Below are 57,117 nucleotides of genomic sequence, written 5' to 3'. Positions count from 1 at the left end.
ACCTTGCACCTGCGCGCCGGCAACGGCGGAAACGGGTGCGTTTCGGTGCGCCGGGAGAAGTACAAGCCTCTCGGAGGGCCCGACGGCGCCAACGGCGGCCACGGGGGCTCCATCATCTTTGAGGTCGATTCCCAAGAATCCACCCTTATGGACTACCACCACACCCCGCACCGCAGCGCGGAAAACGGCCAGCCCGGCGCCGGTGATAACCAACGCGGCAAGAACGGCGCGGACCTGATCCTCAAAGTTCCCGCCGGAACCGTGGTGAAAAACAGCGAAGGTGATGTGCTCGCGGACCTGGTGAACCCCGGGGATTCCTTCGAAGTGGCACGCGGCGGAGTGGGCGGCCTGGGGAATGCCGCCCTGGCCTCCCCGCGGCGCAAAGCGCCCGGCTTCGCCCTGCTCGGGGAAGCCGGTGAGGAACTCGATGTTGTTCTCGAATTGAAATCGGTGGCCGATGTGGCGCTGGTGGGTTTCCCTTCCGCCGGAAAATCCTCCCTTATCGCGGCCATGTCCGCAGCCCGCCCGAAAATCGCCGACTATCCTTTCACCACCCTTGTGCCCAACCTTGGCGTGGTGACCGCCGGGGAGGAACGCTACACCATTGCCGATGTACCCGGCCTCATTCCCGGCGCCTCGGAAGGGCGCGGGCTCGGCCTGGAGTTTTTGCGCCATATCGAGCGTTGCGCGGTGATTGCTCACGTTATTGATTGCGCCACCCTGGAACCGGGGCGTGATCCGCTCACCGATCTGGATACCCTGGAACACGAACTGGCCCGGTACGCGGCGAATATTCCGCCCACGGAAGGCCAGCTTCCCCTCACCGAGCGCCCGCGGGTGGTTATTCTCAATAAAATCGATGTTCCGGACGCGCGGGAACTCGCCGAATTTGTGACCCCGGAGCTGCGCGAACGCGGCCTGGATGTTTTCGCTATCTCCACCGCTAGCCACGAAGGTCTGCGCGAGCTTTCCTTCTACCTGGCGCGGGTGGTGCGCGAAGAAAAGGCCAATCGTGAGGTTACCGAAACGGTGCGCCCGGTGCTCCATCTCACTCGCGAACGCGATGACCGTTTCACCATCGTCAAGCGGCGCGACGGCATGCAAGAGTTTTGGAATGTGCGCGGGCGCCAGCCCGAACGCTGGGTGGGGCAAACGGACTTCGCCAATGATGAAGCGGTCGGGTACCTCGGCGAGCGCCTGCACCGCCTGGGCATTGAAGATGAACTGGCGCGCCTGGGTGCGGTGCCGGGCGATATGGTGGTGATTGGTCCGCCGCAGACCGGCTTCGTTTTCGATTGGGAACCGACCGTTGCCGCCGTCGCCGAAATTTACGGGCCGCGCGGGCGGGATATCCGGGTGGAAGCCGAACGCTCGCGCCCCACCCGCCGCGAAAAGCGCGCCGATTTTTACGAGCGTATGGACGCCAAAGAGGAGGCCCGGCAGGAATTGCGTTCCGAGCGGGAGGCCGGCATATGGACGGACCCGCAGGCAGGCACCCCGGAAGGGGACTAAACTATCCTGCGGTGTCCCGAAGCATCAGATAAGAAAGAGTGACTCGTGTCCGGTACCTCATCCGCCCCGCTGACCCGGCGTGACTGCCTTGAGAACTCCCGTCGAATAGTCATCAAAGTTGGTTCCTCCTCCTTGACCGGGCCGGACGGTGCCCTGCACCAGGAAACCCTCGATCTTCTTGTTAATACCATCGCGGAGGTGCACGCCCGCGGAGTGGATGTGGTGCTGGTGTCCTCCGGCGCGGTGGCGGCCGGCATCGGCCCGCTCAAGCTCGGCCGCCCGCGTTCCCTGCGGGAAAAGCAGGCTGCGGCGATGGTGGGCCAGTCCCGCCTCATGGCCGCCTACGAAGAACGTTTCGAAGCGCATGACATCAGCGTGGGGCAGGTGCTCCTCACCGCCTCCGATGTCACCAACCGGCGCCACTACGCCAATGCGCTCACGGCCATGCGCACGCTCTTGCGTTTACGGGTAGTTCCGATTGTTAATGAGAACGACGCCGTGGCCACCGACGAATTGCGCTTCGGTGACAATGACCGGCTAGCCGCGCTCACCGCCCACCTGGTAGGAGCTGGCACCCTGATATTGCTCACGGATGTGGATGGCCTCTACACCAAACCACCCAGCGAACCGGGAGCCACCCGCATTACCGAGGTGACCAGCGAAGATGACTTAGCAGGACTGCGGATTACCGGACGCGGCTCCGCGGTGGGAACCGGGGGAATGCGCACCAAAGTAGCGGCTGCCGAGTTAGCCACCTCGGGCGGGGTCGGCGTGATTCTCACCCATGTCGATAATGTGCAGCGCGCCGTGGCCGGCGACAACGTGGGAACCTGGTTCGTGCCGAGCACCAGACACGTTTCCGCGCGCGGGCGCTGGATGGAATTTGCGGCGCGAGCCCGCGGCCGGGTCACTTTGGACGACGGCGCCGTTGCCGCTATCACCGGCAACCACGCATCCCTCCTCCCGGTGGGAGTCATCGGGATCTCGGGCCGCTTCGCCGCCGGGGACATCGTGGAATTATGCGATGGGCACGGCGAGGTTATCGCCCGAGGCCTGAGCGCCTACAGCGTCGAGGAACTCATTGAGCTGGTCGGTAGCACCCGGGCACGCGGTAAGAAGCCGGTGGTGCACGCAAACGATATCGTGCTGCTCGGTTCGTAGCGTGCTTCAATACTGAGCCGGTGGCGCGCGCAACGCGCGGGCAATTCTGTGTTTCGCCTTACTTTACGGACCTGTAACTATGTGGAAGCTGCATAAAGTTTCACGGCGGGCGCGGCTCAGGATTATTATTTGCGCTGGTCATCGGGTTATTTGCGCACAAGCTAGCGAAATATTACATCACAGTGACTGAATAGTAATCTGAATAATTGAATAGTGACTTGCGCAAAGAACCGTCGTGTTCGTCTTGCCTATTGGACAATAAAGATCTAGCGTTATCGCAAGTGCTTATATAGCACCCTCGCAATCGCTCGGAACTACCCGAGCCGACGAAGAACGGAGAATTCGATGTCGCAGTTTGTCACGCTCCAGGATGTCACCTCTAGCATGCTTGCCGACTATCGAATTACCAAGGCGCATTGGCGCCGCTGGCATCACCACTTTATGAGCGCGCGCCTTCTTGCGCCGGCCAGTGCCCCCTCTGCCCGTCTTCGTCCTGATAGTGAGTACTAATGACCATCCAATTGACCACCCTGTGCACCACCACGAATGAGGAAGTTTTAAGAGAAACATTTTTAGGAGTCGATCTCTCGGCGCTCGGCGGCGGGGAGAATCTGTGCGGCGACGGCGCAGCCGTGCGCCCAGCCCACGGGGCGTCCATCGCCCACCTGGCCTCCTGCGCCGATGCGGCCTGGAAAGGCGGACTCGATTTCGTCCAGTTCTCCGGGGAATTTGTGCTTCCCGGCTCCCGGGTTGCCTCCGCAATGGAAACGGCAAGCCGCTTAGGGCCGCGTGCCCGCGGTGATATCGCGGTGGAAGTGCCTGCTACCTCCCAGGCCCTGCGCGAAGCGGTCGCCCGAACCCAGCAAGATACTTCTGATACTCCGGCCCTGGTGAGCCTGCCCATCACCCCGGCAACGGACCTTGCGGCCCTGCGCAGCGACGTGGAAAATGCGATTGCGGCCGGGGTGCGCCTCATGCCGCACGTGCGCGCCGAAGATGTTCCGAATCTGAATCTGCGCGCGATCTGCGGTATTTCGCCGATGATGCGCCTCTCCGCTCCGGATGCGCACCGTGCCCGCGAGGCCCGTTTCGCTTTGCGTACGGCGGCGGAAGAATACGATACCGACTTGCAGGTCCTCCTCGATATGACCGTTATTATTTCGGCTACCCGCACCGCGGCCCGCGAGCGCCTCTTCCTGGTCCAAGCCCTGGGCGGCCCGGACTTCTCCCGCAGTGCTCACGTGGTTGGAACCGTATACGATGTCGCGGATACCACCGAGTCCTGGCTGGGCATGGGCGCGGCAGATGGCATTATTTACCGACCCACCTCCATCCGTACCGATTTAGCCTCGCTGGTGCGCGGAGTGCTCCCGGTCCTCTTTGGCCGGGCAGAGATTTCCTAAGCTGTACTGAGAGTAGCGGGGCCTTCCGAGAGTCGCGGAGTTTCCCGAACACCACGAGGGGCGAACTGGAATTGACCAGTTCGCCCCTCACGCGCATGGCGCCTCCTGGATGGCGCAGCAGGCTAGCGCTTACTCAGCCTTCTTCGCGGAATCCTCGGCTTCGTGAGCGGCAAGACGAGCGCGAATCTCATCCATATCCAGCTCCTTGACCTGCCCGATGAGATCCTCCAGCGGGCCGGCCGGCAGTGCCCCGGCCTGCTCAAAGACGCGGATGCCATCCCGGAAAGCCATAATGGTGGGAATCGCCTGAATCTGGAAGTGTGCGGCGAGCTCCGGGCTATCTTCGGTGCTCACCTTGCCGAAAGTAATATCGGGGTGCTTTTCAGAAGCCTTTTCGTAAATAGGGCTGAAAGCACGGCACGGACCGCACCAGCTCGCCCAGAAATCCAGCAGGACAATGCCTTCATGCACGGTATCGTTGAAGTTTTCCGCGGTGACAGTAACGGTTGCCATGGTTCTCCTCGAGTTAGTGGAAATCTCGCTACCTGCAACGCGCCAAGCGTGAGCGCTATTCCCATGAGATGGACCGAATATATACGAGTGGCCGCGTGCTGTATAAGCGAAGCGGCAGCCTGCCCGTTGAGCCCATCGGCTTTTCCTATTCGGTAACGGGCGCCTTCCTGGCCTAAAGTAGAGACTATGACCGCAACGTTAACCGAGGGCGTGGCTGATGTGGCCCGCCGCGCGCGCCAGGCGGCGCGTTCTTTGCGGGGGGCGCAAACCACGTCAAAAAATGACGCCCTTCGCCGTATCGCCGCGATTTTGCGCAGCGAAACCGCCCGTATTGTGGAGGCGAATGCCCAGGATGTGGCCCGGGAAAAAAGCCGGCTTTCCCCGGGCATGATTGATCGCCTCCTCCTGAATGCGGAGCGCATCGAAGGAATTGCCCGGGCGGTAGAACATGTGGTGGGTTTGGCCGACCCGGTGGGTGAAGTGGTACGCGGTTCGCGCTTAGCTAACGGGATGCGTTTGCGGCAAGTGCGGGTGCCCATGGGCGTGATCGGAATGATTTATGAGGCCCGGCCCAATGTCACGGTCGATGCGGCTACCTTGGCGCTCAAAGCCGGATCCGCGGTGATTTTGCGCGGGGGGAGTGCCGCCATCCGCACCAATGAAGTGCTGGTGGAACTCATGCGCCAGGCGGTAACGGAGGCCGGTTTCCCGGCCGACTGTGTGCAGACCATTGATGCTTTCGGGCGCGCGGGCGCCGTCGAACTGATGAAATTGCGCGGCCTGGTGGACCTTGTTATTCCGCGCGGAGGCGCCGGCCTCATCCAGACAGTCGTGCGCGAATCCCTGGTCCCCGTGATCGAAACCGGGGTGGGCAATAATCACGTGTACGTAGATGCCAGCGCGGATGTGGAGCGGGCTAGCGCCGTCGTCGTTAATTCGAAAACGCATCGGCCCAGCGTCTGCAATGCGGCCGAAACACTTCTGGTCCACGCGGATATCGCACCGCAATTTATGCCGCGGATTTTGCGTGAACTTTATGAGCGCGGCGTGACCTTGCATTGCGATGCGGCCGCGCAAAGTTTCGCGGGGGATATTCCCACGCAGGCCGCAACGGAAGAAGATTGGGCCAAGGAATATTTGGCGCTGGAGATGGCCGTCGCGGTGGTGCCTGATATTGAGACGGCGCTCGCGCATATTTCCCGCTATTCGAGCGGCCATACCGAGGCTATTGTGGCCGAGGATCAGCGTGCTATTAATCGGTTTACCTCCGAGGTGGATTGCGCGGCGGTCATGGTTAATGCTTCGACGCGGTTCACGGACGGTGGCGAATTTGGGCTGGGCGCGGAAATTGGTATTTCTACCCAAAAATTGCATGCGCGCGGGCCTATGGGTCTGGAAGAAATGACCACGACGACGTGGATTGCAGAGGGCGAGGGGCATGTCCGATAAAGACGAACCGGTGCAGATTCCTTTCGACGAACGCAAGCACCGGCGTCGGCGGATCGGGGTGATGGGCGGAACTTTCGACCCGATTCACCACGGTCACCTGGTGGCAGCCTCGGAAGTACAGCATCGTTTCGGGCTGGACGAGGTGGTTTTTGTGCCCACCGGCCGCCCGGCTTTCAAGCAGGGGCAGCACGTGAGCCCGGCCGAACACCGCTATCTCATGGCGGTTATCGCCACCGCCTCGAATACCCGCTTTACGGTATCGCGGGTGGATATTGAGCGGCGCGGACTGACCTACACCGTGGATACCCTGCGGGATTTGCGTGAGGTCTACCCGGATGCTGATCTGTACTTCATTACCGGAGCGGATGTTATTCCGGAAATTTTGCGCTGGAAGAACGCCGAGGAACTGTGGGGGATGGCGCGTTTCATCGGGGTGACGCGCCCCGGGCACAATATTGACGTGTCCGCGCTGCCCAAACATGCCGTGGAAATTGTGGAGGTTCCCGCTATGGCGATTTCCTCCACGGATGTGCGCGAGCGGGTGAAAGCCCACGAGCCCATCTGGTATTTGGTGCCCGAAGGCGTGGTGCAGCACATCAGGAAATACAAACTTTATGCCCAGCGCGAGGCACCGGGTAAACTTGACAAAGGACAGTCGTGCCGAGAGGAGAAGAAATGAGCGAGGGCGGGCGGCGCCTCACACGCAGCGAGATGCGCGAGCGCGGACTCCTAAAACCTCTCGAAGAAGGCGAGGCTTCGCCGGTAGAAGAATTGCGGCGCACCCGTGATATTCCGGTGGTGCGGGCAACGCGGCGGCGCGCCATTCTGGCCGAGCGTGCCGAAGCCGTTGAGGCAGCTGGGGCGGCTGAGGAAGCTGAAGTAGCGGCGCCCGTGCTCTCAGGGGAGCGCATCTCCGTTTTCGACCGTTTCGAAGCCGATACCGAGGCAAGTATTGGCGAAGAAGAACACTCGCTCATCCCGCCATTTGCTGACTCGGCACCAGCTGCCGCGGCGGCTCCTGCCTCGCAAGTGGCCCCGGAATCGGTATCGGCTTCCGAGCCGGCTCCGGAACCGGACGTGGCAGCGGAGTTTTCCGAAGGCGGCAGCCTGCGCGAACGTTTACTCGCTCGCACCCAAAGCGATGCTTTGCGCGCCTCGGTTACGGAGCAGGAACCGGCGCCTGCGGTAGGAGAAAATACCGGGAACGACGCCGCAGCGGCGTTCTCGCCCGCTTCCGTTCCCGCGGCGCAGCCGGATCCGCTCGCGCACGAATATGTGGACGAAGATGAACTCGACGACGAATCCTCCCCGCGCCGCTGGACGATGACCATGCTGCTGCTCATTGTTATTAGCGTGGTGCTCGGCCTGGTTATCGGATTCTTCTTCCTCCAGCACGGCGCGCAGGCCGCGCCTGGTGATCTTGTGGCATCCAGCATTACCCCCAATATCAAGGAGATCTTGTGACAGCTTCGGACCGCGCGATTGAGCTCGCCCGTATTGGAGCCGCGGCAGCGGCAGAGGTGAAAGCAACATCGATTGAAGCTCTCGACGTTGGTGAGCGTTTCGCCATTTCCGATGTGTTCCTTATTATTTCCGGTGATTCGGAGCCGAAAGTGCGCGCCATCGTGGATCGCGTGGAGGAGAAACTCGACGACGCCGGCGGGCAACGCTTGCGCCGCGAAGGACTCACTTTCGACCCGCGCTGGGTGCTCCTGGATTACGGCGAACTGATCGTGCATATTCAGCGCGATGAGGACCGTGATGATTACGCCCTCGCGCGCCTGTGGGCCGATTGCCCGCATGTGGATCTCCAGCTAGATGATGAGGCTGTTATTACCGGAGCGCAAGCACCCGCGGCGCCGGAGGGCGCTGCGGAATCCGAGGAACCAGGGGAACCAGGGGAACCCGGGGACTCTAGGGACTCTGAGGCGGCCGGTGCCGCTGAGGTAGATGCATGAGTGCAGATCGCATCCTGCTCTGGCGCCACGGCCAAACTGATTACAACCTGGCCTGGCGAATCCAGGGCTCTACAGATATACCCCTCAATGCGGTAGGCCTGGGCCAGGCACGTTACGTGGCTCCCTATATCGCCGCTGCTGGCCCGGCGCGTTTCGTGGCATCACCGTTGCAGCGCGCCTATGCCACCGCTCTCGAGGCTGCCAAGCTGGTGGGCCTCGAGGTGGCAACCGATGCGCGTCTAGAAGAGCGCTGTTTTGGGCTTTTTGAGGGCTTGACCCGCACCGAGATTGCCGAACGTTACCCGCGTGAATTCGCGCAGTGGCGGGCGGGGGAGGAACCCGTAGGTGTCGGCGTGGAAACAAAGGAACACGTCGGCGCACGCGTGGCCGCGGCGATTAGCGAAGCCAGTGAAGATATGGATGGCGGCCTGCTGGTTGTGACCGCGCACGGCGCGGCGATCACCTGCGGACTCGGGGTGCTCCTCGGGTGCGGGGCGCAATGGCAAGGCCTGGGCGGCTTGGATAACTGCCACTGGGCCATGCTGCAGCGGCGCAAGAACGCGGACCCGCAATGGCGCCTCACCGGCTTCAACCGTTTCCTCGCCGATGAGCACGATCCGGTGAAAAACTTTGAGGTGGAAGGACCGGAAGGCTAAGCACCCACCTGCAAGAATGCGATGCTCGACACAAAATCCGGTTCCGATTTGCCAAGCGTTTCTTCTCCGACTAAAGTTCTATAAGTCGCTTGGGGCTATGGCGCAGTTGGTAGCGCGCTTCCATGGCATGGAAGAGGTCAGGGGTTCGAATCCCCTTAGCTCCACCACTGGGAATTTACTATTCCAATGCACAGTAATCTGATAGTTTTTACGGCTGTCCAGTTCGTTCTCCATCACGTCTGCTCTCGCCGAATGAGCCGGCTATTTACTCTATCTATGTGCCGCTAGCCAGGCTTAATGCTCGGCAGACCTCGTATCAAGAACAGCGCCGGGTATAAACGCGAGAACTGTCGCGCATACCGGTGGCGACTAAACATTCTCCCAACCGTTGCTTTCCCTATTTTGCGGCGGTAATGTCTTGTACATGAGAAATTCAACAGGTGTTGAATCCGTGTTGAGGGTACGGAATCTACATATTCGCCGTGGTACAACCTCAGTTTTACGGGGCCTGAATTGTAACTTGTCGCGCGGATCCATTACCGGCCTTTTAGGGCCCTCCGGGTGCGGCAAAACCACGCTGATGCGCGCAATCCTGGGCGTGCAGCAGATCACCAGTGGCTCCATAGATATTCTTGGGCTTCCCGCGGGAGCAAAGGCTCTGCGGCATAAAGTTGCATACACGAGCCAATCACTGTCGATATATCCAGATATTAGCGTTCATGATAATGTCGCCTACTTTGGCCGACTGGTTGGGGCCAGCGGCACCGATGTTGCGCAGGCCATCAGCCGTGTGCAGTTGAACGACTATGCCTCCCGGCCAATCACGAAATTGTCCGGAGGTCAAGCAAACCGTGCCTCGCTTGCCTGTGCTCTGGTCGGCCACCCGGAGGTACTGGTGCTTGACGAACCGACCGTCGGCCTCGACCCGATTACCCGCCAGGAGCTGTGGCAAGTATTCCGAGGTTTTGCTGCCGAAGGGGTTACTTTGCTTATATCTAGTCACGTCATGGACGAAGCCTCACATTGCGACGAAGTGCTGTTCATGCGCGAAGGCGAGTTCTTGGCACAAGAATCTATCGAGTCAGTTCAAGCTCGGACCGGCACCGATAATCCGGAGGAAGCTTTTCTCGCTCTCATTAAGGAGTCAGAATGAGTGTCACCCCAGCCGTTCGCAAGCCTTCGCCATTCGCAACCGTTGCTCGTATTATTTGCCAGTTGAAGGCCGATCCCCGCACTGTCGGCCTGATCTTGGTGGTACCTGCTCTGCTGTTGACGCTGCTCTATTTCGTATTTGTCGATGTTCCCGTCGCCCCCGGCCATACGCCTCTCTTCAATACGATTGGCCCCATCATGCTCGCGGTCTTGCCGATGCTGCTGATGTTCATCGTCACCTCGGTGGTCATGCTCCGTGAGCGGACATCCGGCACGCTCGAGCGCGTCCTCACCACCCCGCTGAGCCGATGGAATCTGATTGCGTCGTACGGGGCCGTGTTTGGGTTCTTATCCGTTACCCAGTCGTTAATCCTCGCGGTTCTAGTTTTGGGGCCGATGGGTGTGGAGCTCGCGGGACCGTGGTGGGGGCTCATCATAGTGGCACTACTTGACGGCCTGTTCGGTGTCGCCTCTGGTTTGTTGGCAAGCGCCTTCGCTCGCACGGAGTTCCAAGCCGTGCAGTTCATGCCTGTTTTCGTTGCCCCTCAGATCTTTCTTTGCGGTCTCTTCGTGCAAAATGAACACATGCCTGCCGTACTGGCCAAGGTCGCCGATGTGCTCCCGATGACGTGGGCTGTTGATGTAGTTCGCCAGACCCTGGAAACCAGCTCGCTATCCTCCGATTCATGGCTTCGTATCGGACTTTTAGCCGGAGTCATCCTTCTTGCCTTATTGCTCGCCTCGGCAACCATGCGAAGGAGCACGAAGTGACTGAAACGTCCAAGAGCGCCCAAACACGCAAACGCCTACTGGACGTAGCAGAGGAGCTTTTCTCGCAGTTTTCATTCGACTCTGTTTCGGTACGGAAAATAGCGGGCAAAGCTGGCGTAGACGCATCGTTGATCAATCACTACTTTGGCTCGAAGGAAGGACTCTTCAACAAGGTTCTGGATCGTATTGTCCAGCCGCGAGAAGCCGTCACGCATATCAGCAGTCTGCCCAAGGAGCGATGGGGATACGAAATCGTGCGTTACGCAGACACAATGTGGTGCTCCCCGTCAGGAAAAGCCATTCTTGCGTTGTTTCGACGGGCAATGGCAAGCAGTCCACATGTGCTACACAAGGCGGCGGAGACGCTATTAATAGATCGCATCCTCAAGCACCTCGATAGCCCCGACCGTGAACTACGCATCTCGCTGGTGCTCAGTCAGATGGCGGGAATCATAGTCGCGCGGTACATCCTCACAATCGAACCTCTCGCCAGCTTGACTACCGACGAACTCGTATCTCTCGTTGGCCCCACGATTCAGCGCTATCTCACAGGTGAACTGTAGGCTAATAGGCTTTCGTATTTTCACCCGATTCATGCACTCGGTTACTATCGTTGCTATGAGCACAGCGGAATTCACCATCCCCAGGAATGAGCGCTAATGCCGCGCCATCAGCTGGGAGTAGTGGACGCCTCCGGGCACATCACCTATCGCGAACGCGACTTCGCCCGGCCCACGAATATGCTTTTCGACGTGGACGGCACCCTCACGGACGCTAGCTCGCGGGTACTCCCGGAGAATATCCGCGCCCTCCAACAGCTCCACGCCGCTGGCATCCCGATTACCCTGGCCACCGGGCGCATCATCGCCGGGGCGGCCGCTATTCTCTCGGACGCCGGGGTACCCGGATGGGTGGTGGCCGAAGGCGGCTCCATCGTCTGGGACGGGCACGCGGTAGTGCGCCGTCACCCGCTCGGCAGCGCTGCCTATGCGCGCGCCGTTCGCTTCGCGGAGGAACACCGCCTCGGCATAGTCGTCAATGGCAGCGAGAGCGTCGTCGTACAAAGTTTTGGGGCGCCCCTGTATGAGGACGTTATGTGCAACGCTTCCGCGGGGCGGGAACCGCTCCGCGGCGACGTCGCCGGCCTTGCGGCCGATACCATCACGAAACTCTCCTTCTCCGGAACTGAAACTGAACTGGACCGGCTCCGTGGACTCTGGCAGGAGGCGTTTCCCGGGGCGGTGCGCGGGCACGCGAATTTTGTTGATGTGGTGGCTCCCGGGGTGACCAAGTGGGAAGGAATTGAGCTGGCGCTGCGGGCGCGCGGGCTGGACGCAGCACACACCTTAGGGGTGGGGGACTCCGCTAATGACATTCCCTGGATGCGCGAAATAGCGCAGAGCTGTGCAATGCCGCAGGCCAGCGCCGAAACTAAGGCCGCCGCCCGCTGGATTCTCCCCGAGGGTCCCGCGCCGGTTGCCGATCTGGTTGCCGCGGTGCTGCGGTGATATTTGCCGAGGGTCACTATTTTGCGTTTGAGTGAAGTATTGGAAACTAGCTCACATATCCACTATGTTATGGGGTATGAGTCACAATATTAAAGGAAGTGCGTTACCGCATGTGGTCATCGTCGGCGGTGGCTTTGCCGGTATCCAAGCGGCACGTGGCCTTCGCGAGGCACCCGTGCGGGTAACGCTCATTGATAAGAATCCGTATACCACGTTCAAGCCGCTGCTTTTCCAAGTGGCTTCGGGCGCTCTCAACGCGGGGGATATTACCTACAACCTGCGCGCATTGCGGAGCAAGCAGAAGAATCTGCGTTTCGTGCTCGGGGAGCTCCAGCACGTGGATACGGATAATAAGATCATCGAGCTCGATGACGAGCGCACGATGGCTTATGACTACCTCGTCCTCGCCACCGGTGTGAGCGCTGCTTACTTCGGTATTAAGGGCGCCGCGGAGCACACCTTGCCGATGTACACGCGCGATGAAGCGCTTCAGGTACGCGACCGGCTCTACGGGCTGCTGGACGGCATGGATGCCGCCGAAAATCCCGGGCCGTTCCGGGTGGTTGTGTGCGGTGCGGGCCCCACCGGCGTGGAAACCGCCGGCGCCATTGCCGAACTGCGTAATTTCGATTTCGAGACGCTCTATCCCAGCATCGATACCGAGCAATTCGAGATCATCCTCGTGGATATGGCACCCACCGTCCTCGGGCCTTTCGATGAGAAGAGCCGTAACGCCGCCCACCGCGCTCTCGAAGATCGCGGCGTGAAAGTGCTCCTCAACCAGGCCGTTTCCGCGGTGGAGGACAACCGCATCCTGGTGAAGAACACCGAGACGGAAGAAGAAGAGTGGATTGACGCCTCGCTGATCGTCTGGTCCTCCGGAGTGGGGGTTCCGCCCGAGGTCAAGGAATGGAGCGTGCCGCAAGGGGCGCGCGGGCGCATCCAGGTGAACGAACACTTCCAGGTGGAAGGGGTCGACGGCGTTTTCGCTGCCGGGGACGTTGCTGTGAGCGGAGAACGCGGGCTTCCGCAGCTGGCCCAACCTGCTATCCAGGGCGGGCGGCATATCGCCAAGGTCATCTCCAATAACCTGGCGGGCAGGGAAACCGAGCCTTTCGAGTACTTCAACAAGGGCACCATGGCCACCGTGGGTGTTGGTTTCGCGGTCACCGAAATTCCGCATCTGCCGGCCATTACCGGGAAGTTCTCCTGGCTCATGTGGAATGCCCTGCATATCCAGCAGCTCCAGTCCGGGCGGGAAATGTTCGCGACCTTCGCCAACCTCGCCTCGAAGTACTTCCTCTTCCCCAAGCGCCACGATGTGATCGTGGGGGATATCCATCCCTTCTCGCGGCGAGCACGCCAGGGGACCTTAAGTGCCTCTCCGAAGCTGGATAGCGAAGAACTGGAGAAGGTCGGAGCGTAGGGCACTGCGGTGATATCCGTAGCGCGGTGCTGCAACTAGCGGCGTTGCCACTAACGGTAGTGCCACTAACAGCACTGCAACTAGCGGTAGTGCCGCGCCGATCCGGAACGTAGCGGGCCGGGGGAGGGCGACCTCAAGATTTTTCTGTCGTAACCTCATGCCATCATTCAGGTATGAATGAGATACTGCCAGAAGATGTCCAGGTAGCCCTATCCCTCGGCCCGCCCTCAGGTCCTGTATTAGATCTGTCCTATTCGCGGTGGCCGCTACGGATAGCTACGCTTAGTTGGTACCTACCCGCCTCCGGTGGGTAGTGAGATGAATACGCGCGTTTCCACTTTCTTGGTATTTTAAGTGTGAAGTGCCTCGGGTCATGATCGCGTCGTGGCCATCGCTCGTTACGGAAGGAATACTCATGAGCGAACAGAATAACCAGTTCCCTGATAATAACCCCGGTTATGGTCAGCAGAGCGCCCAGCCGGAGCAGCAGTCCTACCAGCAGGGCTTTGACCAGCAAAATCAGCAGAGCCAGCAGAATCAGGCGCAGGGCCAGCCCTATATCCCCGCCCCGCAGCAGGGTCAGTGGGCGCCTTCGGCCTACTCGGCGCCAGGCTACGGCTACCTGCCTCAGCCCCAGCAGCCGCACAACCCTTCCGGCTTCGCGGCCCTGTTCTCCGTGAACTTCTCCACCCGGGTGGCCCGCTCCATCGCGCCGATCATCATGATCCTCGCCTTTATCGTGGCCGGCTGCCACGTGCTCGTCTCGCTTTTCGCGATGATTAGCGTTTTCGGTGAATACACTCCCACCACGGTTGCGCTCGCCGGAGTCCTCAGCTTCCTCCTCAGCCTCGTGGTTGCTGTCCTTATTATTGGCGGGGCCCGGTTGCTCTGCGAAGCAGCCATCAAAGACGAACAATAAGCAGGTCTAGCACGCCTGGCCGGGCCGCGGGCTTCTCACCAGCCAACTACCCTGCCGCGCGAAACCCACCAGCGGGCTGATACATCGCGATGTATCAGCCCGCTGCGTCGTCGTAAGAATACGTGGGTATCGGACCGGATCTGTGCATCAAGCCGGCCACTATTTCGCATCTGCGCGGCCCATGCACCATACTGTGGCTATGACGTCTTACCGCCTTATTGCTTTTGACCTGGACGATACCCTGGCACCCTCCAAATCTGCGCTGCCCGAACGCATGGCGCGGGCCCTGCGGGCGCTGCTGGATACATACGAAGTATGCGTGATTTCCGGCGGGCAATTCGGACAGTTCGAAAGCCAGCTCCTGGAAGGGCTGGACGGCACTCCCGCGGAGCTCGCTCGCCTCCACCTCATGCCCACCTGCGGAACCCGCTACCTCGTTCACGATGCGGGGCAGTGGCGCGATGTGTACGTCCGCAACCTCACCGAGGAAGAACGCCGGGATGCGGCACTGGCCTTGGAAGAAGAAGCACGCCGGCTCGGTCTGTGGGAAAGCACCACCTGGGGGGAAATCCTGGAAGACCGCGGCTCCCAAGTCACGTTCTCCGCGCTCGGGCAAAGTGCACCGTTGGAAGCGAAACGCGCCTGGGATCCGAGTGGGGAAAAGAAAAACGCGCTGCGAGAAGCTGTCGCAGCGCGTCTACCGCACCTGGAAGTGCGTTCGGGCGGTTCAACCTCCGTGGATATTACCCGCAAGGGCGTGGACAAAGCCTACGGAATTGCGGAACTGTCCAAACAAACCGGTATCCCCATCGCGCAGATGCTTTTTGTGGGGGACCGGCTCGATCCGGCCGGCAACGACTACCCGGTGACTCGGCTCGGCATCGACACCCACGCGGTACGGGACTGGACCGACACCGCCGAATTCATTGAGAACCTGGTGGGGCTGGCCTAAACCGCTCCGCGCGCGGGCCTCAAGCCTTGCCCGCAACGCGAGTCGAAACGAGCGATCCTAGGCGAGGGAACCGAGCTGTTCGGGAACGAACTCCTCCCAGCCCTGTTCGCGTAGGGCCGCGCGCAGTTCCTCCATCGCCGCATCCAATTCGGCGCCGGGCACATCCTTGCGTGCAGACGCAAAACTGGTGACGTTTTCCGAATCCGCGGGAATAACGTGCAGGTGGGTGTGGGGCACGCCCAGGCCGGCGATGACCAGCATTGCCCGATCCACCCCGAAAGCCGCGATCTGGGCTTTACCGATGCGCTTGGCAACGATGAAAAGATGCGCCGCCGTGTCATCATCAAGATCGGTGAAGCGATCAATTTCCGCGCGTGGCACAACCAGAACATGCCCGCGGGCGTGCGGTTCAAGAGTTGCGAAAGCAACACACACGTCGTCGGCCCAAACAAAACGACCCGGAATCTCACCGGCAATAATTTTTGAAAAGACGCTCATGGTTCCAGTCTAGCCGCCGGCTTTGGTGGCGCGCGGATGCCGGCTGCATAGGCCGCGGTTGCCAGCGCCGCCGTCCCGCTGTGGACGACCTGAGATTTGTCGTAGGAGAGAGCTACAATTGACCGAAGTCGACCGTCGAAAAGGAGTACCCTTGACCGCTGAGGATATGACCCAGTTCCGCTACACCGCGGAACTGGCTAATGAGATCGAAGCCCACTGGCAGGAACGCTGGGAAGAGGAAGGTGCCTTCTACGCCGCGAACCCGGTTGGGGATCTCGCGGGTGATACCTCGGCGCCGAAGTTCTTTATCCAGGACATGTTCCCCTATCCCTCCGGGCGCGGCCTGCACGTGGGCCATCCGCTCGGCTACATCGCCACGGATACCGTGGCCCGGTACCACCGCATGAAAGGTGAGAACGTCCTCTACACCATGGGCTACGACGCCTTCGGACTTCCCGCCGAACAATTCGCGGTACAAAACGGCAAGCACCCGGCCATCACCACCGCGGAAAATATTGCCAATATGGCCGCCCAGCTGCACCGCCTCGGGCTCTCCCACGATTCACGCCGCGTTTTCTCCACCACCGATATTGAGTACGTGAAGTGGACCCAGTGGATTTTCACCAAGGTATTCAATTCCTGGTTTGACCCGGATTACCCGCGCCGGGACGGGCGCGGCAACGGAGCTGCCCGGCCCATCGAGGAACTCGAAGCGAAATTCGCCAGCGGGGAAAAGGCCACTCCGGACGGCCGGCCCTGGGAACAGCTCTCCAAGAAAGAAAAGGCGGAAGCACTCAGCGAATACCGCCTGGTTTACATCAAGGAAGCACCCGTTAACTGGTGCCCGGGCCTAGGAACGGTGCTCGCCAATGAGGAAGTGACCGCGGAAGGGCGCTCCGAACGCGGCAACTTCCCGGTGTTCCGCCGCAATCTCGCCCAGTGGATGATGCGGATTACCGCCTACGCGGATCGCCTCGTCAGCGACCTGGATACCATCGACTGGCCGGATAAAGTGCGGGCCATGCAGCAGAACTGGATCGGGCGCTCCCACGGCGCCACGGTTCGCTTCGAACTTTCTGACGGCTCCGGGCGGGTCCTCGATGTTTATACCACCCGCCCCGATACCCTCTTCGGGGCCAGCTTCATGGCCGTTGCTCCCGAACACGCCGCCCTGGGCGGAACCGAGCCCGGCGCGGAAGCCGATGCGCAGGCCCTCCAGGTTCCCGATAGCTGGCCGGAAGGCACCCGCGAAGAATGGACCGGCGGATACGCCACCCCGCGCGAAGCGGTAGCGGCCTACCGGGCGCGCGCCGCCGCGAAATCCGATATGGAACGCACCTCGGATACCCACGAAAAGACCGGCGTTTTCTCCGGGCTCTTCGGGATCAACCCGGTCAACGGCGCCAAGGTTCCGGTGTTCGTGGCAGATTATGTGCTGGTCGGTTACGGAACCGGTGCCATCATGGCTGTTCCCGCCCACGATGACCGCGATTGGGCTTTCGCGCGCGAATACAATCTGGACGTTATCCGCACCATCGGCCCGGCGGAGGACCCGTACGGCCCGAACCTGGAACAAGGTGCTTACACCGGAGACGGCATCCTCGTCGATTCCGCCAATGAGGACATCTCTCTCAACGGCATGAGCAAAACGGAATCCATGGCCGCTATTATCGCCTGGCTGGAAGAACGCGGCGCCGGAACCGCCACCGTCACCTACCGCCTGCACGATTGGCTCTTCTCGCGCCAGCGCTACTGGGGTGAACCCTTCCCGATCGTCTGGGATGAGGAGGGGATTGCACACGCGCTACCCGAATCGATGCTCCCGCTGGAGCTGCCCGAAATGGAAGACTTCTCGCCCGCGTCTTATGATGCCGACGACGCAGATTCGCTGCCCCAACCCCCGCTGGAACGCAATCCGGAATGGGTGAATGTCGAGCTTGACCTGGGCGATGGCCTCAAAAAGTACCGCCGCGAAACCAATACCATGCCGCAGTGGGCTGGCTCGTGCTGGTACGAATTGCGCTATGTGGATCCCACCAATGCCGATAGCTTCTGCGCCCCGGAAAACGAAGCCTACTGGATGGGCCCGCGGCCCGAGTCCGGTAACACCTCCGGAGGGGTGGATTTGTACGTGGGCGGCGTCGAACATGCTGTGCTCCACCTACTGTACGCACGTTTCTGGCACAAGGTTCTCTTTGACCTGGGCTATGTTTCTTCCTCCGAGCCGTTCCACAAGCTCTTCAACCAGGGCTACGTGCAGGCCTATGCCTATACCGATGCCCGCGGGGCCTATGTGCCGGCCGATGAGGTAGAAGAACGTGAAGAAAACGGGGAAGCGGTCTTCTACTACCAGGGGGAGAAAGTCAACCGGGAATACGGGAAGATGGGCAAATCCCTCAAGAACATCATCACGCCCGATGATATGGCCGACCAGTACGGTGCGGATACCTTCCGCGTCTACGAAATGTCGATGGGTCCCCTCGATGTTTCCCGCCCCTGGGATACCCGCGCGGTGGTGGGTTCGCAGCGCTTCCTGCAGCGGCTGTGGCGCAATATCGTTGATGAGCGCACCGGTGAGGTGACGGTCAGCGATACGGCTCCCGATACCGAAACCGCGAAACTGCTGGCCCGCACCGTCGCCGGAGTCGCCGATGATTACGACCATATGCGTATCAACACCGCGATCTCCAAGCTCATCGTGCTCAATAACCACCTCACCGGGTTGGAGGCGGTGCCGCGGGAAGTCGCCTGCGCTATCGTGGCGATGGTGGCCCCGGTGGCTCCCCATATTGCCGAAGAACTCTGGTCGCGTTTGGGCCAGCCCGGCCTGGTGGCACGCGCTGCTTTCCCGCAGGTCAGCGATGCCTCGCTGCTGGTGGATGACACCGTGACCTGCGTGGTGCAGGTGAAGGGCAAAGTCCGGGCCCGCCTGGAAGTACCCCAGGATATTTCCGATGCGGATCTGACCGCTCGGGCCCTGGCTGAAGAACGGGTGCAGTCCTTCCTGGACGGCGAACCGCGCAAGATTATCGTGCGGGCCCCCGGACTCATTAATATCGTTCCGTAAAGCGGATAGTGCTGTGGGCGCGGGGCCGGGTTCAGACCCAGAATCCGGCCCCGCACCCGGAACCCAGCTCAAGCTCAGAACTCGGGCACTCATCCAAGGGAAGGAACCCGCGGGAGTAAGGAGGACATCGTGGCACGTATGCGCATCACGACGCACGACTTTGACGGTAAACCGGCATGGCTTCTCAGCGCGCCCGGCGGAGCCAGCGCCCTCGTGGCGGCGCGCGGTGCCGCCCTCCTCTCCTGGAGTCCGGACGGCGAGGTGTTTTCCGGCTACCGCAGCGCCGCCGAATTGGAGGAGGCCGCCGGTGGGCGTGGGCTCATTGAGGCACCTTGGGTGGGGCCGCTTGCCGGTGGGCGCTACACCTGGGATGGGCAAAGCTACCAGCTGGAGGCGGATACCAGCGGGCGCTGCCTGCGCGTCCACGATTGCGAATTCCAGCGCGAACGCTCCGCGGATGCGCTTATTTTGCGGGCGGAGCTTCCCGCGGTCACCGGCTACCCCTGGCCGGTGGGCCTGCAAGTGGTGTACGCGCTGGGGGATTCCAGTGCGGGTACCCATAATCTTTCCGTTAGCGTGGAAGTGACAAACCGCGGTGAAAGCTGCGCCCCGGTGGCGCTCGCGTGGAACGGGTACATGCGTTTCCCGCAGCTCGCCTCCATTTCAAAAATGTCGGCAACAGTCAGCGCGCGCACCAAAATTGCCGCTGACGCCCAGGGTATCCCAGCCCCCGGGGACGCGGCGCTCACCGGCGTGAGCACCCCGGTCGAGTGGCCGGTGCTCGGAGCTAGCCGGATCGACTCCACCTTTACCTCGCTGGTACCCACCAGCGACGGCATCGTGGCAACCGTCCTCACCGATCCGGCCCGCGAACGCGATATTATCCTCGCTCAGGAACCCAGCGAAGCTCCCTACGTGCGGCTGTGGACCGGGGATACGCTGGAGCGCGGGGCGCGGGAAGCACTCCTGGTAGCCCCGGCTTCCGCCCTGCCCAATGCTTTTAATCGCTCGGATCAGGTGGGCCGGGTGGCCCTCGCCCCGGGCCAGTCCCGCAGCCTCACCGTCACCATCAGCTATCCGGCCGGCGCTAGCGGCGCCGCCCGAAAATCGAATTAATAATCGAGCGGCCCAGGGACCGCCCCGCGCTGCGCACCACCGAATCAATGGCGGCATCGCGGCGCCGCGCCTGGCGCTCAGCCTCCTTTTCGGCATTCCGCTGCGCCCGCTGGGCGGCCCGCTCGGCTTCACGTTCGGCGGCCGCCAGCTTTTTCTCCGCCTCGCGGGCGGCCTTCTTCGCCGCGGCCTCCTCGGCCCGCCGTTGCTCTTCCGCTTCTTTAGCTGCCGCCGCCGCGGCTTCCAGCTGCGCGCGTCGCTCGGCAACCGCGCGGGCCGCGCCCTCGCTCGCGGCCTCCCCGGAAAGAGGAGCAGGCCGAGGTGTTTTCCCTAGGGCTGTGCTCAAGGCAGCCGGGCTGGCCGGGCCCATGACGGAGCGCGGCGCCCACAGCCGGGTCGGGGCCACGGCCGTAGGTGCGCCGTCGTCGCCCAAACCCGTGACCACAGCTTCACCGGTCCCCAGCGCGGGCAGCACGGCCGCAATATCCAGGGGTGAGAAGGGGAAAGTTTTCGCCGTTTCCTTGAGGACCTTGACGTCCTTGGGGGTGTGGGCGCGCAGGGCGTGGTGAATCCGGGTGCCCAGCTGCGCGAGCACCGATTCGGGAATATCCTGCGGGGTCTGAGTGACGAAGAAAACACCCACGCCCTTGGAACGGATGAGGCGCACCACGCGGGTCACTTCGTCCACGAAATTCCGGGACGCCCCGGAGAACAGCAAATGCGCTTCGTCGAAGAAAAACACCAGGCGGGGCAGGGGAGTATCGCCCACCTCGGGCAGGTCGGAAAAGAGCCGGCTGAGCACCCACATCGTGAACGTGGAGAAAAGTTCGGGCATATCGCGCACATCGGGAAGCTCAAGGGCGGAAATAACACCGCGCTCGCCTTCGTGGGCAATGAGTTCGCTCGGGCTAAAGGACGGGCGCTGGAAGAACATATCCCCACCCTGCGCCGCTAGTGCGGATACCTCGCGTAAAATCACCCCGGCGGTCGCGGTGGAGACCCCGCCGATACCGGAAAGCTCTGACTTCCCGTCCGTGGTCAAATAATGGAGCACTTCGCGCAGATCCTCCAGGGTGTACAGGCGCAGATCCTCCTGCTCCGCCCACGCGAAAACCAAGGCCAGTGCCGATTCTTGGGTGTCATTCAGTTTCAGGGCCCGCGCCAGCAGCAAAGCACCGAAATCCTCCACCGTGGACCGCAGCGGCACCCCGGTCGTGTCGGTGAGGGAATACAGATGCAGCGGGAACGAGGCCCCCGCCCACTCCTGCCCCAAGGCCCGAGTGCGCGCCGTGAGCTTATCGGAAGCCGAGCCTGCCTCGCACAAGCCGGAAAGATCGCCCTTAATATCGGTAAGGAACACGGCCACGCCGGCCGCGCTTAGCTGTTCAGCCAGCAGCTGGAGGGTACGAGTTTTCCCGGTCCCGGTTGCCCCGCACACCAGCCCGTGCCGATTGAAACTCGCGAAAGGCAGCCGCACCAGCACGTCGGGCCGCGGATTCCCGGCCGAATCCAGGTAGGCGCCCAGGGTGAGAGCCGGGCCGGATACCTGGTAGCTGCGAGCCACCTCGTTCACGTAATCGTCATCGTTGGGTTGCGGGGATTGTTGCGAGGATTGTTCTGGGGAGTCTTTCGGCGACGACGCCGCCGGCTGCACGGGTGGGCGCTTCTCTGCCGCGGTGGCGGTTGTGGCGGTTGTGGCGGCGAGGGCGGCATCGAGGCGAGCCTGGGCGAGTTCGGCTTCCGCGCGGGCAGCTTTGGCAGCGGCTTCGGCCGCCTCGGCGCGCAAGCGGGCAATATCGGCGTCGTTCATACCAATATTGTAGAGCGGCGATGGCGGGAACTATCCACAGCTGGCCAAACGTCAGCGTCATCCCCACGTTGGCGGGAGCGCCGGCGCGAGGTAAGCGAAGGCGCGCATGATGGGCCCATGACTACCTCAATGCCGCACCCTGCCCCGCGCCTCAGCCTGCCCCGTACCGATCCGATACCGGAGGCAGGCCTGGATCCGAGTGCGGGTGGGCCGCCGGGTAGGAGCGCGGGCGGGCTGCCGGGCCGCAGTGCGGTACGGGATTTCGCGGCCCTTGCCCTCGGGGCGGGCACCGGTGAAGATATCGCCGTGCTCACCACGCCCGCACAAGCATCGCGGTGGTGCTGGTCTCCCCGAACGCTTGGTGCTTTCGCTATCGCTCTGTTGGGTGGGCTCCTCATTCTTGGGGTGCTGGCCTGGCTCGGGCGTGGGGGAGGCCCGGCCTCCGCTAGCCCCGCCGCGGTACCACCCGGGAGCAGCGTGGCCGGCCCGGTCTCTACCACCGAAGGGCCGGCCGTGGTTTCCTCCGACCCGTCAGCTACTCCGGGCGCATCCGAAGGCGGAGCGGCACGCGGCAAATCTGGGCCGGCCGCCCCCACCGCGGGCGAATCCAGTCCCACAACTATCGTCGCCTATATTTCCGGAGAGGTGGCCACCCCGGGTGTATATAGCGCTCCCGGAGGAGCCCGGGTGAACGACCTGGTGGAATTAGCCGGCGGACTCACCCCGAATGCGGACGGCGCCGCGATCAATCTTGCCGAACCCGTAACAGACGGTTCTCATATCCACATACCCGCACCCGGTGAAACACCGCGAGCGCTGTCCGGTTCGGGAGGTAGCACAAGCTTGGGCGGGAGCGGTGGCAGCAAAGGTGGAAAGAATGGCGGCGCGGGAGGCGAGGGCGGTGGCGCCGGTGGTGGGGGATCCGGGAAAAACAATCCCGGTGCTCTTATTAACCTCAATACTGCTTCGGCTAGTGACTTGGAGACCCTGCCCGGAGTAGGCCCGGCCACCGCCCGGGATATCCTCAGCTGGAGGGAAAGCAACGGTCCTTTTACCTCCCCGGAGGATCTTCTCGAGGTCCCCGGTATTGGGCCAGCTAAATTCTCTAAGCTGTCTGCCTTGGTGACAGTATGACCGGCGTTCGCTCCCGCGCCCTTACCCGTGCCCGTCCTCGCGGCAGGCAGCGCGGCTCGGCATCCGTGAACGCCGGCCACGGTCAAGATATGCGTCTCCTCCCACCGGCTGGTGCTGCCCTGGGTGGGGCATGGGCGGCGCTGAATGGGCACGCGCAGCTCGCATTCCTCGGTGCTGCCCTGTGCCTCGCGGCAGCCTGGGCGGTAGCCGGCCACGCCCGTTCCCATCCGCAGCTGCGCGGGAAGGCAAGCGGGGTGGTGTTAAGCATCCTCGCGGTGGCCTGCACGGGGAGTGCTGCCAGTATCGCCGGGCTACTTGCCCTCTCTGCCGCACATATTCCAGCAACCAAGCTAAGCGTGGAACTGGAAGCCGCTATCGCGACCCGCCCGGAACCCTCCACCACACCGTGGGGAGAAGAAAAATGCACCGCGCTCCTGCACCCTCGCGCAATCACCACCGCGGGCCCTAGCGGGGTGCGGCTCAACGCCGGCCCGCGTGCGCGCATCCGCGCGGAGCTTCCCTGCACCGCACTGGCCGGCCAATACGTGAGCGGGCGTGGCCGGCTCACCCCGGTGGAAGGGCGGCGCGAAAGCGCCCGCTGGTCCGGGCCCGCACTCCAGCTAAGCGGAAGCGGCGCACTCAGTGCGCGCGTGGTTCAACGCATCGATACTGCGCTCGCCGCGCTGCTTTCTGACCGCCCCGAACACGCCCGCGGCCTCATCCCCGGGGTGGCGCTAGGCGACGATACCCGGGTATCCCCGGAACTCGAAGAAGCTATGCGCACAACCGCCCTCACCCACCTCATCGCGGTATCCGGGGCCCATGTCTCCCTCGTCCTCGGCATCATTATTATGGCGATAGGCCGGGCCCGGCCCCTACGCACTGCCCTCGCCGGAACCGTTGGTTTAGGCGGACTGGTAATTCTGGTGGGACCCGCACCCTCGGTTATCCGCGCGGCACTCATGGGACTGGTGGTGCTGGCGGCACTCGGAATGAACCGCCGGAGCCAAGCCATCAATGCCCTGAGCTGTGCGAGCATCGCGGCTGCCCTTATTGATCCCTGGCTCGCAACCGGCTACGGTTTCCTGCTCTCCGCCAGCGCCACCCTCGGAATTATCTGCGGGGGATACCGGCTCACCGACTACCTCAGCCGGTTCTTCCCAGGCACCCTGGCCAGGGTTGTCGCCATTCCTCTGGTAGCCCAACTTTCCTGCCTACCCGTGCTCCTCCTCTTCACCGAAGCCGGATCGCTGTGGGCGGTTCCGGCCAATGCCCTCGTGGCACCCGTGGTCGCACCGCTTACCATTTTCGGAATCGTCGGCGCGCTCACGGCCCCGCTATTCCCCATGCTCGCCAGTCTCGCCATCTCCGGTGCCGCTTTATCAACGTGGTGGATTGACCAGGTAGCCCGCCTGCTTGCCTCCCTACCAGGCTCGGGAATTCCCCTCGTTCTTGCCGGCATCGGTCATATATGCGCGGTCCTGGCGCTCCTAGTGGTACCCCGCCTGAGCGCGGCCATTATTCTTGTGGGCGCGCTCGCGGCCCTTGGGTTATCGCGCTGGCCCGGGAGTGCCGCCATTCCTCCCAACTGGACGGCGGTGCAATGCGATGTGGGCCAGGGATCAGCTTTCCTCTATCGGGTGCGCGGATACACAATCATGATCGACGTGGGGCCTCAAACCCCAGCCGCTGCCCGGTGCTTAGCGGATGCCCAGGTCAGCCATCTTGACCTGCTCATCCTCTCCCATTTCCACTCCGACCACGTAGAAGGATTACGTGACGTTCTCAATTCCACCACGATCAGCGCGGTATGGATATCACCAAATTCCGCACCGAAGCCCCAGTCCCGCACCGCCCTGGAGCTCCTCGATTCCCACTCCATTCCTGTCAGCGTAGTAGCCGCGGGAACAACACTGCGGGTAGATAATGTGCCCATTGCTCGGATTCTCAGCCCGCGGCCGGGTGCGCGTAGCATTCCTGAGGAAGCTAATGCCGATTCGCTCGTTGTCCTCCTCGACGCTGAAGGAGTAGATAACCCGCGCCGGGCCGGTGGTAGCAGCTCGACCAGCGGCACCAGCTCACCCGGCGGCACCAGCTCACCCGGCGGCACTAGCTCACCCGGCGGCACTAGCTCACCCGGCGGCACGACCATGGCAGCCCAGCGCATTGTGGTTCTCGGGGATGCGACTGCCCCGGCCCAGGAACGCCTCGTGGGGGCGGTTGGGCCGGTTGATATCGCCGTCGTCGCCCATCACGGAAGCGCGGACCAATCCGAGCGCCTCGCACGCGAACTTGACCCCGCAATTGCCCTCATATCCGTAGGTGAGAACAGTTACGGGCACCCCTCCGCGCGCGTCTACGAACTCTATGCCGGCGCGCACATCTATCCGACCCTCACGTGCGGGGCAATAGCCTGGGCGGACGATGAGCTGGTATCGAAGTGCGCGGAACCGGTGCGGCCACCTGCCGTCAAACAGGTGAGTTATGACATGAGAGAATGGAGCCATGGCAGCCAAAGAACGCACGGTCGGGTACGACGCCCTCCGCTTAGAACCGGTCATCCTCATTATTGGTGCAGAGCCGGTGCTGGCCGAGCGTGCCTGGGCTCGGCTCGTCAGCCTCGCTCGCCAAGCACACCCCGAGGTGCAGGTCGTGCGCCTAGACGCCGCCTCCTACGAGCGCGGCTCCCTCGCCCTCCACACCTCACCCTCACTTTTCGGGGACCACCGCATCGTCATCGTGACCGGCGCCGAACATATGAACGACGCGTTCCTCGCGGAAATGCTCGCCTACCTCCCGCAACCCAATGCGGATATCCCCGTGATTATCCAACACGGGGGAGGCACTCGCGGTAAAAAACTCCTCGACGCCATCGCGGCGGGGGGCTGGCAGGTAGCCCGCATCGAAATAATCAAACGCGATGATGATAAAGCGCGTTTAGTCACGGCGGATGTGCGGGCCGCCGGGCGCAAAATCACGGACGGCGCGGTGCGGGCCCTCGTTGATGCACTCGGCCAGGACCTGCGCGAACTACTCAGTGCCACCGCCCAGCTCCTCGCCGATGTGGAGGGGATGATCACCGAAGACCATATTCGGGATTTTTATGCCGGGCGTAATGAAGCAACCCCCTTTGAGATCGCGGACGCGGCCCTGGCCGGGCGCACCGGCCAAGCTCTAGCGCTGGCCCGCCACGCCTTCGCCACCCGGGTCAATCCCGTCCCTATCGTGGCCGCGCTCGCGGCGAAACTGCGCCAGCTCGCCATCGTCCAGGCGCCGGGAATCAGCCAGAAGGAATTGAAAATGGCGCCCTGGCAAGCCCAGCGGGCTCGCCGGGAAGCGCGCGGATGGAGCGATGCTGGACTCGGGCACGCCATTCGAGCCGTGGCGCTTGCCGATGAACAGGTCAAGGGTGCCTCCCGCGATCCGCAGTACGCCGTGGAACACGCGATTATTGCCATCGGGCGGGCCCGGCGCGGCAGGTAGTATCCGGCGTGGTCGATAGGCCGCGGTATGTCCAGTAGCGCCCGGCGCACGCGGTAGTATCCTGCCCAGCCTCACGCTGCCGCAGTCTCACACTTTCCCGCGCGCTCAGGCCCTTTCAGGAAACGTGGAATAATAAGGGATGTCCCGCGGCGGCGCGACAATGGCGTATCTGGAGCGCCGCCCACGCAGAACGCAGCACGGCAGTGCTGTACTGAGGAGCACTTTATGCTTGTTGGAATACCTAAAAGTACCCGCCCGGGTGACCCCCTGGTGGCGGGCACCCCCGATACCGTGGCCAAGCTCATCGCTTTGGGCTACGAGGTCGCGGTGGAAACGGGGGCGGGGGAGGCCTCGTCCTACCCCGATAGCCAGTACGAAAGCGCGGGCGCACGCCTCGTCTCCGCGCAAGAAGCCTGGGCCGCGGATATTGTGTTAGCCACCGACGCCCCGGATATCAGCTACCTTGACCGCATGAGCCGCGGCGCCACCCTCATTGCGCGCATGAACCCGGCCGGCTCGCCCGAACTTATCGAGGAACTTTCGCACCGCGAACTCACGGCCCTGGCGCTTGACGCAATTCCGCGTATTTCCCGCGCCCAGTCCATGGACGTACGTTCCTCCATGGCCAATATTTCCGGCTACCGGGCCGTGATCGAAGCCGCCTCCCACTTCGGGCGGCTTTTCACCGGCCAGGTCACCGCCGCCGGCAAAGTTCCCCCGGCCACCGTGTACGTTATCGGAGCGGGCGTTGCCGGGCTTGCCGCAGTCGGCACCGCCAATTCCATGGGCGCAATCGTCAAAGCAACGGACGTGCGTGCAGATGTGGCCGAACAGGTCCAGTCCATGGGCGCGGAATTCGTGGAAATCCCGGTGCGCCAGGAATCCGCGGACGGTTACGCCCGCGAAATGACCGCGGATCAGGCCAATGCCGCCGGGGTTGTCTACGCCCAGGAAGCCGCCGCCGCGGATATTGTTATTACGACGGCGCTTATCCCCGGCAAGCCGGCCCCGCTCCTTTTGGACTCGGAGGCAGTGGCCGCCATGAAACCCGGCAGCGTTATCGTGGATTTGGCGGCGGCCAACGGCGGAAACGTGGCCGGCACCCGCCCGGGAGAAATCGTCCACACCGCCAACGGCGTCACGATTATCGGCTACGAAGATCTCGCCTTGCGCCTGCCCGGCCAAGCCTCCCAGCTTTTCGGGCAGAACCTCGTCAACTTCCTCAAACTCACCACCCCGCAAAAGGATGGCCAGCTGGTCCTGGATACCGAGGATGATATTGTGCGTGGCATTCTGGTCACCCTCGGGGGAGCGGTGGCCTGGCCGCCCCCGCCCATCAAGGTCTCGGCCGCCCCGGCCGCGCCCCCGGCGCCTCCCGCACCTCCGGCTGCGCCCGAACCGGCCCGCCCCAACCCCTTGCGCTACCTGTGGGCCGGCCTGGCAGCGGCGATAGCGCTATGGATTCTCTTCACAGCCCCGCCGAGCATGACCTCGCATTTCATCGTGTTCATGCTGGCCTGCGTGGTGGGCTTCTACGTCATCACTTCGGTGACGCACGCGCTGCACACCCCGCTCATGTCCGTGACGAACGCGATTTCCGGAATCATCGTGGTGGGGGCAATCCTCCAGCTCGGTTCCGGGCATATAGCCGTGACCATCCTTGCCGCCATCGCCCTCACCATCGCATCCATCAATATTTTCGGTGGATTCCTGGTGACCGCGCGCATGCTGTCTATGTTCAAGAGGAGCTAAGCCGTGCTCACCACTATTAACGACGTCGTTACCCTTGCCGCCCCGAGCTTGGGCGGTCTCAAGGTCGCTGCTAGCGTGCAAACCGTCGCCTACCTGGTGGCGGCCCTGCTCTTCATCCTCGCCCTGGCCGGGCTTTCCAAACAGGAAACCGCGGCGAAAGGCAATATCCTGGGCGCCATCGGAATGGTACTGGCCCTCGTCGCCACGATCATCGTGGTCCTTGCCTTCCCGACGGAGGCATCCTCGACGGTAATTGTCCTCGTGCTCGTGCTTGCCCTCGTGGTGGGCGGCGGCATCGGGATCTGGCGGGCCCGCACCGTGGAAATGACGGGCATGCCCGAACTCATCGCCCTGCTGCATTCCTTCGTGGGTGCGGCAGCGGTACTGGTGGGCTACAACTCGTTCCTCCAGCAACCCGGAGAAGATTTCTCGCCCACAAACGCCTTCCATATGGGCGAAGTTGGCTTGGCGGTGTTCATCGGCGCGATCACCTTCACCGGATCGGTATGCGCCTATCTGAAACTCGCGGGGAAGATCCCCGGCAAGCCGCTGGTGCTTCCGGCCCGTAATCTTCTCAATTTGCTGGCGATCCTGGCGTGCCTGGGGCTTATTATTTGGTTCGCCTGGACCCGCGGGGTGGGGGCCGGCCTCATTCCCCTCATCCTCATCACGATTATTGCGCTGCTGCTCGGGGCACATATGGTGCTCGCGATTGGCGGTGGCGATATGCCCGTCGTCGTATCTATGCTCAATTCCTACTCGGGTTGGGCGGCAGCGATGGCCGGCTTCACCCTCGGTAATGACCTCCTTATCATTACCGGTGCGCTGGTGGGATCCTCGGGCGCGTACCTGTCCTACATCATGTGCAAGGCCATGAACCGTTCCTTCATTTCCGTGATCCTCGGCGGTTTTGGGTCCGACGGCGCAGTTACCGGGGAGGCGCGTGACTATGGCAGCCACACGGAAACCACCGCGGCGGAGGTGGCCCAAGAACTCGCGGACGCCAGCTCGGTGATTATTGCCCCCGGTTACGGTATGGCCGTGGCCCAAGCCCAATATCCGGTGGCGGAGCTGACGAAGAAGCTGCGCGAGAACGGAACCGAGGTGCGTTTCGCTATCCATCCGGTGGCTGGGCGCCTGCCCGGGCATATGAACGTGCTGCTGGCCGAAGCGAAAGTCCCCTATGACATCGTGGAGGAAATGGACGATATCAACGATTCCTTCGCGGATACCGATGTCGTGCTGGTTATCGGGGCGAATGACACGGTCAATCCTTCGGCTTCTGAGCCCGGTTCGCCCATCGCGGGTATGCCGGTGCTGCATGTGTGGGATGCCAAGAAGGTGATCGTATTCAAGCGGTCCATGGGCAATGCCGGCTATGCCGGGGTGCAAAACCCGCTGTTCTTTAATGAGAATACCGATATGCTGCTCGGCGATGCCAAGGCATCCGTGGATGCCATCAACGCGGCTTTCCCCGGTTAAGGTAGCCCGCTCCTGCGCCCAAGTCCGGGCGCGGCCGGGGCGAGCTGCACAACTATAACCGCTTAGGGAATCCCTCAGTTAGCGCAGGTGGCCGGAACACCTTTCAGGTTCCGGCCACCTGCGCTACGTGTATATCGCGGAAATACCGGAATACATGAGCCAAAATTCCACATATGAGACGGGGATCACGTTATAATGAAGGTGTCAATTACCGTGGAATGAAGAAGAAAGGAGGAAGAAATATGCGCTCAAAAAGGTATTTTTATTTCTCACAACTTGCATTCGGGGCTACTCTGGGAGGCTGCATTGCGAACATATTGATAGGTGATCGCTGGTACGATTATGCTCTTATCCCCGCCCTCGTCACTCTTGCGTTACTCTGCCTTGCGCTATGGCACCGGCATCGTGAAAACGAAGTACGCGCTACGCTGCGCCGTTTGAATACGGAACGCCGCGGTTTGGAAGCGGAACGAGAAGGCGAGCACGAAGGAGAAGAATGAGAAAATTCGCGCCGGATGCGAACGGATATGAAAAGCGGCTGGAACGCCTAGGTTCCAGCCGCTTTTCTCTAAGCATCAGCGCGGTAGATATAACAGATACAACCGCGCCGGGGGTCCAGCCTGCATGGCCGGAGCACAGCCTACTTGGCCAGTGCGTTCACGCGCTTAGCAAGCTTCGACTTGCGGTTCGCCGCCTGGTTGCGGTGAATAACACCCTTGGACACAGCCTTGTCCAGCTTGCGGGAGGCCGCGGCCAGGAGGGTTTCCGCCTCTTCGGCATTGCCGGCTTCCACGGCAAGGCGAGTCTTACGGATGTAGGTCTTCAGTTCCGACTTAACGGCCTGGTTGCGAAGGCGACGCTTCTCGTTCGTCAGAACGCGCTTCTTCTGCTGCTTGATATTAGCCAATGAAATATCTCTTTCGGTCAATCGCTAGGCGATAGATGAATATGGTCGGAGAGGGAAGCGTTCCTCGTAGGACTGCGGGCGTGGGGCACCCGTGGTTGTTACGAAAGAACAAGGACTTGCCACCCGACCGGTGAAAGTCCATCTCCAAACACTACCAGAATCAGGGGGTTTCGCGCGAGGCCCCGGTGTGAATCCCCTCTCCCGCGCGCTTGTCCAGCAGCGTATTCAGGAACGTGGTGACAGCGGGAAGATTCGCGATGCGGTGCAGGGTAACCGTGGCACCTGACGTCGTCGTCACAAGAAGGGAACCGGAGGTGCCGGTACCCGCAGGTTGCGCATCCACCCGTGCCACCGCGGCAAGCGGAAGATCGTGCCCGAGCTTTGTGAACACCCCGCGCCGGGTAATAATCCTGCGGTTGGTAATACTCACCGTGCTCATATACCACTGCAGCCACGGCCATCCGGCAATCGCAATAAGCGCGAGAACTCCGACCGCCACCACCAGCCACCCGGCCAGCGGCTGCCACCTACCCGGCAGCGCTACCACCCCGAGCATCGCGAGGAACACCACCGCCGCGGCACCGAGCACCCGCGGCAGTAAATGCCGGGCATCGGGGTGCATATGGACAAGGAGTTCTTCGCCGGTTCCTAGTAGTTTTTGCGACAGAGGCATACTAACCATCGTGCCACAAAGAAAAAGCGGGCGTGTGAAGCGGCCGATAGCGTGGGGGAGAGAAACGCGAAGCTGCGCGATACGGTACGACGCCGCGCCTAGCTGCCAGCGCCGCGCATTCCTCAGCTATTCAAGCCGTAGCCACGCGCGGCCAGCTCCAAGCACGCCAGCGATTCTTCATGCGAGGTAGCCTGCACCGAGATCATGAGCTCATCGGCCTGCGCATCGCGGGCGAACTTTCGCAGATATTCACCCACCTCGGCCGCGTCCCCCACCGCGGTGTAGCGCAGCATATCGAGGATGTGGCGGGCCTGCGCGCTGTCCATGACCGTCTCAAGATCCGCATCGGAGATATCGCGGCCCGGTGCCCCGCGCAGCAGCATATTCCGGACCCGGGCCCGCTTGACCCGCTCAAATTCACGAGCGGCAGCCTCCGAAGTTTCTGCCGCGGTCACATTCACCGCCGCAATAACATAGGGCTCGGCCAGCTCCTCCGAGGGCTGGAAATTCTCCCGGTAGTGGGCAATTGCCTCGTGGAGCAGGCGCGGAGCGAAATGGGAAGCGAAAGAATAGGGCAGGCCCAGTTGCGCGGCTAGATCCGCCCCGAAAAGCGAAGAACCCAGAATAATGAGGGGAACGTGGGTGCCCTGGCCCGGATAGGCCGCAACCCCCGGCACCCGGGAGGTATCCCCGAGGAATCCCTGGAGTTCCACCACATCACGCGGGAAGTTCTCATAGGCGCTGGCATCGCGGCGCAGCGCGTAGAGGGTGCGGCTATCGGTGCCCGGCGCCCGCCCGAGCCCTAAATCAATACGCCCCGGATACATTTCGGCCAGCGCCCCGAATTGTTCAGCAATGACGAGCGGGGAATGGTTGGGGAGCATCACCCCGCCCGCACCCAGTCGAATCCGGGAGGTATGCGAGGCAACGTAGCCGATGATGATCGCGGGGGAGGAGGAGATCACCGTGGGCATATTGTGATGCTCGGTGTACCACACCCGGGTGTAGCCGGCGGCTTCGGCGCGCTGAGCGAGGTCCACGCAGCGATGCAGGGCCGCGGCCGGAGCTTCGCCGTCGTACCGCGTAGCGAAATCTAACACTGACAAAGGAACATTCATGGCAAACTCCCGTGACCGATATATCCATATCCATTATGGTCCAAGGACTATACTTGAGCAGAGTTTATTGTGAAGGAGAGACGTGCCTATTTCTTCCGCTGAGGAATCGCGCGCCATTATTCCGGGCGCGACGGCGCCCGAGCGTATCCGAAATTTTTGCATTATTGCGCATATTGATCACGGAAAGTCCACGCTGGCTGACCGGATGCTCCAACTCACCGGGATTGTGGAGCAGCGCGAAATGCGTGACCAATACCTGGACCGGATGGATATTGAGCGTGAGCGCGGCATCACCATCAAATCGCAGGCCGTGCGTTTGCCGTGGTCGGTGGAGGGGAAAGCCTACGCTCTCAATATGATCGACACCCCGGGCCACGTGGACTTTTCTTATGAGGTCAATCGTTCGCTGGCGGCCTGCGAAGGTGCGGTGCTGCTCGTGGATGCCACCCAGGGAATTGAAGCGCAAACCCTGGCCAATTTGTATATGGCCATGGAAAATGACCTCACGATTATTCCCGTGCTTAATAAAATCGATTTGCCTTCCGCGCAGCCTGAAAAAATCGCGGAAGAAGTGGCCTCGCTCCTGGGCGTGGAACCGGAAGACTGCCTGGCGGTCTCCGGGAAAACGGGGGAGGGTGTGCCCGAGCTCCTCGACCGGATCGTCGCGGAGGTTCCCGCGCCGTCGGGGCGCCCGGACGGCCCGGCCCGCGCCATGATTTTCGATTCTGTTTACGATATTTATCGCGGGGTCGTCACCTACGTGCGTGTGGTTGATGGTGAGCTGACCACCCGCTCGAAGGTGCGCACCATGGCCACCCGCACCGAACACGAACTCCTGGAACTGGGCGTGATTTCCCCTGAACCCACGCCCACCACCGCGCTGGGCGCCGGGGAAGTGGGCTACCTCATCACCGGCGTGAAGGATGTGCGCCAAACCCGCGTGGGGGATACCGTGACCGGCGCGCGGGAGAGTGCCACCGAAGCCCTGCCCGGCTACCTCGATCCGAAACCGATGGTGTACTCCGGGATCTACCCGATGGACGGCTCCGATTTCCCGAACCTGCGCGAGGCCCTGGAAAAACTCAAGCTCAATGATGCTTCGCTGGTGTACGAGCCGGAAAGTTCGGTGGCCCTCGGTTTCGGCTTCCGCTGCGGCTTCCTGGGACTGCTCCACCTGGAGATTATTCGCGAACGCCTCGAGCGGGAATTCGACCTCGATATTATTGCCACCGCGTCCTCGGTGATCTACCGGGTCATCACGGATGCCGGTGAAGAACTGACCGTCACGAATCCTTCGGAATTCCCGGAAGGGAAAATTCGGGAGATTTACGAGCCGACCGTGCGCGCCACGATCCTGGCTCCTTCCGATTACGTGGGCTCCATTATGGAGCTGTGCCAGGAACGGCGCGGGGCGCTCCAGGGCATGGATTACCTCACCGCCGAGCGGGTGGAGATTCACTACGTACTGCCGCTGGCGGAGATCGTCACCGATTTCTTTGACCAGCTCAAGTCGCGCACGAAGGGCTATGCGTCCCTCGATTACGATATTGCCGGTGAACAGCCCTCCGATCTGGTCAAGGTGGATGTGCTGCTCAATCACGAACAGGTCGATGCGTTCTCCGCCATCGTCCACAAGGACAAGGCCTACTCTTACGGCAATGAGATGACGAAGAAACTCAAGACCCTCATCCCGCGCCAGCAATTCGAAATTCCGGTGCAGGCCGCGGTAGGTTCGCGCATTATCGCCCGCGAAACCATCAAGGCCCTACGTAAGGACGTGCTCTCCAAGTGCTACGGCGGCGACGTCTCGCGTAAACGCAAACTGCTGGAGAAGCAGAAGGAAGGTAAGAAGCGCATGAAATCCATCGGGCGCGTGGACGTGCCCCAGGAAGCTTTCGTGGCTGCCCTCACCTCCGAAGCACCCACGGGGAAGTAGCTATGTCCGAGCGTCCCGAAGATTCACGCGCGGCTCGCCCGGATGCCACGCCGCAGCAGTACGACGGCGCAGCCGGGCCCTCCGCACCCGACCGCTCCCAATGGCGCATCCGCTCCTTCTCCCTGCGTGGTTCGCGCCTGGGTGCGCGCCACGAAGAAACGGTGGCCCGCCACCCCGAACTTTTTGTGCCGCTGGCACCCGGCCCCCAGGCCACCACGGTAGCCTTGGATGCCCGCTGCGACCTCGGGCAAGTTTTCGGCCGCGAGGCCCCGCTCGCCGTGGAAATCGGCCCCGGTTCGGGCGAGCACGGTGTTTCATTCGCCCAGCGCCACCCCGAATATAATGTGCTGCTCGTGGAAGCCTGGGCTCCCGGCGCGGCGCGCTGCGTGGCCAGTATTTTGCGTGCGGGCGTGACCAACGTGCGGGTGCTGGAGGCCGACGCCGCCCAAGCCCTCCCCGTCCTCTTTGGGCTGGAATGCGCGGGCCTGGTACGCGGGGAGGACGTGACTGCTTGCGGGCCGGCGCGCAGCACCGCCCATCCGAATGCCGCGAATCCGCGCGCCGAGCAGGTGTGGACGTTCTTCCCCGATCCCTGGCGTAAAGCCCGCCACCATAAGCGCCGCCTGGTTGCCGCGCCTTTTGCCACGGTGGTGGCCGGGATGCTCCGGGAAGGGGGCGCCTGGCGGCTGGCCACGGATTGGGATAATTACGCCTGGCAGATGCGCGACGTCGTCGAATCATCCCCGTATTTCACGAATCCGCACGCCGGTGAACGCCCGGACCCCGCGGATCCCACCCCCGAACGCGGCGGTTTCGCGCCGCGCTGGGAGGAACGCGTGCTCACCCGTTTCGAGGAACGCGGCATCGCGGCCGGGCGCACCATCCACGATGTTCTCGCGTTGCGAGCCTAGGCTCCGATGGCGTCCCTTCCGCACGGCGAGCCGGCCCCGGCCTCCGGCGCGCTCCCGAATCCGGATGTGAGCGCCGGTTTTTCCGCCTACGTTCATATTCCTTTTTGCACGGTGCGCTGCGGCTATTGCGATTTCAACACCTACACCAAGCCGAGCTTCGGGCCGGGGGCAGGCCGCGATGATTTCCCGGCGTCCCTCGCCCGCGAAATAGCGCTCTCGCGGGAGGTCCTCGATACCGGCAGCAACCGCGCCGCGCTGCGCACTGTTTTCTTCGGGGGCGGTACCCCCACCCTGCTGGATGCCGGGCAGCTCGTCGCGGTGCTCGCGGAGCTGGACCGCGCTTTCGGCCTGGCCGAGGGCGCTGAAATCACCACGGAATGCAATCCGGAATCCGTGGACCGCGCGGCCCTCGCCACCCTGCGGGCCGGCGGTTTCACCCGCATCTCCTTCGGGATGCAATCAGCCGTGCCCGAGGTGCTGCGTACCCTTGATCGCCAACACAGCCCCGGCCAGGTCGAACGCGTGACCGGCTGGGCCCGGGAGCTGGGTCTGGAGTATTCCCTCGACCTCATTTACGGGGCGCCCGGAGAAACGATGGAGCAGTGGCGCACCTCGCTCGCGGCCGCTCTCGCTCTCGAACCCGCGCATATCAGCGCCTACGGGCTCATGGTGGAACCGGGCACCAAAATGGGGATGCAGGCCCGCCGCGGCCTCATTAGCCTCCCCGATCCGGACGAGCTCGCCGATAAATACGAGGTCGCCGACGATATCCTCTCCGCGGCCGGCTACCGCTGGTACGAGATTTCGAATTGGGCCCGCCCCGGTCACGAATGCCGCCACAATTGCTACTACTGGGAGAATGCGAATTGGTGGGGCTACGGCCCCGGCGCGCACTCGCATATTAACGGGGTTCGGTTCTGGAACGTCAAACACCCGCGTGCTTACGCGGATCGGGTCTGGGCGCGCGGAATAGGGAACGACGACGCCGCCGCCGCGCTCCGCGCGCCGGGCGAGCCAGCCGCGAGCCAGCCAGCCATTGTTTCGCCGGCCCTGGAGCGGGAAATCCTCAGCCCGGCCGAACAACGCGAAGAAAAAATCATGCTCGGTATCCGGATGAGCCGCGGAATTGATATTCCCCGGGGCGTGGATGCCGCGGTGGTGGAAGGCCTGATCCGGGACGGTTTAGTTGAGGCAGAAACCGCCCGCGCCGGGCGTCTTGTTCTGACCCGGCGCGGGCGGCTCCTGGCTGATACCGTGACCCGGGCCCTCTGGTAGCGCGGGGTCTGGTTATTTCTGAACGTGCCGGGCGCTAACGCCCGGTGTAGCCGGCATCCACGGCGATCACGGTGCTCGTCACGTAAGAAGCTGCATCGGAAAGCAACCACAGGGCCGGTTGCGCGATTTCGCGCGGGCTACCAAAACGATTGAGCAAGGAAATCATGGGTGCGTATTCCTCGCCGCTCGTACCCAGGGCTTCGAGTGCATCGTGCAGCATGGGAGTATCAATTGCGCCCGGGGCAATAGCGTTGACGCGGATATTATGTGGCCCGTTCTCCACTGCCGCCACCTTGGTTAGGCCAATCACTCCGTGCTTGGCGGAAACATAAGCGGGGTTAAAGGGTTGGGGCCGAATTCCGGAAACCGAAGCGGTATTGACGATGGCACCTCCATCGCCTTGCGCGAGGAATTGCTTAATTTCGTACTTCATGCACAGCGCCACACCCTTGAGATCGACTTTCATGAGCTTATCCCAGTAGTCTTCATCGAATTCCGAGGTGAGCGCATTATCGGGGGCCGCCGCGGCATTATTGAAAGCACCATCCAAGCGCCCGTAGGTTTCTACCGCGGTAGCAACCATCTTTTGGACAGATTCGGAATCCGAAACATCGGTACGCACCGCAATAGCTTCGCCACCGGCCTTCTTGATGGTAGCGACAGTTTCTTCAGCGCCTTCCAGATTGTAATCAGCGACGATGACCTTGGCGCCGGCTTCAGCAAAAAGAATCGATGCTTCGCGCCCGAGTCCGGAGGCTCCGCCCGTGACAATAACGCTCTTATCGGCGAGAACCGGGAAAGTGGTGACATTGTTACCCCGCATAGCTACTCCTTCGTGGTAGGGGACCATAGTCGCAATCTATCGAAGGGGTGCCGCGAAGGTCGTCCGTCGGGGAAGTTTTACGCTACGGGCCTACGCCGGATGCGCAGTGAGGGGCGTTTGATGCCGAGCCGGTAGCGGCGCTTTGGAGCCCGCCCGATAAGGAAAATTCCGAGCAGCATAATAATCGCGCCCAGCCATTGCAGGGCGGAGAGTCGTTCACCTACGAGCACTGCGGAAAAAACAATGGCGCTCAGTGGCTGAATCAAAATAAGGGTGGCGGCCACGGAAGGGTTAACCAGCGGCATACTCGCCTGGCAGAACAACCACCCCAGCACCTGGCTGGACAGCGCAATCAGAATCATCCAGCCCCAAGAACTGGCCGACAGCGCGAGGGTGAGGGGCCCGTGAGTAGCAATGAGCAGCGGGGTGGAAACCACCGTGGTAACCAGGCACACAATCGCCATGGCGGTGCCCTGGTGGTGTGGAGAATTAGTGCGCCCGGTGAGGACTACATAAACGGTGTAGGTCAGGCCCGCGAGCGCGGAGAGGATAATGCCACGTACCAGGTCAGATCCGCCTGCGCCGTCGAGAATACCGGAAAGCAAGAAAATCCCGCCGAGGGAAAAAGGTGCGGCTACGAAAAACATCCACGGCACCCGGTTGTGGAAGAACAGCCACGCGACCAAAGGTACCGCGAGGGCCTGCACGTAATTGACCACCACGGCGGAAACCGAGGGGCCGGCCAATAGCACGGAGGGTGTCCACAGGGCCATATCCACCCCGAAGCACACCCCGCACACCGCGTAGAGCAGCAGATCGGCGCGCCGCATCGGCCCGTACTGGCGCCATTCATGAACCACCATGGGCAGCAGGGCGAGGAAAGCTAAGCCGAAGCGGAAGAACACAATCGTGGTGGCGTTTTCTCCCGATAGCGTGATGAAGGGAGAAACAAGTCCCACGAGAACCGAAGCGACGGCGAGGGTGCCGCGCGGGGACGCAACAGCGATTTTGTCCACGAGGGAGCGGCGCTGGAGGGCCACGTGATCACAACTCCTGATAGGGGTGAAGAAGAACCGAAACAACGAGGGCAGCGGCTCCGGCCGGGGCCGGATAAGCGCACGCAGCAAGGATATACCCTGAGGGCCTCGGGATTGTAGTTACTACCTGGTCCCGGCGGCGGTGACGAAATCGATGAGTTCCTCCATGCGGCCCAGCAGTGCGGGCTCAATATCTTTATAGGAGTGCACGCAGGAGAGGATGTGGGTCCAGGCCCGGCCAATATCTTCAGCCGTTTCGTGCGGCCAGCCGAGCCGGCGCAGGGTACCCACCTTAATATCTTCCCCGCGCGGTACCTCCGGCCAGGCCCGCAAACCCACCGCGGCGGGTTTAATGGCCTGCCACACATCAATATAGGGATGGCCGAGCACCAGTACGCCCGGGCCGGCCACCCGCGCCGCGATCCGCGATTCTTTCGAGCCGGGTACCAGGTGATCCACCAGCGCGCCCAGGCGGTGCTCATCATCAGGGGCAGTTTCCCGCACCACCGCTTCCAAATTATCCACCCCGAGTAATTCCTCGACCACCACCCCTTCGAGGGCCAGATCCTCACCCCAGATCTTGGCCACCAGTTCGGCGTCGTGCTTCCCTTCCACCCAGATACGCGAGGCGCGTGCCACGCGCGCCCGCGCTTTCACGTGAAAAGAACCGGAGGCGGTGAGGAGCCGGCCGCGCGGCGCCTCCGTGCGCGGGGCGGTGATCTCCACCGGCTCGCCGTCGATCCAATAGCCTTTGCCCAGCGGGAAGGAACGGCGCACCCCGCCGCGGCCCTCCAGTTCCATTTGCCAGCGCCCGGCTACTTTCCCCACCGAGAGCACTTCGCCCACAAAGCCGGAGGCCACGTCTTCAATGAGGAGGCCGGGTGCGGCCGGGACGGGGCGGGAGGCGCGGCGGTGGTCGTGCGGATCGCGAGCGAGTACGTCGTCGCCGTAGCGATCAGGCATTCCGGTAGCAGAGAACATCACGCTCTAAGGGTATGCGCTCCCGGGCCGCCCCGCGTAGAATTAGCACTCGAAGGTATAGAGTGCTGAGCGGGGCTCAAGGTAACTCAGGGTAAGGCAACAAGCACCGCCGTGGTTCCACGGCGCAGGGAGGAAGGATACCGGTGGCGGCAGAAGATCGGCGCGGGCGCGTTCTTGAGGCGATTGTGCGCGATTACGTCACCACCCGCGAACCGGTGGGATCCAAGGCCCTCGTGGAACGCTACGCGCTGGGAGTTTCCCCGGCCACCGTCCGCAACGATATGGCGGTTCTGGAAGAAGCCGGGCTGCTCACCCACCCGCATACCTCGGCCGGGCGTATTCCCACGGATGCGGGCTACCGGGCTTTCGTGGATTCCCTCACCACCGTCAAACCGCTCTCCAGAGCGGAACGGCGCGCCATTAGCCAAATCTTGGACGCCGCGGTGGACCTGGACGATGTGCTGGAGCGCGCGGCCCGCCTGCTTTCCCATCTCACCCAGCAGGTCGCGGTTATCCAATACCCGGCCCTCGATAAAGCGGTGCTGCGCCACCTGGAACTCATTTGGCTCGGCGCCACCCGTATTCTCCTCGTGGTTATTACCAGCGCGGGGCGGGTAGAACAGCGCGTCATCGCGGTGCCCCCGCACCTGGAGGGCCTGGATGTGGATGCGGTGAGCCGGGAGGTTACCACCCGCTGTAACGGCCAGCCGCTCACCACCGCGGTGGCCGTTCTCGCGGAGATCGCCGAACGTAGTGAACCGGAAGCCGCCGCGGCTCTGCGCGATATCGCGGCGGCGCTCACTACCGCGGTGCATACTGGCGCGGAGGACCGCCTCACGATGGCCGGCACCGCCAATCTCTCACGCCACTCGGTGGATTTCCTCCACTCGATTTCCCCGGTGCTGGATGCCCTGGAAGAACAGGTAGTGCTGCTGCGCCTCCTCGCCGCGATGGAAACTGATGTGGCAGTATCCATCGGGGTGGAAAATGATCATGAAAACCTGAGTGAAACCTCGGTGGTCTCTTCAAGTTACGAAGTAGCCGGGCATGAAGTGGCCCGGGTAGGCGTCGTCGGCCCTACCCGAATGGACTATCCCGGGAATATCGCGGCGGTGCGCGCCGTTGCCCACTATCTATCCGGTATTCTGTCCGGGCAGTCGTAGTGGCGGTCGTAGTGGTGATCGTAGTGGCGGTCGCAGTGGTAGGGAACGGAACTATCGCAGCGTAGTGCGCGGCACCGGGCGCGGTCACTCGCGAGTGAAGCGTGCCGGCGCGCGGGCAGGGCGCAGAAAAGAACAAAGACGGGAGAAATGTGGCTGATTTTTACGAAACCCTCGGGGTGGAACGCGATGCGAGCCAGGAAGAAATCCGCAAAGCGTACCTGCGCCTCTCGCGCAAATTACACCCGGATCACGCCGGTCCGGAAGCCGCAGAACGCTATAAGGAAGTCAACGAAGCGTATACGGTGCTCTCCAACCCGGATTCGCGCCGCCAATATGACCTCGGCGGGCGCGGCGGGGGAGCCGGGGCGGCCGGTTTCGGTTTCGATATGAACGATATTTTCTCCACCTTCTTCGGGGGTGGGGGAATGCGCGCCGGTGGCCCGGCCCCGCGCGGGGAACGCGGGCGCGATGCCCTCCTTGGTTTGAGCATCGAACTGTCCGATGTGGTCTTCGGAGCCCAGCGCCAGGTGAGCGACTCCTTCTTCACCGTCTGCCCCACCTGCGCGGGCAGCGGCTGCGCGGCCGGATCCCAGCCGGTCACCTGCGGGGCCTGCCAGGGCCAGGGGATGGTCCAGCAGGTCACGAATTCCCTCTTCGGCCAGATGGTTACCCAGGTGCCCTGCCACACCTGCGAAGGCCACGGCACCGTTATCGCCGACCCCTGCCGCCCCTGCCACGGCACCGGGCGCATCCGCCAAGAAAAAACCCTCACCGTGGACATCCCGGCCGGCATCGAGAACGGTATGCGTATCCGCCTGCGCGGCCAGGGCGACGCCGGAACCTTCGGCGCCCCGGCCGGCGATATTTTCGTGGAAATCCGGGTGGAAGAACACCCCATTTTCCAGCGGGTGGGCGATGAACTCCTTGGCGAAGTCCAGGTGCCCATGACTTTCGCGGCCCTGGGCGGCAGTGTCACCATCCCCACTCTGGATGGGGACCGCGAGCTGGAGATTCCCGCCGGGACCTCCTCCGGCGTGGTCCTCACCCTCAAGGGCCTGGGCGTGGCCCGGCTGCGCGGCAAGGGCCGCGGGGATATGCGGATCACCGTCGCGGTGAAAACACCCACTGACCTGGATGAACGCCAGCGCGAACTCCTGCGTGAACTGGCCGAACTACGCGGGGAAAGCGTGCAGGACGCCCAGCTCGCCGAGCAGGGCAAATCCTTCTTCGATAAATTGCGCGAAAGGTTGAGTTCACTGTGACGCTCCCGCTTTTCTTCGCCGATTTCCCCGCCACCCGGCCCGGGGGCGGAGCCGGCGCCGCCCTGAGCGTGGGCCAGGAACTGAGCCTCACCGGTGACGAAGCCCGCCACGCTGGCGTCATGCGCATCCGGGTGGGGGAGGAGATCCTGATCTCCGATGGGGAGGGCCGGCGGGCCCGCTGCACGGTGAGCGTCGTCGCCAAAAATGAGGTGCGCGCCCGCGTGGAGGAAGCGAGCGCGGAACCGAAACCGGCCGGGCCGATCACCCTCGTCCAGGCCCTCGCGAAGGGCGGCCGCGACGAACAGGCCGTGGAAACCTGCACCGAATACGGGGTGTGGGATATCCTCCCGTGGGAAGCGGCCCGCTGCGTCGCCTCCTGGAAAAACAAAGAGGAGAAGGGCCGGGCGCGCTGGCAGGCGACGGCACGCGCCGCGGCGAAACAATCACGGCGCAGCTATATTCCGCGCATCCGTTCCTTAAGTACGACGGCGCAGCTACCTCAGGCCCTTACCGGGAGCACTGTGCTGCTCTGCCACGAGGAAGCCGAACTGAGCCTGGCTGAGGCGGTGGCCCGCGGAAAAGTGAGTACCGCGCAGGTGGCCGGCCCCGTGGCCGTCATTATCGGCCCGGAAGGCGGAATCGCACCGGAAGAAATGGCGATGCTGCAGGCAGCGGGGGCCATCCCGGTGCTGCTGGGCGCGCATGTGCTGCGCAGTGCTTCTGCTGGGGCCTACGCCCTGGCAAGTATCGCCACCGTGCGCGCGCTGGGCACGCTACTATAGGACGTAATGACGCACACAGAAAACAGCCAGCGCACCATTGTGGTGCCGGACCGGGTTTCCATGATTCATCTGCTCGGGCATCGTGATGACGTGCTGCGAACCTTGGAAGAACGGCTAGCCCCCACCACCATTCACGTGCTCGGCCACCGGATCACCCTGACGGGCCCGGCCGCGGAGCTCGATCTTGCCGAATCGCTCATTGGGGAATTAATCGACGTCGTCGCCGAAGGTGAAATCCTCACCCGGGACGCAGTTGCCCGTGCCGTTAATATTGCGCGCGCCGGCGTGGCGCATCCCACCACGCTGCTGCACACCGATATTTTATCGAACCGCGGTAAAACGATCCGGCCGAAAAGCCTGGGGCAAAAAGCCTACGTGGACGCCATCGACGCCCATGATATTACCTTCGGGATCGGGCCGGCCGGCACCGGGAAAACCTATTTGGCGATGGCCAAAGCGGTGGTGGCTCTCAATGACGGGCAGGTCAAACGTATTATTTTGACGCGCCCGGCGGTGGAAGCCGGAGAATCCCTCGGCTTTCTGCCCGGATCCCTCACCGATAAAATCGACCCGTACCTGCGCCCGCTTTACGACGCCATGTATGACATGCTCGACGCGGATTCCATTCCGAAACTCATGGCGGCCGGCACCATTGAGGTGGCGCCGCTGGCGTATATGCGCGGGCGCACCCTCAACGATGCCTTCGTGATTCTGGACGAGGCGCAGAACACCACACCCGAACAAATGAAAATGTTCCTCACCCGGCTCGGCTTCAACTCTAAAATGGTGGTGACAGGCGATATCACCCAGGTTGATCTCGGGGCGAATAAAGTGTCCGGATTGCAGGTGGTGCGGCGGATTCTGCGCGATGTTCCGGGGATCCATTTCTCGGAGCTGAGCTCGGCGGACGTGGTGCGCCACCGTTTAGTTGCCGAAATTATTGACGCCTATGCCCGCTGGGATTCCCGGCAGCGCTAGCGCGGGGCGATAGGTGTGAGTAGCGGCGAGTAGTGCGGCGCGCGTTGCGGTAGGGCAGTTTCGGGAGAATCTAGGGAACGGTTGTCAGGAAAGACCACATGATAGAAGTAAATGACGAATCGAGTTTTAGTCCGGCTCCGGATCTGGAAGAGATCTCGGAGCTAGCCACCTACGTCCTCGATAAGATGCGGGTGCATTCCATGGCGGATCTGTCCATCGTGCTCCTCGATGAGGATGCCATGGCGGATCTCCACGTCACGTGGATGGACCTGGAAGGGCCCACAGACGTGATGTCCTTCCCCATGGATGAGGTGCGCCCGGCCCCGCCCGGTGAAGAACCGCGCCCGGGAATGCTCGGCGATATTGCGGTATGCCCGCAGGTTGCCAGCCGCCAGGCCCACGCCATGGGGCACTCCACCGCGGAGGAAATTCTGCTCCTCGTAACCCACGGGATTTTGCATCTGCTCGGCTACGACCACGCAACCCCGGAAGAAAAAGACACCATGTTCGCTTTGCAACGCCAACTCCTCCTCGTGTTCCTTTCCGAACGCGGGGGAGGCGATCCGCGCCCCACGGAGGTGTAAGAAAGGATGGATCACTTACCCGTGGCAGCGGGAACGCTGCCCTCCGCCCCGTTTTATATTGCTGCCGGCCTGTGCCTCCTGCTTTCTTTGTGGTGCACGGTGGTGGGCGCGGCCCTCGGGCGCATGACCCGCACCGAAGCCGCGGAAATGTACGCACATAAGGAACGCGGTTCGGCGCGCGTGGTGGCCATTATGGCCCGCCGCCCGGCCGCCTCCATGGGCATCGCCGTGGTGCGTGCGCTCCTCATGGCCAGCTACGGAATCTGCTTCACTTTCGCCCTCGGAACCGATGTGGCGGCCTGGTGGCAGATCTTCCCCATTTTCTTCGGCGTGACGGTCCTGGCCCTCCTCGCTTTCGCCTTCTTCAACCCCCTGAGTTTCGGGGTGGAACGCCACCAGCGGGTGCTACGCAAAGCCACCTGGTGGCTTTCTCCGCTCACCTGGTTGCTTTCGCTGCTCATCCGGGAACGTGAATTTTCACCCGAGGAAGCCGAACAGCGCCAAGAAGACCAGCTCGCCGTGATGGTGGAACGCGTGGCCGAATCCGAAGCCCTGGACGATGCCGAACGCGATATTCTGCAATCGCTTTTCGATATGGGTAATACCCTGGTGCGCGAGGTCATGGTGCCGCGTACCGATATGATCGCGGTGGAGGCGGATGAAACCCTGGATCGCGCTATTTCCCTCTTCACCCGCTCCGGTTTCTCCCGGGTGCCGGTCTACCGGGAATCCATTGATGATGTGATCGGCGTGCTCTACCTCAAGGACGTGATCCGGCGGGTGCACCGGCGCCACCAGCACGATGACCTGCGGGTAGCCGATCTGGTACGCGAACCGGTTTTCGTTCCGGAAACTAAGATTATTGACACCCTCATGCGGGAAATGCAGGCCGACCAGGTCCACATCGCCCTCGTTGTGGATGAATACGGCGGAATTGCCGGCCTGGTTACCATCGAGGACCTCGTGGAAGAACTCGTGGGCGAAATTTCCGATGAACACGACCGGGCCCTCCCGGCGGTGGAAGAACTCGAAGCGGGAAGCTTCCGGATCCCGGCGCGCATGCCCATTGACGACCTCGGTGACCTCTTCGGAATCGAATTGGAGGACGACGACGTAGATACCGCCGGCGGCCTCTTCGCCAAGAGCATCGGGCGCGTCCCCATCCGCGGCGCCGAAACAACCGTGGCCGGAATCCACATGGTGGCCGACCGTTTCGAAGGGCGCCGGCGCCGGTTATCGACTATTATCGTTGCGCGCGAAGAAACTGAAGATGAGGGCGAGGACTAGAACACAATGACGGTGGAGAACACAGAATTTCGGGCCGGGTTCGCCTCGGTGGTGGGCCGCCCGAACGCCGGGAAATCAACCCTCACGAACGCGATGGTGGGGAAGAAGGTCGCCATCACCAGCGCCCGCCCGGAAACCACCCGGCGTATTATTCGCGCCATTGTGACCCGGGATGCCGGCCAGGTGATCCTTGTGGATACCCCGGGGATGCACCGCCCGCGCACCCTGCTGGGCGAACGCCTGGGCGATATGGTGCGCGATTCCATCGCCGATGTGGACACCATCATTATGTGCCTGCCCGCCAATGAAAAACTCGGGCCGGGTGATAAATACCTCCTCGATCTGGCGGTGCGCGCGAAAGTCCCCATGATCGCCGCGATTACCAAAACTGATCTGGTCACTCGCGAAGCCCTCGCGGAAAAAATTGTGGCCGTGGCTGCCTTCCATGATTTTGTGGAGATCGTGCCGGTGAGTGCCACCACGATGGATCAGGTGGAACTCCTCACCGAGCAGATTATTAAGCAGCTGCCCGTTTCCCCGCCGCTCTATCCGTTGGATGCCATTACCGACGAAACGGAAGAAACCCTCATCGCGGAGCTTATCCGCGAAGCCGGCCTGGAAAAAATGCGCGAAGAACTTCCGCACTCCCTCGCGGTCACCATCGACGAAATTATTGAGGAGACCGCACCTAATGGGGGCCCGCTGGTGCGTATCCACGCCTCGCTGCACGTGGAGCGCGATTCCCAGAAGGGGATTGTTATTGGGCGCGGGGGAGCGCGCTTGCGCCAGATCGGGCGCGATGCCCGCAAAGCTATTAAGGCGCTGCTGGGCACGCCGGTCTACCTCGATTTGCACGTGAAGGTCTCCAAAGACTGGCAGCGCGACCCGAAAATGCTGGATCGACTCGGGTTCTGATACGTGCGCCTGACCGATCTTCCCTACACCCCGCCCACCGAGAATCCGCCGCCGGGGCGCACCCTGGTGCCAGCTAGCCACCTGGAGAGCGCGGATCGCGCAGAACGTACCGCGCGCCGGGGGCGCGATGAGCACCCGAATCACACCGACCAGCCGGAACGCACCGCGCGCAGGGGCTGGCGGCGCTGGCTGCCCACCCACAAACGCTTCGTCACCTGGCTCATTGTAGTGTTGGCCGCCGGGCTCATCGGGAGCGCCTTCGGGCCGGGCTGGAATCCGCAGCCCATGACCGCGGCGATCGCCCCGCAAACCCCGGATACCACCATTTCTACCGGGGTCCCCACAGCGCGGCTGGGAACCTACCAGGTGGCTAGCAGCACCGTCACAATCACCTTGCGCGATGGCACCCTCATTCCCGCCGTCGTCAAACGCCCGGTGGGCGCGGGCCCGGTGGTCCCCGGGATGCTCTTTATCCACGGCACCGGCACCTCTTCTGCGCGCGATTTCGGGCGGGAAACCGAAGCGATTGCTTCCACCGGGATTATTACGGTGGTTCCGGAAAAACGGGTAGCGAACTATACGACGACGCATCGCGATTACCTCCAGCTCGCCGCGGATTTTGAAGATGTGTACCGGGAGATGCTCTCCTGGGAGGATGTCGATGCACGCCACTCGGGTCTGTACGCGGTATCCGAAGGCTGTTTCGTGGCCCCGATTGTGGCCACCAGCGCGAAGGCGGTCAATTACGTGGCCCTCATCAGCGCGCCGGTGCTCCCGATCCGCCAGCAGGGAGCCTACGCGGCGGACGCCTACCTGCGCGAAATTCACGCCCCGGCCCGGCTGCGCGCCGCCATCCCGAAGCTCATCGGCCAGGATTTTGGCCCCGATACCTTCCGCTATATCGATTTCGATGCGGCCCCCTACGAGAAGCAGATGACCATGCCGGTCCTTATGCTCTACGGCACGGCCGATAATTCCATGCCGACCATCCAGGGCCCGCAGATGATGGCCCGCTACCTGGAAGAAGCCGGCAACAGCGCGCTCACGGTGCGCTATTACAAGGACGCCGACCACGGCCTCCAGATCAACCGCAGTAAGCTTTCGCGCGCGGCCATGCAAGACACCGCGGATTGGGTCAATGGTTTACCCTTTACGGCGACGGCGCAACCGCGGGTGGCCGGTGACCAACCACGGCAGGCCTTCGTGGCCCCCACCCTCACGGCCGGCGGGTGGTTCACCGCTCAAACAGCGCTCTATATCGCGCTGGGCGGCGTTGCCCTCCTGGCGGTGAGCATTGTGCTGGTGGCGGTGTGCTGGATTCCGGTGCGCGGGCATCGCCTCTCGAATTTCTCCGGATCGGGGGCAGCTCTCAATCTCGCTTCCCTCTCGGTGGTGGGCGCCTGGGCGGTCTTCCTCGTGTACCTGGTGGCCGTGGCCCATATCGCGCTCACCTACTCCCATAATCTCCTCATCGTGCAGGGCGGTTTCGCCCTTGTTCACCTGGCGGCGCTGGGGGCGGCGTGGATGCACGTGCGGGCCGCTTTCCGTAGCTGGAATGCCCGGCCCGGCATGGGGCGCATCGCACGGGTTACTACGCTGCTCACTTTGTGCGCCCAAGCGGTGCTACTCATGAGCCTGGGATACTGGAATGCTTTCCCCGCGGTGCTATAAACCGACGAGACCGTCCATAATACGGGCGTTATGTCTCACATCTCGGAAAAATCTGTGCATATTCAGCTAGCTGAGGGGCTAGAGTTATGCCTATGGGTACCCTTCGCCTTCTCCTTATGAGCCGCCGCGAGCTTATTCGGCTTCTCGCGGCGGGTTAAGCTGCGCCGTCGTTCTTAAATTTGACCGCCACACAACAATAAAAGGTGACCACCCCATGAAAACTTCCGGATACACGCACCGTCAGCGCCCCTCGGGTATGCCCTTCTACAAGTATCGGCCGTTCCTGGATACCAATCCGATTGCGTTGCCGGATCGTACCTGGCCCAATAATCGCATTACCAAGGCGCCGCGCTGGCTTTCCACCGATCTGCGTGACGGCAACCAGGCCCTTATCGAACCGATGGATATGATCCGCAAACGTCGGATTTTCGATCTACTTGTCAAGATCGGTGTGAAGGAAATTGAGATCGGTTTCCCGGCCGCCTCCCAAACCGATTGGGATTTTGTACGCTCCCTGGCGGAAGACGGCGCGGTGCCTGACGACGTGACCGTCTCGGTTCTCACCCAGTCGCGCCCCGAACTTATTCACCGCACCATCGATGCGCTGGCTGGATTCCCGCGCGCCACCGTGCACCTGTACAACGCCACGTCACCGGTGTTCCGCGATGTGGTTTTTGGCTCCTCCAAGGAAGCCATCCGCGAACTGGCCATGGCCGGAACCCGGGAAATCGTGGCTTACGCCGAAAAAGTACTTCCGGATGATCTCATTTTCGGTTTCGAATATTCCCCGGAAATTTTCGTGGATACTGAAATTGATTACGCCCTCGAGGTGTGCTCATCCGTTATGGATGTCTGGCAACCGGATGCCGAGCGCGAAATTATTATTAATCTTCCCACCACGGTGGAACGCGCCACTCCGAACGTCTACGCTGATCAAATCGAATACTTCTCCCGCCATATCCCCAAGCGCGAGTACGTGGCGCTTTCCGCGCATAATCACAATGATCGCGGCACCGGGGTGGCCACCACCGAATTGGCGATGCTCGCCGGTATTGACCGGGTGGAAGGCTGCCTCTTCGGGCAGGGGGAGCGCACCGGAAATGTTGATCTTATTACGGTGGCGATGAATCTTTATTCGCAGGGGATTGATCCGGAACTGGATCTTTCCGATATTGATGCCATCGTGGATGTGTGCGAAGAATGCACCGGGATTGAGGTGGGCCCGCGGGTGCCCTACGCCGGTTCGCTTGTCTACACCTCGTTCTCCGGCTCCCATCAGGACGCCATTAAGAAGGGGATGCAACGGCGGGCCGCGGATCTGGCCGCGGCCGGCGGAGATGAACGGCAGGTTCCCTGGGCGCTGCCCTATCTGCCCATTGATCCCAAGGACGTGGGGCGCACCTACGATGCCATCGTGCGGGTTAATTCCCAGTCCGGCAAGGGCGGGGTTGCCTACCTTATGCAAACCACCCGCAATCTGGATCTGCCCCGGCGCATGCAAATCGAACTCTCCCGCATTGTGCAAACCTGGACGGAACGCACCGGCGAAGAAGTCAGCGCGGATACCCTGTGGGATATTTTCGTGGACGAATACCTCCCGCTCTCGCAAGGGTATGCGGAGCAAGAGCCGGCGGGCGCTGCTGCGGCGAAGCTGACCGGTGCAACGGGTTCGGCGGGCGCTGCGACCTCGCAGAACGCACCTGGCGCGCCGGGTGCGGCCAGCACCCCGTGGGGTCGCTACCGTTTGCGCGCCCTGGAATTCACCAATCACAGCGGCGGGGTGACCGATATTAGCGCCGTCGTGGAAACCCAGGCCGACGGCGTGCAACATAGCCTGCACGGCAGCGGCAACGGACCCATCCACGCTTTCGTCAACGCGATGGAACAGCTGGGCGAGTATATCCACGTGCTCGACTATGCCGAACACACCCTGAGCGAGGGTACGGATGCTTCCGCGGCCGCCTATGTGGAATGCGAGATTGATGACCAGGTGCTGTGGGGCTGCGGTATTCACACCTCCACGACACGCGCCGGCCTCAAGGCGATTATCTCGGCTGTCAATCGCGCGCACCGCTAAACTGGGAGCCAGTGAAACTCTATCGGGATGAAGGAATAGTCCTGCGTACGCAGGACCTGGGGGAAGCGGACCGCATCGTCACCCTGCTGGCACGCGCGCACGGTTTGGTGCGCTGCGTGGCCAAAGGGGTGCGCCGCACCCGCTCCCGATTCGGGGCGCGCCTGGAGCCCTTTACCTATGTGGATGTGCAGCTCTACCGGGGGCGCAGCCTCGATATTGTCACGGAAGTGGCTACCCTCAATCCCTTCGGGCGGGCCATCGCGCCCGATTTTGAAGCCTACACGGCTGCGAGCACCATGGTGGAAGTTGCGGAAAAACTCGGGGCGGAAGGCGAACCGGATCGGGCCCACTACCGCCTTCTCCTGGGCGCACTCAATTCCCTGGCTGCCCGCCAGCACGCTCCCTATCCGATTATGGATTCCTACCTGCTGCGCGCCATGGCGGTATCCGGGTGGGGCCTAGCGGTGACCTCCTGCGCGCTCTGCGGTAGCGGGGAGGATCTCACGGCTTTCCACGTGCAAGCCGGCGGACTGGTGTGCCGGCGCTGCGCCCCGCGCGGGGCCGCTTATCCGGGCGAGGATACCCGCAGGCTCCTTGCAGCCCTGGCACGCGGGGATTGGAACGTTATTGACGCGCTGGCCGGTACCGCTGGGGAAACCGCACACGGCTATATTTCCGCGTATGTGCAATGGTATTTGGAACGCAAGGTACGTTCCTTGCAGATCGTGAGGTCGGCATCATGACAGACGAGCACCCGAATCGAGCGCAGCTGGACCATCTCCCTCACCTGGAGCGGCCCACTCCGGCCCACCGGCCCGGCATCACGCCCCCGCCTCTGGGCCGGGTGCCCGAACACGTGGCCATCGTGATGGACGGTAACGGGCGCTGGGCGAATGCCCGCGGGTTGGCGCGCACCGAAGGTCATAAAGCCGGCGAGCGTTCCCTCATGGACGTGGTGGCCGGCGCCCTGGAAGTGGGAGTCGCGGAGCTCTCCGTCTACGCTTTTTCTACCGAAAACTGGCGGCGTTCACCTTCTGAAGTCCGGTTCCTCATGGGATTTTCCCGCGATATTATCCGCGCCAACCGCGATCAGCTCCACGAATGGGGAGTGCGGGTGCAGTGGGTGGGCCGCGAAGGCCGGCTGTGGCGCTCGGTGCTGCGTGAAATTCGCGCCGCGGAAGAACTGACCGCGGGGAATACCCGGATGGTTCTCAACCTGTGCATTAACTATGGCGGGCGCGCGGAAATCGTGGATGCGGTGCGCGCGGTTGCCGAGCGGGTGGCCCGCGGCGAACTCAAAGCCGAGCGCATTAGCGAAGCAACCCTGACCGCCCAGCTTTACGCCCCGCGCATGCGCGACGTCGACCTCCTTATCCGTACCGGCGGGGAATACCGCACCTCCAATTTCCTCATGTGGGAAAGCGCCTACGCGGAACTGTATTTTTCTCCGCTGCCGTGGCCCGAATTTGAACGGCGTGCCCTATGGGAAGCCTGCGCCGCCTACGGGCAGCGCGAAAGGCGATTCGGCGGCGCCGTCGACAAAATTGCGCCTCAAGATACCGGCACCGGTAAGGTAAGCGCGCCGCGGGGCGCAGGCGCCGTCGACAAAATTGCGCCGGAAGGCGCCGCCTCATCACGCTAGACTGGACCCTAAGCGCGCCCGCCGCACGGCCGCGGCGCCCACGCACAAAGACACGCATAAGGAGCGGATATGACCACCCACGATCCCTACGCCGGAGTGCCGGCCGGAAGCGTTGATCTTCACCTCACCTCCGATGATTTCGCGAACGGGGAAGCCCTGCCCGAAAGCGCAACCGGCACCGGCACCACCCCGGGCGGGGCGGACCGCAATCCGCAACTGGGCTGGGATACCCCGCCGGAGGGCACGGTGAGTTTGCTCGTCTCCTGCTATGACCCGGATGCTCCCACCCCGTCCGGTTACTGGCACTGGACGGTTGCGAATCTGCCCGCCGATACCGCGGAAATTGCGGCCGGCGGTTCCGATGACCTTCCGGCACCCGCCCTCACTTTGAAGAACGACGGCGGAACTCCGAGCTTCCAGGGCGCCGCCCCGCCGGCCGGCCACGGCCCGCACCGCTATATTTTCGCGGTGCTGGCCCTTGATACCGTGCTGGATATTGATGCGGAAACCCGGCCCGCGGTGGCGTATTTCCTGGCGCGCGAGCATGTATTAGGGCGCGGCCTGCTCACCGGCACCTGGGAAAATAACTAAAGCAAGCGAAGCGCAAGGGGAGGATAACTCGATGACTGACGTGCGCACCTACGCGGTACTCACACCTTTTGATAGCGCGGATGCCCTCGCGGCGCTCTGCGCGTTGCACGGCCTGGACGTGCAGGTGGTGGCCACGGATTCCGGGGCGCTGGTGTACCGCCAGCTGGCAACGCCCGTCTACGATGAGTGGGATATCCGCAATATCACCGGCCCGGATCCCGATGAGGAACCAGCCTCCCTTTCCGATGATGCGCCCGCGGTGGCCGGAATGCTTTCCCGCCTCAGCCCCTACGGCTCCATCCTTATTGACGTCAATCTGGATAAAGAATCCACCGGTTTTGAGCCGGGCGTATCCGGGATGGTGCGCGCGCGGCGTTTCTTCGCTGGCAAGGCCGATGAAGAAATTGCTTCCGGCCTGCTGCTCAACTCCCTGGATCCCATCGTGGAGGAGCTCATGCTGGGGGAGCGCTCCATCACCGACTGCGCAGCCTTGGATTCCGGGAAACTCACCCAGGCGGATATTGAGAAGATTCTGCGCAAAGTCGCGCGGGGCGAAGATGCGGATGATCTGGACGGCATGGAAGGCGAGGCCGGCTCGGCAGACGCGGCCGGTGAGGCCGGCGAAGAACCCAGCCGCGGGGGATCGCGATGAGCTGTGAGCTGCTCGTCGCGGTAGATATTCGGGCGGGGCGTTCGGCGCGGCTGGGTAGCGGCCCGGAAGCGTGGAGTGACCCCGCGGCGGCTATCGCCGATTTTCGGGCGGCCGGAGCGCTGTGGATTCACCTGGTGGACCTCGACCTTGTATACGGCACCGGGGATAATTTCGCTCTGCTCGAGCGCCTCATGGACAGCCACCCGATGCGCTGGGAGCTTTCCGGTGGCATCGACACCCCGGAGGTGCTCGACCGCGCTCTCGCTACCCGTGCCGAGCGCATTAATCTCGCGACCACCGCCCTGCGGGATCGCGCGTGGGTTGCGGGGGTACTGGCGCAGCACGCGGATCGGGTGGCGGTTTGTCTTGATGTCGACGGCGCCCGGGTGGTTGCGCGCGGTGCCGGTACCGATGTTGGGGAGTTGCGTGAGGTTATAGATTTTCTCGACGACGCCGGTGCGCGCCGCTACATCGTCACAGATCGAACCCGAGATGGCGCCCTTGCCGGGGCGAACCTTGAGCTACTCCACCGGGTCGCGGAGCTGAGCCAGGCGCATATCACTGCCTCGGGCGGCATGGCGACGCTTGCCGATCTGCGCGCGGTTCGGGAGCTGAGCGAGCGCCGTGCGAGCGCCGATAGCGATTCGCCCGGCTGCGTAGACTCGGTCATCATTGGCAAAGCCTTTTACGAAGGTAATTTCACCGTTGCCCTGGCCCTCGCGGAGCTTTCCTGAGCGGTGAGTTCCGCAGCCGCGGGGCGTGGCTGCGCCGTCGCATGTGGGGAGAATAACCCGCGGTGTTATCCGTAACTCATGCCGATGTGCTAAACTAGTACGGTCAATCCGGCATTCTGCCGGAACGCAAGTGGAGAAATCCCACCTAGCCGCCCGCCCGGGCCGCTATTTCGAAAAGAAATTTTCGGAAAAGGAAGGACCGGGTCATATCAAAGGGTAGCGGGTTCGTAACATGGCCGTTTGGCGTGCCGTGTCACCTCGGGAGTACTCCGTGCGTTGTCCACGTTGAGGAACAGAGGAACTGCAATTAACAACGAACCGCGTGTAAATGATCGCATCCACGTCCCTAAGGTGCGCCTTGTTGGCCCCAGCGGTGAACAGGTTGGTGTGGTGCGCACGGAAGATGCGCTCCGCCTGGCCGTTGAGGCGAACCTCGACCTGGTGGAAGTTGCTCCGAATTCCAATCCGCCGGTCGCGCGCCTCATGGACTACGGGAAATACAAGTACGAATCCGCCCAGAAAGCTCGGGAAGCACGTCGTAACCAGGCCAATACTCAGATCAAATCCATCCGGATTGGGCTGAAGATTGACGGTAATGACTACAACACCAAGAAGTCGCAGGCGGAACGTTTCCTGAACGCCGGGGATAAGGTCAAATTCGATCTTCGTTTCCGCGGCCGTGAACAATCCCGCCCGGAAATGGGTGTGCGCCTGCTCTCCGGCCTGGCTGAAGAACTCGCGGAAATTTCCACTGTGGAAGCAGCACCTCGCGCTGACGGGCGCAATATGTCCATGGTCCTTGCGCCCACGCGGCGGAAGTCCGAAGCGAAGTCTGATCAGCGGCGTCGTCGTGAAGCTGAACGCGAGAACCGGCGCGCGAAAGCCGCCAAACGCGCGGCTGACCGCAACGCAAAAACCTCCGAAACGGATAACAACGCAGCCGCAACCGAATAAGTTGCCTTGTGAAAGCGCGCCCGCGGGCGCGAAAGATCTGGTAGATCAAATGTGCCCCCGGGGCACGAGTGAGGATGAACAATGCCCAAGATGAAGACGCACTCCGGTGCGAAGAAGCGTTTCCGCGTGACGGGAAGCGGCAAGCTCATGCGCGAACAGCGCAATAAGCGCCACCTGCTGGAGCACAAGAGCTCCACCCGGAAGCGTCGGCTCTCGCGCGACCAGGTTGTGGACAAGTCCAACCTTCGCGAAGTTAACCGTCTGCTCGGCCGCTAGATTCGTCCGACGAAAAGTTTTGTAAAAGGAGAAAAACATGGCACGCGTCAAGCGCTCCGTTAACGCCAAGAAGAAGCGTCGCACTACCCTCGATCGGGCGTCCGGCTACCGCGGGCAGCGGTCCCGCCTCTACCGCAAGGCCAAGGAGCAGGTCACCCATTCCTTCGTCTACAACTACCGCGACCGCAAGAAGCGGAAGAACGACTTCCGCAAGCTGTGGATCACCCGTATCAACGCGGCCGTGCGCGCCGAAGGCATGACCTACAACCGTTTCATCCAGGGCCTGGGCCTGGCCGGAATTGAAGTTGATCGCCGTCAGCTCGCTGAAATGGCCGTCAATGATCCCACCGGTTTCACCGCGGTGGTCAATGCCGCCAAGGCTGCGCTTCCGGAAGACGTAAACGCACCCAAGGTTGCCTAAGCTTTTTCCAGCGTGATACATCAGCGGCCCGAGTGACGATACCTCGTTACTCGGGCCGCTGCGTTTAGACTACAATCATGAAACTTTTTGCCCACCGCGGTCTGTCCGCTGACGCACCCGAAAACACCATGGCCGCATTCCGGGCCGCCTACCAGGCAGGATTCACCTGGATCGAAACGGATGTGGATATCACCGCGGATGGCACCCTTCCGCTGTGCCATGATGCCACCCTGGAACGCACCACCACCGGCCGCGGGCGCGTTGATGAACTCCGGGCTACGGACCTGGAAACCCTGGACGCCGGGTCCTGGTTCAGCCCCGGCTTCGCGGGGGAGAAGATTCCCACCCTCGCCCAGCTCGTCGATTTTGCCCGTGAGACCGGGATGGGCATTAATATCGAAATGAAACCCTGCGCGCAGGGCGGCGAGCAGGCTCGCGCCCTGGTTCGTGCGGTGGCGCAGCAAGCCCGGCGGCTCGGCCCCGAGCGGGCCCTCGTTTCCTCCTTCTCCCACCTGCAACTGGCCGAATTCGCGCGTCACGCCCCGGAAATCCCGCGCGGAGCGCTATTCGAGCGCGCGAGTTTCGGGCCGGATTGGCGCACCGTCCTTGACCTCAGCGATGCGCGTTACCTGCATCTGAGTGACGACGCCGTGACCGCGGCCGTGGTGGCGCAGGCTCGCGCGGCGGGCCGAGACGTGCACGTCTACACAGTTAACAACCCCGAACGCGCCCGGCAATTAGAACGCTGGGGTGTGGCCGGTATCTTTACCGACGGCTTCGTGCGGCCCTAGCGGTTTCCTAGAAGCTGCGCCCGCCTTCTGCACACCCTGCTACATCCACCCCTACAGAAAAAGAAACGACCCGTGAAAAGCACACCCGCATCGCATACCCAACTCACCCGAGCCGCCCGCCTGCACCGCCCCCAACGGCGCGAACGCTTCCGGCAAACCCTGGTGGAAGGCCCCGGAGCTGTTCAAGAACTCCTCGCGCACCGCGCGAATCTGGTTCGCGACGTTTACTATACGAAGGCGAGCCTCATCTCCAACCCGGAACTCGGTGACCTTATCAAAAATGCTGGCGTCTACCACCACCCGCTCAACGCTGATGAGATGCAGGCGCTCTCCGAAGATGCGCGCGGCGTTGTGGCCGTCATCGATATTCCGGAAACACCTGCACTCACACCCACGGTCAAGGGCGCGAAGCTGGTGCTGGCCACCGCGAATATTCAAGACCCCGGGAATGTGGGTGCCATTATTCGGGCCGCGGACGTGGCCGGATGCGATGCGGTGCTGCTCGGGCGCGGCAGCGTGGAACTGTGGTGCCCGAAAGTTATTCGCTCCTCGGCCGGTTCCATTTTCCACCTCCCGGTTCTCGATTCCATTAACGTCAGCAAGCTCGACGGCGTGCTCGAACGCGCGGGCATCAGCTTCCTGGCAGCAACCGGGGAGGGGGAGTGGGACCTGGCCACCCTGGTGGCCTCCGCGAACGACGCCGCCTACCTCGGGCAGCCGCCCCTTGGCCCGGATCTCACCCGGCCGGTGTGCTGGCTGCTGGGCAATGAAGCGCACGGTTTCGCGGATGTAGATGCCAATGTGGATGCGACCGTCGCCATCCCGATCTACGGGAAAGCCGAATCCTGCAATGTTGCTATGGCCGCCGCGATCCTTTCCAGTACGACGGCGATGATCCAGCAGCGCCCCTAAATAAATACACGGGGTAAGCCAAGCGGGCGGCGAAGAAGATTCTTC

53 protein-coding genes, 1 tRNA gene and 1 pseudogene (1 of these 55 only partly in view) are annotated in these 57,117 nt (G+C 62.5%); 46 read left to right on the top strand and 9 right to left on the bottom strand.

What is annotated here, in order from left to right:
• From obgE to ACRQDJ_RS05240, 3 genes are all read left to right on the top strand, one after another.
• On the top strand, positions 1–1,512 hold the 3' portion of the coding sequence (gene obgE, locus ACRQDJ_RS05250) for a GTPase ObgE (protein ID WP_087070876.1). It extends 24 nt beyond the left edge of the window; only the last 1,512 of its 1,536 coding nucleotides appear in the window; the start codon falls outside the window, past its left edge; the stop codon is at positions 1,510–1,512.
• Positions 1,513–1,557: 45 nt separating this feature from the next.
• On the top strand, positions 1,558–2,673 hold the full coding sequence (proB, locus tag ACRQDJ_RS05245) for a glutamate 5-kinase (protein WP_284889070.1): 1,116 nt from the start codon (positions 1,558–1,560) through the stop codon (positions 2,671–2,673).
• Positions 2,674–3,182: 509 nt separating this feature from the next.
• Entirely contained in the window at positions 3,183–4,076 is an 894-nt protein-coding gene (locus ACRQDJ_RS05240) for a hypothetical protein (RefSeq protein WP_284903402.1), read from the top strand.
• A gap of 129 nt (positions 4,077–4,205) precedes the next feature.
• Here the strand turns inward: ACRQDJ_RS05240 and trxA are convergent, their stop codons facing one another.
• The gene (trxA, locus tag ACRQDJ_RS05235; RefSeq protein ID WP_435717863.1) at positions 4,206–4,589 is read right to left on the bottom strand and encodes a thioredoxin; all 384 of its coding nucleotides are present in this window, start codon (positions 4,587–4,589) and stop codon (positions 4,206–4,208) included.
• Between the two features lie 186 nt (positions 4,590–4,775).
• Between trxA and ACRQDJ_RS05230 the strand changes: the two genes are divergently transcribed.
• From ACRQDJ_RS05230 to ACRQDJ_RS05170, 13 genes are all read left to right on the top strand, one after another.
• Positions 4,776–6,038 (top strand): glutamate-5-semialdehyde dehydrogenase, encoded by a 1,263-nt coding sequence (locus ACRQDJ_RS05230; RefSeq protein WP_284903401.1) that lies wholly within the window; start codon positions 4,776–4,778, stop codon positions 6,036–6,038.
• Positions 6,028–6,717, top strand: coding sequence for a nicotinate-nucleotide adenylyltransferase (gene nadD, locus ACRQDJ_RS05225; RefSeq protein WP_035277256.1), 690 nt, complete (start codon positions 6,028–6,030; stop codon positions 6,715–6,717). Before ACRQDJ_RS05230 ends, nadD begins: the two co-directional genes overlap by 11 nt.
• On the top strand, positions 6,696–7,502 hold the full coding sequence (locus ACRQDJ_RS05220; RefSeq protein WP_435717862.1) for a hypothetical protein: 807 nt from the start codon (positions 6,696–6,698) through the stop codon (positions 7,500–7,502). Before nadD ends, ACRQDJ_RS05220 begins: the two co-directional genes overlap by 22 nt.
• The gene (gene rsfS, locus ACRQDJ_RS05215; RefSeq protein ID WP_284903396.1) at positions 7,499–7,996 is read left to right on the top strand and encodes a ribosome silencing factor; all 498 of its coding nucleotides are present in this window, start codon (positions 7,499–7,501) and stop codon (positions 7,994–7,996) included. The genes ACRQDJ_RS05220 and rsfS overlap by 4 nt, the downstream gene beginning before the upstream one ends.
• The gene (locus ACRQDJ_RS05210; RefSeq protein ID WP_284903395.1) at positions 7,993–8,652 is read left to right on the top strand and encodes a histidine phosphatase family protein; all 660 of its coding nucleotides are present in this window, start codon (positions 7,993–7,995) and stop codon (positions 8,650–8,652) included. The genes rsfS and ACRQDJ_RS05210 overlap by 4 nt, the downstream gene beginning before the upstream one ends.
• A gap of 91 nt (positions 8,653–8,743) precedes the next feature.
• Positions 8,744–8,819, top strand: a tRNA-Ala gene (locus ACRQDJ_RS05205).
• A gap of 257 nt (positions 8,820–9,076) precedes the next feature.
• Entirely contained in the window at positions 9,077–9,805 is a 729-nt protein-coding gene (locus ACRQDJ_RS05200; protein ID WP_434736377.1) for an ABC transporter ATP-binding protein, read from the top strand.
• Positions 9,802–10,575, top strand: coding sequence for an ABC transporter permease (locus tag ACRQDJ_RS05195; protein WP_284903392.1), 774 nt, complete (start codon positions 9,802–9,804; stop codon positions 10,573–10,575). The genes ACRQDJ_RS05200 and ACRQDJ_RS05195 overlap by 4 nt, the downstream gene beginning before the upstream one ends.
• Positions 10,572–11,138 (top strand): TetR/AcrR family transcriptional regulator, encoded by a 567-nt coding sequence (locus ACRQDJ_RS05190; protein ID WP_284903390.1) that lies wholly within the window; start codon positions 10,572–10,574, stop codon positions 11,136–11,138. Before ACRQDJ_RS05195 ends, ACRQDJ_RS05190 begins: the two co-directional genes overlap by 4 nt.
• 96 nt (positions 11,139–11,234) lie before the next feature.
• Positions 11,235–12,083: an HAD family hydrolase gene (locus tag ACRQDJ_RS05185; protein WP_284903388.1), complete on the top strand. Its 849-nt coding sequence runs from the start codon at positions 11,235–11,237 to the stop codon at positions 12,081–12,083.
• A 76-nt stretch (positions 12,084–12,159) separates the two neighbouring features.
• Entirely contained in the window at positions 12,160–13,509 is a 1,350-nt protein-coding gene (locus ACRQDJ_RS05180; RefSeq protein ID WP_284903386.1) for an NAD(P)/FAD-dependent oxidoreductase, read from the top strand.
• A gap of 415 nt (positions 13,510–13,924) precedes the next feature.
• On the top strand, positions 13,925–14,428 hold the full coding sequence (locus ACRQDJ_RS05175; RefSeq protein WP_284903383.1) for a hypothetical protein: 504 nt from the start codon (positions 13,925–13,927) through the stop codon (positions 14,426–14,428).
• Between the two features lie 199 nt (positions 14,429–14,627).
• The gene (locus ACRQDJ_RS05170; RefSeq protein ID WP_284903380.1) at positions 14,628–15,380 is read left to right on the top strand and encodes an HAD-IIB family hydrolase; all 753 of its coding nucleotides are present in this window, start codon (positions 14,628–14,630) and stop codon (positions 15,378–15,380) included.
• A 57-nt stretch (positions 15,381–15,437) separates the two neighbouring features.
• Here the strand turns inward: ACRQDJ_RS05170 and ACRQDJ_RS05165 are convergent, their stop codons facing one another.
• Entirely contained in the window at positions 15,438–15,878 is a 441-nt protein-coding gene (locus ACRQDJ_RS05165) for an HIT family protein (RefSeq protein WP_101594982.1), read from the bottom strand.
• 166 nt (positions 15,879–16,044) lie between these two features.
• Here ACRQDJ_RS05165 and ACRQDJ_RS05160 point away from each other — a divergent pair, with 166 nt between their 5' ends.
• Complete coding sequence (locus ACRQDJ_RS05160) at positions 16,045–18,945, top strand: leucine--tRNA ligase (protein ID WP_435717865.1); 2,901 nt, start codon at positions 16,045–16,047, stop codon at positions 18,943–18,945.
• Between the two features lie 138 nt (positions 18,946–19,083).
• Positions 19,084–20,061: an aldose 1-epimerase gene (locus ACRQDJ_RS05155; RefSeq protein ID WP_435706189.1), complete on the top strand. Its 978-nt coding sequence runs from the start codon at positions 19,084–19,086 to the stop codon at positions 20,059–20,061.
• On the opposite strand, the gene ACRQDJ_RS05150 is transcribed toward ACRQDJ_RS05155, so the two are convergent.
• A complete protein-coding gene (locus ACRQDJ_RS05150; RefSeq protein ID WP_435706181.1) occupies positions 20,033–21,868 on the bottom strand; it encodes a helicase HerA-like domain-containing protein in 1,836 nt (611 codons plus the stop codon). The genes ACRQDJ_RS05155 and ACRQDJ_RS05150 overlap by 29 nt on opposite strands.
• Before the next feature lie 117 nt (positions 21,869–21,985).
• Here ACRQDJ_RS05150 and ACRQDJ_RS05145 point away from each other — a divergent pair, with 117 nt between their 5' ends.
• From ACRQDJ_RS05145 to ACRQDJ_RS05120, 6 genes and pseudogenes are all read left to right on the top strand, one after another.
• The gene (locus tag ACRQDJ_RS05145; RefSeq protein WP_435706182.1) at positions 21,986–23,002 is read left to right on the top strand and encodes a ComEA family DNA-binding protein; all 1,017 of its coding nucleotides are present in this window, start codon (positions 21,986–21,988) and stop codon (positions 23,000–23,002) included.
• Positions 22,999–25,299: pseudogene (locus ACRQDJ_RS05140) on the top strand (ComEC/Rec2 family competence protein); the annotation flags it as partial. The gene ACRQDJ_RS05145 and the pseudogene ACRQDJ_RS05140, both read left to right, overlap by 4 nt.
• A gap of 208 nt (positions 25,300–25,507) precedes the next feature.
• Positions 25,508–26,485 (top strand): DNA polymerase III subunit delta, encoded by a 978-nt coding sequence (gene holA / locus ACRQDJ_RS05135; protein WP_435717858.1) that lies wholly within the window; start codon positions 25,508–25,510, stop codon positions 26,483–26,485.
• Positions 26,486–26,710: 225 nt separating this feature from the next.
• Complete coding sequence (locus ACRQDJ_RS05130) at positions 26,711–28,237, top strand: Re/Si-specific NAD(P)(+) transhydrogenase subunit alpha (RefSeq protein ID WP_435717857.1); 1,527 nt, start codon at positions 26,711–26,713, stop codon at positions 28,235–28,237.
• A gap of 48 nt (positions 28,238–28,285) precedes the next feature.
• Positions 28,286–29,719 (top strand): Re/Si-specific NAD(P)(+) transhydrogenase subunit beta, encoded by a 1,434-nt coding sequence (pntB, locus tag ACRQDJ_RS05125; protein ID WP_284903573.1) that lies wholly within the window; start codon positions 28,286–28,288, stop codon positions 29,717–29,719.
• A gap of 218 nt (positions 29,720–29,937) precedes the next feature.
• Complete coding sequence (locus ACRQDJ_RS05120; RefSeq protein ID WP_284903374.1) at positions 29,938–30,219, top strand: hypothetical protein; 282 nt, start codon at positions 29,938–29,940, stop codon at positions 30,217–30,219.
• 140 nt (positions 30,220–30,359) lie between these two features.
• On the opposite strand, the gene rpsT is transcribed toward ACRQDJ_RS05120, so the two are convergent.
• The 3 genes from rpsT to ACRQDJ_RS05105 all read right to left on the bottom strand — a co-directional run bounded on the left by rpsT (position 30,360) and on the right by ACRQDJ_RS05105 (position 32,399).
• On the bottom strand, positions 30,360–30,626 hold the full coding sequence (gene rpsT, locus ACRQDJ_RS05115) for a 30S ribosomal protein S20 (RefSeq protein WP_016442875.1): 267 nt from the start codon (positions 30,624–30,626) through the stop codon (positions 30,360–30,362).
• Positions 30,627–30,786: 160 nt separating this feature from the next.
• Positions 30,787–31,299, bottom strand: coding sequence for a PH domain-containing protein (locus ACRQDJ_RS05110; RefSeq protein ID WP_284903373.1), 513 nt, complete (start codon positions 31,297–31,299; stop codon positions 30,787–30,789).
• Positions 31,300–31,421: 122 nt separating this feature from the next.
• Positions 31,422–32,399, bottom strand: a complete 978-nt coding sequence (locus ACRQDJ_RS05105; RefSeq protein WP_284903572.1) for an LLM class flavin-dependent oxidoreductase — start codon at positions 32,397–32,399, stop codon at positions 31,422–31,424.
• Between the two features lie 100 nt (positions 32,400–32,499).
• Between ACRQDJ_RS05105 and lepA the strand changes: the two genes are divergently transcribed.
• From lepA to hemW, 3 genes are read left to right on the top strand one after another with little or no spacing between them, the layout of a single operon-like run.
• The gene (gene lepA, locus ACRQDJ_RS05100) at positions 32,500–34,353 is read left to right on the top strand and encodes a translation elongation factor 4 (protein WP_435717856.1); all 1,854 of its coding nucleotides are present in this window, start codon (positions 32,500–32,502) and stop codon (positions 34,351–34,353) included.
• A 2-nt stretch (positions 34,354–34,355) separates the two neighbouring features.
• Positions 34,356–35,264, top strand: a complete 909-nt coding sequence (trmB, locus tag ACRQDJ_RS05095; protein ID WP_284903372.1) for a tRNA (guanine(46)-N(7))-methyltransferase TrmB — start codon at positions 34,356–34,358, stop codon at positions 35,262–35,264.
• A gap of 6 nt (positions 35,265–35,270) precedes the next feature.
• The gene (gene hemW / locus ACRQDJ_RS05090) at positions 35,271–36,539 is read left to right on the top strand and encodes a radical SAM family heme chaperone HemW (RefSeq protein ID WP_284903371.1); all 1,269 of its coding nucleotides are present in this window, start codon (positions 35,271–35,273) and stop codon (positions 36,537–36,539) included.
• A 34-nt stretch (positions 36,540–36,573) separates the two neighbouring features.
• On the opposite strand, the gene ACRQDJ_RS05085 is transcribed toward hemW, so the two are convergent.
• The 3 genes from ACRQDJ_RS05085 to ACRQDJ_RS05075 all read right to left on the bottom strand — a co-directional run bounded on the left by ACRQDJ_RS05085 (position 36,574) and on the right by ACRQDJ_RS05075 (position 39,380).
• Positions 36,574–37,362, bottom strand: a complete 789-nt coding sequence (locus ACRQDJ_RS05085) for an SDR family NAD(P)-dependent oxidoreductase (protein ID WP_101594937.1) — start codon at positions 37,360–37,362, stop codon at positions 36,574–36,576.
• Positions 37,363–37,439: 77 nt separating this feature from the next.
• The gene (locus ACRQDJ_RS05080; RefSeq protein WP_435717854.1) at positions 37,440–38,402 is read right to left on the bottom strand and encodes a DMT family transporter; all 963 of its coding nucleotides are present in this window, start codon (positions 38,400–38,402) and stop codon (positions 37,440–37,442) included.
• Positions 38,403–38,522: 120 nt separating this feature from the next.
• A complete protein-coding gene (locus ACRQDJ_RS05075) occupies positions 38,523–39,380 on the bottom strand; it encodes a DUF3097 family protein (protein ID WP_284903569.1) in 858 nt (285 codons plus the stop codon).
• A gap of 143 nt (positions 39,381–39,523) precedes the next feature.
• Here ACRQDJ_RS05075 and hrcA point away from each other — a divergent pair, with 143 nt between their 5' ends.
• From hrcA to ACRQDJ_RS04980, 19 genes are all read left to right on the top strand, one after another.
• Complete coding sequence (hrcA, locus tag ACRQDJ_RS05070) at positions 39,524–40,543, top strand: heat-inducible transcriptional repressor HrcA (protein WP_026429424.1); 1,020 nt, start codon at positions 39,524–39,526, stop codon at positions 40,541–40,543.
• A gap of 149 nt (positions 40,544–40,692) precedes the next feature.
• Entirely contained in the window at positions 40,693–41,805 is a 1,113-nt protein-coding gene (gene dnaJ, locus ACRQDJ_RS05065; RefSeq protein ID WP_101594922.1) for a molecular chaperone DnaJ, read from the top strand.
• Positions 41,802–42,587, top strand: a complete 786-nt coding sequence (locus ACRQDJ_RS05060) for a 16S rRNA (uracil(1498)-N(3))-methyltransferase (RefSeq protein ID WP_435717852.1) — start codon at positions 41,802–41,804, stop codon at positions 42,585–42,587. Before dnaJ ends, ACRQDJ_RS05060 begins: the two co-directional genes overlap by 4 nt.
• Positions 42,588–42,593: 6 nt before the next feature.
• Positions 42,594–43,565 (top strand): PhoH family protein, encoded by a 972-nt coding sequence (locus tag ACRQDJ_RS05055; RefSeq protein WP_284903367.1) that lies wholly within the window; start codon positions 42,594–42,596, stop codon positions 43,563–43,565.
• Between the two features lie 98 nt (positions 43,566–43,663).
• Entirely contained in the window at positions 43,664–44,149 is a 486-nt protein-coding gene (gene ybeY / locus ACRQDJ_RS05050; RefSeq protein WP_026429421.1) for an rRNA maturation RNase YbeY, read from the top strand.
• 6 nt (positions 44,150–44,155) lie between these two features.
• Complete coding sequence (locus ACRQDJ_RS05045; protein WP_087070849.1) at positions 44,156–45,436, top strand: hemolysin family protein; 1,281 nt, start codon at positions 44,156–44,158, stop codon at positions 45,434–45,436.
• Positions 45,437–45,442: 6 nt separating this feature from the next.
• Complete coding sequence (gene era, locus ACRQDJ_RS05040) at positions 45,443–46,351, top strand: GTPase Era (protein WP_101594916.1); 909 nt, start codon at positions 45,443–45,445, stop codon at positions 46,349–46,351.
• 3 nt (positions 46,352–46,354) lie between these two features.
• Positions 46,355–48,022, top strand: coding sequence for an alpha/beta hydrolase family protein (locus ACRQDJ_RS05035; RefSeq protein WP_284903365.1), 1,668 nt, complete (start codon positions 46,355–46,357; stop codon positions 48,020–48,022).
• A 214-nt stretch (positions 48,023–48,236) separates the two neighbouring features.
• Positions 48,237–50,099, top strand: a complete 1,863-nt coding sequence (locus ACRQDJ_RS05030; protein WP_435711032.1) for a 2-isopropylmalate synthase — start codon at positions 48,237–48,239, stop codon at positions 50,097–50,099.
• A gap of 11 nt (positions 50,100–50,110) precedes the next feature.
• Positions 50,111–50,842, top strand: coding sequence for a DNA repair protein RecO (gene recO, locus ACRQDJ_RS05025; protein WP_284903360.1), 732 nt, complete (start codon positions 50,111–50,113; stop codon positions 50,840–50,842).
• Positions 50,839–51,741, top strand: coding sequence for a polyprenyl diphosphate synthase (gene uppS, locus ACRQDJ_RS05020; protein ID WP_284903358.1), 903 nt, complete (start codon positions 50,839–50,841; stop codon positions 51,739–51,741). The genes recO and uppS overlap by 4 nt, the downstream gene beginning before the upstream one ends.
• A 69-nt stretch (positions 51,742–51,810) precedes the next feature.
• The gene (locus tag ACRQDJ_RS05015) at positions 51,811–52,332 is read left to right on the top strand and encodes a YbhB/YbcL family Raf kinase inhibitor-like protein (protein WP_284903356.1); all 522 of its coding nucleotides are present in this window, start codon (positions 51,811–51,813) and stop codon (positions 52,330–52,332) included.
• 31 nt (positions 52,333–52,363) lie between these two features.
• Complete coding sequence (locus ACRQDJ_RS05010) at positions 52,364–52,984, top strand: hypothetical protein (protein WP_284903354.1); 621 nt, start codon at positions 52,364–52,366, stop codon at positions 52,982–52,984.
• Positions 52,981–53,718: a HisA/HisF-related TIM barrel protein gene (locus tag ACRQDJ_RS05005; protein ID WP_284903353.1), complete on the top strand. Its 738-nt coding sequence runs from the start codon at positions 52,981–52,983 to the stop codon at positions 53,716–53,718. The genes ACRQDJ_RS05010 and ACRQDJ_RS05005 overlap by 4 nt, the downstream gene beginning before the upstream one ends.
• Before the next feature lie 240 nt (positions 53,719–53,958).
• On the top strand, positions 53,959–54,672 hold the full coding sequence (gene infC / locus ACRQDJ_RS05000) for a translation initiation factor IF-3 (RefSeq protein ID WP_434736376.1): 714 nt from the start codon (positions 53,959–53,961) through the stop codon (positions 54,670–54,672).
• 81 nt (positions 54,673–54,753) lie between these two features.
• Positions 54,754–54,948: a 50S ribosomal protein L35 gene (gene rpmI / locus ACRQDJ_RS04995; RefSeq protein ID WP_016442851.1), complete on the top strand. Its 195-nt coding sequence runs from the start codon at positions 54,754–54,756 to the stop codon at positions 54,946–54,948.
• A gap of 37 nt (positions 54,949–54,985) precedes the next feature.
• Positions 54,986–55,369 carry a 50S ribosomal protein L20 gene (gene rplT / locus ACRQDJ_RS04990; RefSeq protein ID WP_026429412.1) on the top strand — a complete coding sequence of 128 codons (384 nt, stop codon included), beginning with the start codon at positions 54,986–54,988 and terminating at the stop codon, positions 55,367–55,369.
• Between the two features lie 77 nt (positions 55,370–55,446).
• On the top strand, positions 55,447–56,160 hold the full coding sequence (locus ACRQDJ_RS04985) for a glycerophosphodiester phosphodiesterase family protein (RefSeq protein ID WP_284903349.1): 714 nt from the start codon (positions 55,447–55,449) through the stop codon (positions 56,158–56,160).
• 72 nt (positions 56,161–56,232) lie between these two features.
• Positions 56,233–57,072 (top strand): TrmH family RNA methyltransferase, encoded by an 840-nt coding sequence (locus tag ACRQDJ_RS04980; protein WP_284903348.1) that lies wholly within the window; start codon positions 56,233–56,235, stop codon positions 57,070–57,072.
• Positions 57,073–57,117: the final 45 nt, after the last annotated feature.

It is taken from the genome of Actinotignum urematis (assembly GCF_051264595.1).
GTDB lineage: Bacteria > Actinomycetota > Actinomycetes > Actinomycetales > Actinomycetaceae > Actinotignum > Actinotignum timonense_A.
The sequence above is the reverse complement of the archived record's forward strand: the minus strand, read 5'-3'. Positions and strand labels throughout refer to the sequence as shown.

What these genes read in the sequence shown, in the direction of transcription:
- rpmI (WP_016442851.1), top strand. Translation starts at nt 54,754, where the DNA reads ATGCCCAAGATGAAGACGCACTCCGGTGCGAAGAAGCGTTTCCGCGTG.
- ACRQDJ_RS05170 (WP_284903380.1), top strand. Translation starts at nt 14,628, where the DNA reads ATGACGTCTTACCGCCTTATTGCTTTTGACCTGGACGATACCCTGGCA.
- holA (WP_435717858.1), top strand. Translation starts at nt 25,508, where the DNA reads ATGGCAGCCAAAGAACGCACGGTCGGGTACGACGCCCTCCGCTTAGAA.
- trmB (WP_284903372.1), top strand. Translation starts at nt 34,356, where the DNA reads ATGTCCGAGCGTCCCGAAGATTCACGCGCGGCTCGCCCGGATGCCACG.
- ACRQDJ_RS05075 (WP_284903569.1), bottom strand. Translation starts at nt 39,380, where the DNA reads ATGTTCTCTGCTACCGGAATGCCTGATCGCTACGGCGACGACGTACTC.
- ACRQDJ_RS05180 (WP_284903386.1), top strand. Translation starts at nt 12,160, where the DNA reads ATGAGTCACAATATTAAAGGAAGTGCGTTACCGCATGTGGTCATCGTC.
- ACRQDJ_RS05030 (WP_435711032.1), top strand. Translation starts at nt 48,237, where the DNA reads ATGAAAACTTCCGGATACACGCACCGTCAGCGCCCCTCGGGTATGCCC.
- ACRQDJ_RS05165 (WP_101594982.1), bottom strand. Translation starts at nt 15,878, where the DNA reads ATGAGCGTCTTTTCAAAAATTATTGCCGGTGAGATTCCGGGTCGTTTT.
- uppS (WP_284903358.1), top strand. Translation starts at nt 50,839, where the DNA reads ATGACAGACGAGCACCCGAATCGAGCGCAGCTGGACCATCTCCCTCAC.
- ACRQDJ_RS05230 (WP_284903401.1), top strand. Translation starts at nt 4,776, where the DNA reads ATGACCGCAACGTTAACCGAGGGCGTGGCTGATGTGGCCCGCCGCGCG.
- ACRQDJ_RS05120 (WP_284903374.1), top strand. Translation starts at nt 29,938, where the DNA reads ATGAAGAAGAAAGGAGGAAGAAATATGCGCTCAAAAAGGTATTTTTAT.
- trxA (WP_435717863.1), bottom strand. Translation starts at nt 4,589, where the DNA reads ATGGCAACCGTTACTGTCACCGCGGAAAACTTCAACGATACCGTGCAT.
- ACRQDJ_RS05085 (WP_101594937.1), bottom strand. Translation starts at nt 37,362, where the DNA reads ATGCGGGGTAACAATGTCACCACTTTCCCGGTTCTCGCCGATAAGAGC.
- ACRQDJ_RS05195 (WP_284903392.1), top strand. Translation starts at nt 9,802, where the DNA reads ATGAGTGTCACCCCAGCCGTTCGCAAGCCTTCGCCATTCGCAACCGTT.
- era (WP_101594916.1), top strand. Translation starts at nt 45,443, where the DNA reads ATGACGGTGGAGAACACAGAATTTCGGGCCGGGTTCGCCTCGGTGGTG.
- ACRQDJ_RS05010 (WP_284903354.1), top strand. Translation starts at nt 52,364, where the DNA reads ATGACTGACGTGCGCACCTACGCGGTACTCACACCTTTTGATAGCGCG.
- ACRQDJ_RS05175 (WP_284903383.1), top strand. Translation starts at nt 13,925, where the DNA reads ATGAGCGAACAGAATAACCAGTTCCCTGATAATAACCCCGGTTATGGT.
- ybeY (WP_026429421.1), top strand. Translation starts at nt 43,664, where the DNA reads ATGATAGAAGTAAATGACGAATCGAGTTTTAGTCCGGCTCCGGATCTG.
- ACRQDJ_RS05055 (WP_284903367.1), top strand. Translation starts at nt 42,594, where the DNA reads ATGACGCACACAGAAAACAGCCAGCGCACCATTGTGGTGCCGGACCGG.
- ACRQDJ_RS05145 (WP_435706182.1), top strand. Translation starts at nt 21,986, where the DNA reads ATGACTACCTCAATGCCGCACCCTGCCCCGCGCCTCAGCCTGCCCCGT.
- ACRQDJ_RS05185 (WP_284903388.1), top strand. Translation starts at nt 11,235, where the DNA reads ATGCCGCGCCATCAGCTGGGAGTAGTGGACGCCTCCGGGCACATCACC.
- ACRQDJ_RS05110 (WP_284903373.1), bottom strand. Translation starts at nt 31,299, where the DNA reads ATGCCTCTGTCGCAAAAACTACTAGGAACCGGCGAAGAACTCCTTGTC.
- nadD (WP_035277256.1), top strand. Translation starts at nt 6,028, where the DNA reads ATGTCCGATAAAGACGAACCGGTGCAGATTCCTTTCGACGAACGCAAG.
- ACRQDJ_RS05005 (WP_284903353.1), top strand. Translation starts at nt 52,981, where the DNA reads ATGAGCTGTGAGCTGCTCGTCGCGGTAGATATTCGGGCGGGGCGTTCG.
- rplT (WP_026429412.1), top strand. Translation starts at nt 54,986, where the DNA reads ATGGCACGCGTCAAGCGCTCCGTTAACGCCAAGAAGAAGCGTCGCACT.
- ACRQDJ_RS05210 (WP_284903395.1), top strand. Translation starts at nt 7,993, where the DNA reads ATGAGTGCAGATCGCATCCTGCTCTGGCGCCACGGCCAAACTGATTAC.
- ACRQDJ_RS05150 (WP_435706181.1), bottom strand. Translation starts at nt 21,868, where the DNA reads ATGAACGACGCCGATATTGCCCGCTTGCGCGCCGAGGCGGCCGAAGCC.
- ACRQDJ_RS05045 (WP_087070849.1), top strand. Translation starts at nt 44,156, where the DNA reads ATGGATCACTTACCCGTGGCAGCGGGAACGCTGCCCTCCGCCCCGTTT.
- ACRQDJ_RS04985 (WP_284903349.1), top strand. Translation starts at nt 55,447, where the DNA reads ATGAAACTTTTTGCCCACCGCGGTCTGTCCGCTGACGCACCCGAAAAC.
- ACRQDJ_RS05200 (WP_434736377.1), top strand. Translation starts at nt 9,077, where the DNA reads ATGAGAAATTCAACAGGTGTTGAATCCGTGTTGAGGGTACGGAATCTA.
- ACRQDJ_RS05155 (WP_435706189.1), top strand. Translation starts at nt 19,084, where the DNA reads ATGCGCATCACGACGCACGACTTTGACGGTAAACCGGCATGGCTTCTC.
- hemW (WP_284903371.1), top strand. Translation starts at nt 35,271, where the DNA reads ATGGCGTCCCTTCCGCACGGCGAGCCGGCCCCGGCCTCCGGCGCGCTC.
- ACRQDJ_RS05015 (WP_284903356.1), top strand. Translation starts at nt 51,811, where the DNA reads ATGACCACCCACGATCCCTACGCCGGAGTGCCGGCCGGAAGCGTTGAT.
- ACRQDJ_RS05130 (WP_435717857.1), top strand. Translation starts at nt 26,711, where the DNA reads ATGCTTGTTGGAATACCTAAAAGTACCCGCCCGGGTGACCCCCTGGTG.
- ACRQDJ_RS05160 (WP_435717865.1), top strand. Translation starts at nt 16,045, where the DNA reads ATGACCCAGTTCCGCTACACCGCGGAACTGGCTAATGAGATCGAAGCC.
- ACRQDJ_RS05240 (WP_284903402.1), top strand. Translation starts at nt 3,183, where the DNA reads ATGACCATCCAATTGACCACCCTGTGCACCACCACGAATGAGGAAGTT.